The 55,997-nt window shown below is 61.7% G+C and carries 53 protein-coding genes, 1 tRNA gene and 2 pseudogenes (2 of these 56 running past the window's edge); 33 read left to right on the top strand and 23 right to left on the bottom strand.

What is annotated here, in order from left to right; all coding sequences use genetic code 11:
* The 3 genes from J3R84_RS14760 to J3R84_RS14750 form a co-directional block, all read left to right on the top strand.
* On the top strand, positions 1-333 hold the final stretch of the coding sequence (locus tag J3R84_RS14760; protein WP_025424740.1) for a metallophosphoesterase. Its footprint begins 570 nt before the window's first position; only the last 333 of its 903 coding nucleotides appear in the window; its start codon lies beyond the left edge, outside the window; its stop codon occupies positions 331-333.
* 283 nt (positions 334-616) lie between these two features.
* Positions 617-1,516, top strand: coding sequence for a metallophosphoesterase (locus J3R84_RS14755; RefSeq protein WP_025424739.1), 900 nt, complete (start codon positions 617-619; stop codon positions 1,514-1,516).
* Positions 1,516-1,884 carry a hypothetical protein gene (locus J3R84_RS14750; RefSeq protein ID WP_025424738.1) on the top strand — a complete coding sequence of 123 codons (369 nt, stop codon included), beginning with the start codon at positions 1,516-1,518 and terminating at the stop codon, positions 1,882-1,884. Before J3R84_RS14755 ends, J3R84_RS14750 begins: the two co-directional genes overlap by 1 nt.
* 76 nt (positions 1,885-1,960) lie before the next feature.
* Here J3R84_RS14750 and J3R84_RS14745 read toward each other — a convergent pair whose 3' ends face one another.
* The 4 genes from J3R84_RS14745 to J3R84_RS14730 form a co-directional block, all read right to left on the bottom strand.
* Complete coding sequence (locus tag J3R84_RS14745) at positions 1,961-3,175, bottom strand: hypothetical protein (RefSeq protein ID WP_057206614.1); 1,215 nt, start codon at positions 3,173-3,175, stop codon at positions 1,961-1,963.
* 190 nt (positions 3,176-3,365) lie between these two features.
* Positions 3,366-4,256, bottom strand: a complete 891-nt coding sequence (locus tag J3R84_RS14740) for an NAD-dependent epimerase/dehydratase family protein (protein WP_025424736.1) — start codon at positions 4,254-4,256, stop codon at positions 3,366-3,368.
* A complete protein-coding gene (locus J3R84_RS14735) occupies positions 4,253-5,116 on the bottom strand; it encodes a glycosyltransferase (protein ID WP_057206609.1) in 864 nt (287 codons plus the stop codon). Before J3R84_RS14735 ends, J3R84_RS14740 begins: the two co-directional genes overlap by 4 nt.
* Positions 5,113-6,333, bottom strand: coding sequence for an NAD-dependent epimerase/dehydratase family protein (locus J3R84_RS14730; RefSeq protein ID WP_203528346.1), 1,221 nt, complete (start codon positions 6,331-6,333; stop codon positions 5,113-5,115). The genes J3R84_RS14735 and J3R84_RS14730 overlap by 4 nt, the downstream gene beginning before the upstream one ends.
* Positions 6,334-6,460: 127 nt before the next feature.
* Between J3R84_RS14730 and ybgC the strand changes: the two genes are divergently transcribed.
* Complete coding sequence (gene ybgC / locus J3R84_RS14725) at positions 6,461-6,916, top strand: tol-pal system-associated acyl-CoA thioesterase (protein ID WP_025424733.1); 456 nt, start codon at positions 6,461-6,463, stop codon at positions 6,914-6,916.
* 161 nt (positions 6,917-7,077) lie between these two features.
* Here ybgC and ligD read toward each other — a convergent pair.
* Positions 7,078-8,204, bottom strand: a pseudogene (gene ligD / locus J3R84_RS14720) (non-homologous end-joining DNA ligase); the annotation flags it as partial.
* Between the two features lie 78 nt (positions 8,205-8,282).
* Positions 8,283-8,573, bottom strand: coding sequence for a hypothetical protein (locus tag J3R84_RS14715; protein ID WP_025424732.1), 291 nt, complete (start codon positions 8,571-8,573; stop codon positions 8,283-8,285).
* 308 nt (positions 8,574-8,881) lie between these two features.
* On the opposite strand from J3R84_RS14715, the gene tolQ reads away from it, so the two are divergent.
* From tolQ to J3R84_RS14645, 14 genes and pseudogenes are all read left to right on the top strand, one after another.
* On the top strand, positions 8,882-9,604 hold the full coding sequence (tolQ, locus tag J3R84_RS14710; RefSeq protein ID WP_025424731.1) for a protein TolQ: 723 nt from the start codon (positions 8,882-8,884) through the stop codon (positions 9,602-9,604).
* A gap of 27 nt (positions 9,605-9,631) precedes the next feature.
* On the top strand, positions 9,632-10,084 hold the full coding sequence (gene tolR, locus J3R84_RS14705; protein ID WP_025424730.1) for a protein TolR: 453 nt from the start codon (positions 9,632-9,634) through the stop codon (positions 10,082-10,084).
* 9 nt (positions 10,085-10,093) lie between these two features.
* A complete protein-coding gene (gene tolA, locus J3R84_RS14700) occupies positions 10,094-11,173 on the top strand; it encodes a cell envelope integrity protein TolA (protein ID WP_203528361.1) in 1,080 nt (359 codons plus the stop codon).
* Between the two features lie 78 nt (positions 11,174-11,251).
* Positions 11,252-12,562 carry a Tol-Pal system beta propeller repeat protein TolB gene (gene tolB, locus J3R84_RS14695; RefSeq protein WP_025424728.1) on the top strand — a complete coding sequence of 437 codons (1,311 nt, stop codon included), beginning with the start codon at positions 11,252-11,254 and terminating at the stop codon, positions 12,560-12,562.
* Between the two features lie 182 nt (positions 12,563-12,744).
* On the top strand, positions 12,745-13,275 hold the full coding sequence (gene pal, locus J3R84_RS14690; protein WP_025424727.1) for a peptidoglycan-associated lipoprotein Pal: 531 nt from the start codon (positions 12,745-12,747) through the stop codon (positions 13,273-13,275).
* Positions 13,276-13,472: 197 nt separating this feature from the next.
* Positions 13,473-14,504: a tol-pal system protein YbgF gene (gene ybgF / locus J3R84_RS14685; RefSeq protein ID WP_025424726.1), complete on the top strand. Its 1,032-nt coding sequence runs from the start codon at positions 13,473-13,475 to the stop codon at positions 14,502-14,504.
* Positions 14,494-15,834, top strand: a complete 1,341-nt coding sequence (tilS, locus tag J3R84_RS14680) for a tRNA lysidine(34) synthetase TilS (protein ID WP_025424725.1) — start codon at positions 14,494-14,496, stop codon at positions 15,832-15,834. The genes ybgF and tilS overlap by 11 nt, the downstream gene beginning before the upstream one ends.
* A 100-nt stretch (positions 15,835-15,934) precedes the next feature.
* On the top strand, positions 15,935-17,878 hold the full coding sequence (gene ftsH, locus J3R84_RS14675; RefSeq protein WP_025424724.1) for an ATP-dependent zinc metalloprotease FtsH: 1,944 nt from the start codon (positions 15,935-15,937) through the stop codon (positions 17,876-17,878).
* A gap of 418 nt (positions 17,879-18,296) precedes the next feature.
* Positions 18,297-19,649: a phosphoglucosamine mutase gene (gene glmM, locus J3R84_RS14670; protein ID WP_025424723.1), complete on the top strand. Its 1,353-nt coding sequence runs from the start codon at positions 18,297-18,299 to the stop codon at positions 19,647-19,649.
* A gap of 230 nt (positions 19,650-19,879) precedes the next feature.
* The gene (locus J3R84_RS14665) at positions 19,880-20,698 is read left to right on the top strand and encodes an outer membrane protein (RefSeq protein WP_025424722.1); all 819 of its coding nucleotides are present in this window, start codon (positions 19,880-19,882) and stop codon (positions 20,696-20,698) included.
* 190 nt (positions 20,699-20,888) lie between these two features.
* A pseudogene (locus J3R84_RS14660) lies at positions 20,889-21,721 on the top strand (outer membrane protein).
* A 164-nt stretch (positions 21,722-21,885) separates the two neighbouring features.
* Complete coding sequence (locus J3R84_RS14655) at positions 21,886-23,064, top strand: phosphoserine transaminase (RefSeq protein ID WP_025424720.1); 1,179 nt, start codon at positions 21,886-21,888, stop codon at positions 23,062-23,064.
* A gap of 85 nt (positions 23,065-23,149) precedes the next feature.
* Entirely contained in the window at positions 23,150-24,745 is a 1,596-nt protein-coding gene (gene serA, locus J3R84_RS14650) for a phosphoglycerate dehydrogenase (RefSeq protein WP_025424719.1), read from the top strand.
* Positions 24,746-24,937: 192 nt separating this feature from the next.
* Positions 24,938-25,444, top strand: coding sequence for a GNAT family N-acetyltransferase (locus J3R84_RS14645; protein ID WP_203528347.1), 507 nt, complete (start codon positions 24,938-24,940; stop codon positions 25,442-25,444).
* Between the two features lie 51 nt (positions 25,445-25,495).
* Here the strand turns inward: J3R84_RS14645 and J3R84_RS14640 are convergent, their stop codons facing one another.
* Positions 25,496-26,380, bottom strand: a complete 885-nt coding sequence (locus J3R84_RS14640; RefSeq protein ID WP_025424717.1) for a DMT family transporter — start codon at positions 26,378-26,380, stop codon at positions 25,496-25,498.
* A gap of 207 nt (positions 26,381-26,587) precedes the next feature.
* Here J3R84_RS14640 and J3R84_RS14635 point away from each other — a divergent pair, with 207 nt between their 5' ends.
* On the top strand, positions 26,588-27,886 hold the full coding sequence (locus J3R84_RS14635) for an adenylosuccinate synthase (protein WP_025424716.1): 1,299 nt from the start codon (positions 26,588-26,590) through the stop codon (positions 27,884-27,886).
* A 63-nt stretch (positions 27,887-27,949) separates the two neighbouring features.
* Entirely contained in the window at positions 27,950-30,202 is a 2,253-nt protein-coding gene (locus tag J3R84_RS14630) for a hypothetical protein (protein WP_025424715.1), read from the top strand.
* Between the two features lie 87 nt (positions 30,203-30,289).
* On the opposite strand, the gene rpoH is transcribed toward J3R84_RS14630, so the two are convergent.
* Positions 30,290-31,195, bottom strand: a complete 906-nt coding sequence (gene rpoH / locus J3R84_RS14625) for an RNA polymerase sigma factor RpoH (RefSeq protein ID WP_025424714.1) — start codon at positions 31,193-31,195, stop codon at positions 30,290-30,292.
* 209 nt (positions 31,196-31,404) lie between these two features.
* Positions 31,405-32,433, bottom strand: a complete 1,029-nt coding sequence (locus J3R84_RS14620) for an RluA family pseudouridine synthase (RefSeq protein WP_025424713.1) — start codon at positions 32,431-32,433, stop codon at positions 31,405-31,407.
* A 29-nt stretch (positions 32,434-32,462) separates the two neighbouring features.
* Here J3R84_RS14620 and J3R84_RS14615 point away from each other — a divergent pair, with 29 nt between their 5' ends.
* The gene (locus tag J3R84_RS14615) at positions 32,463-32,846 is read left to right on the top strand and encodes a hypothetical protein (protein ID WP_025424712.1); all 384 of its coding nucleotides are present in this window, start codon (positions 32,463-32,465) and stop codon (positions 32,844-32,846) included.
* Between the two features lie 4 nt (positions 32,847-32,850).
* On the top strand, positions 32,851-33,687 hold the full coding sequence (locus J3R84_RS14610; protein ID WP_025424711.1) for a TrmH family RNA methyltransferase: 837 nt from the start codon (positions 32,851-32,853) through the stop codon (positions 33,685-33,687).
* Positions 33,688-33,703: 16 nt separating this feature from the next.
* Here J3R84_RS14610 and J3R84_RS14605 read toward each other — a convergent pair whose 3' ends face one another.
* Together J3R84_RS14605 and J3R84_RS14600 are read right to left on the bottom strand one after the other, a co-directional pair.
* Entirely contained in the window at positions 33,704-34,885 is a 1,182-nt protein-coding gene (locus J3R84_RS14605; RefSeq protein ID WP_025424710.1) for a coiled-coil domain-containing protein, read from the bottom strand.
* Positions 34,886-35,146: 261 nt separating this feature from the next.
* Complete coding sequence (locus J3R84_RS14600; protein WP_025424709.1) at positions 35,147-35,734, bottom strand: DUF1134 domain-containing protein; 588 nt, start codon at positions 35,732-35,734, stop codon at positions 35,147-35,149.
* A 277-nt stretch (positions 35,735-36,011) separates the two neighbouring features.
* Between J3R84_RS14600 and chpT the strand changes: the two genes are divergently transcribed.
* Together chpT and J3R84_RS14590 are read left to right on the top strand one after the other, a co-directional pair.
* Positions 36,012-36,665: a histidine phosphotransferase ChpT gene (chpT, locus tag J3R84_RS14595; protein ID WP_025424708.1), complete on the top strand. Its 654-nt coding sequence runs from the start codon at positions 36,012-36,014 to the stop codon at positions 36,663-36,665.
* Positions 36,666-36,930: 265 nt separating this feature from the next.
* On the top strand, positions 36,931-37,293 hold the full coding sequence (locus J3R84_RS14590; RefSeq protein ID WP_025424707.1) for a response regulator: 363 nt from the start codon (positions 36,931-36,933) through the stop codon (positions 37,291-37,293).
* Positions 37,294-37,572: 279 nt separating this feature from the next.
* On the opposite strand, the gene ctrA is transcribed toward J3R84_RS14590, so the two are convergent.
* Positions 37,573-38,274: a response regulator transcription factor CtrA gene (ctrA, locus tag J3R84_RS14585; RefSeq protein ID WP_025424706.1), complete on the bottom strand. Its 702-nt coding sequence runs from the start codon at positions 38,272-38,274 to the stop codon at positions 37,573-37,575.
* Positions 38,275-38,715: 441 nt separating this feature from the next.
* Here ctrA and J3R84_RS14580 point away from each other — a divergent pair, with 441 nt between their 5' ends.
* Positions 38,716-39,066, top strand: a complete 351-nt coding sequence (locus J3R84_RS14580) for a hypothetical protein (protein WP_025424705.1) — start codon at positions 38,716-38,718, stop codon at positions 39,064-39,066.
* Positions 39,067-39,224: 158 nt separating this feature from the next.
* Here the strand turns inward: J3R84_RS14580 and J3R84_RS14575 are convergent, their stop codons facing one another.
* Complete coding sequence (locus tag J3R84_RS14575) at positions 39,225-39,506, bottom strand: GNAT family N-acetyltransferase (protein WP_025424704.1); 282 nt, start codon at positions 39,504-39,506, stop codon at positions 39,225-39,227.
* A gap of 216 nt (positions 39,507-39,722) precedes the next feature.
* Positions 39,723-39,998, bottom strand: coding sequence for a CtrA inhibitor SciP (gene sciP, locus J3R84_RS14570; RefSeq protein ID WP_003527546.1), 276 nt, complete (start codon positions 39,996-39,998; stop codon positions 39,723-39,725).
* 487 nt (positions 39,999-40,485) lie between these two features.
* Between sciP and J3R84_RS14565 the strand changes: the two genes are divergently transcribed.
* The 3 genes from J3R84_RS14565 to J3R84_RS14555 all read left to right on the top strand — a co-directional run bounded on the left by J3R84_RS14565 (position 40,486) and on the right by J3R84_RS14555 (position 42,920).
* Positions 40,486-41,235, top strand: coding sequence for a helix-turn-helix transcriptional regulator (locus J3R84_RS14565; protein WP_025424703.1), 750 nt, complete (start codon positions 40,486-40,488; stop codon positions 41,233-41,235).
* A 277-nt stretch (positions 41,236-41,512) separates the two neighbouring features.
* Positions 41,513-42,709, top strand: a complete 1,197-nt coding sequence (gene mnmA / locus J3R84_RS14560; protein ID WP_025424702.1) for a tRNA 2-thiouridine(34) synthase MnmA — start codon at positions 41,513-41,515, stop codon at positions 42,707-42,709.
* 134 nt (positions 42,710-42,843) lie between these two features.
* Positions 42,844-42,920, top strand: a tRNA-Met gene (locus J3R84_RS14555).
* 48 nt (positions 42,921-42,968) lie between these two features.
* On the opposite strand, the gene J3R84_RS14550 is transcribed toward J3R84_RS14555, so the two are convergent.
* Positions 42,969-43,265 (bottom strand): hypothetical protein, encoded by a 297-nt coding sequence (locus tag J3R84_RS14550; protein WP_025424701.1) that lies wholly within the window; start codon positions 43,263-43,265, stop codon positions 42,969-42,971.
* 606 nt (positions 43,266-43,871) lie between these two features.
* On the opposite strand from J3R84_RS14550, the gene J3R84_RS14545 reads away from it, so the two are divergent.
* On the top strand, positions 43,872-44,522 hold the full coding sequence (locus J3R84_RS14545) for a cysteine hydrolase family protein (RefSeq protein ID WP_025424700.1): 651 nt from the start codon (positions 43,872-43,874) through the stop codon (positions 44,520-44,522).
* Between the two features lie 203 nt (positions 44,523-44,725).
* On the opposite strand, the gene J3R84_RS14540 is transcribed toward J3R84_RS14545, so the two are convergent.
* Entirely contained in the window at positions 44,726-45,787 is a 1,062-nt protein-coding gene (locus J3R84_RS14540; protein ID WP_203528348.1) for a DMT family transporter, read from the bottom strand.
* Between the two features lie 464 nt (positions 45,788-46,251).
* Between J3R84_RS14540 and J3R84_RS14535 the strand changes: the two genes are divergently transcribed.
* Positions 46,252-47,193, top strand: coding sequence for a hypothetical protein (locus tag J3R84_RS14535; protein ID WP_025424698.1), 942 nt, complete (start codon positions 46,252-46,254; stop codon positions 47,191-47,193).
* A gap of 212 nt (positions 47,194-47,405) precedes the next feature.
* On the opposite strand, the gene J3R84_RS14530 is transcribed toward J3R84_RS14535, so the two are convergent.
* Entirely contained in the window at positions 47,406-47,564 is a 159-nt protein-coding gene (locus J3R84_RS14530; RefSeq protein WP_156408099.1) for a hypothetical protein, read from the bottom strand.
* A 119-nt stretch (positions 47,565-47,683) separates the two neighbouring features.
* On the opposite strand from J3R84_RS14530, the gene J3R84_RS14525 reads away from it, so the two are divergent.
* Positions 47,684-47,944 carry a hypothetical protein gene (locus tag J3R84_RS14525; protein ID WP_144239125.1) on the top strand — a complete coding sequence of 87 codons (261 nt, stop codon included), beginning with the start codon at positions 47,684-47,686 and terminating at the stop codon, positions 47,942-47,944.
* Between the two features lie 89 nt (positions 47,945-48,033).
* On the opposite strand, the gene J3R84_RS14520 is transcribed toward J3R84_RS14525, so the two are convergent.
* The 6 genes from J3R84_RS14520 to hutF all read right to left on the bottom strand — a co-directional run bounded on the left by J3R84_RS14520 (position 48,034) and on the right by hutF (position 54,380).
* Positions 48,034-48,618: a HutD/Ves family protein gene (locus J3R84_RS14520; protein WP_025424696.1), complete on the bottom strand. Its 585-nt coding sequence runs from the start codon at positions 48,616-48,618 to the stop codon at positions 48,034-48,036.
* Positions 48,615-50,102, bottom strand: coding sequence for an HAL/PAL/TAL family ammonia-lyase (locus tag J3R84_RS14515; protein WP_025424695.1), 1,488 nt, complete (start codon positions 50,100-50,102; stop codon positions 48,615-48,617). The genes J3R84_RS14520 and J3R84_RS14515 overlap by 4 nt, the downstream gene beginning before the upstream one ends.
* Positions 50,095-50,922 (bottom strand): quaternary amine ABC transporter ATP-binding protein, encoded by an 828-nt coding sequence (locus J3R84_RS14510; protein ID WP_025424694.1) that lies wholly within the window; start codon positions 50,920-50,922, stop codon positions 50,095-50,097. Before J3R84_RS14510 ends, J3R84_RS14515 begins: the two co-directional genes overlap by 8 nt.
* Complete coding sequence (locus J3R84_RS14505) at positions 50,915-51,772, bottom strand: ABC transporter permease (RefSeq protein ID WP_025424693.1); 858 nt, start codon at positions 51,770-51,772, stop codon at positions 50,915-50,917. Before J3R84_RS14505 ends, J3R84_RS14510 begins: the two co-directional genes overlap by 8 nt.
* Before the next feature lie 161 nt (positions 51,773-51,933).
* Positions 51,934-52,968: an ABC transporter substrate-binding protein gene (locus J3R84_RS14500; RefSeq protein WP_025424692.1), complete on the bottom strand. Its 1,035-nt coding sequence runs from the start codon at positions 52,966-52,968 to the stop codon at positions 51,934-51,936.
* Positions 52,969-53,003: 35 nt separating this feature from the next.
* Positions 53,004-54,380 carry a formimidoylglutamate deiminase gene (gene hutF / locus J3R84_RS14495; RefSeq protein WP_203528349.1) on the bottom strand — a complete coding sequence of 459 codons (1,377 nt, stop codon included), beginning with the start codon at positions 54,378-54,380 and terminating at the stop codon, positions 53,004-53,006.
* Positions 54,381-54,518: 138 nt separating this feature from the next.
* Between hutF and hutC the strand changes: the two genes are divergently transcribed.
* Positions 54,519-55,262: a histidine utilization transcriptional repressor HutC gene (hutC, locus tag J3R84_RS14490; RefSeq protein ID WP_025424690.1), complete on the top strand. Its 744-nt coding sequence runs from the start codon at positions 54,519-54,521 to the stop codon at positions 55,260-55,262.
* A 63-nt stretch (positions 55,263-55,325) separates the two neighbouring features.
* Positions 55,326-55,997, top strand: partial view of an aminotransferase gene (locus tag J3R84_RS14485; protein ID WP_203528351.1) — the start only. 2,256 nt of this gene lie beyond the right edge of the window; the window shows 672 of its 2,928 coding nt (coding positions 1-672); the start codon lies at positions 55,326-55,328; its stop codon lies off the right edge, out of view.

Below are 55,997 nucleotides of genomic sequence, written 5' to 3'. Positions count from 1 at the left end.
ATGCGCAAGCATATGCAGGGCCTCGACGATCTCGATGGCACGCTGGCACAAGTAGAAGACGACGCGCCGGTGATCCTGCTTGCCCATGAGCCGGACATCTTTCCGAAAGTGCCTTCGCGTGTCGCCTTGACGCTCTCCGGCCATACCCATGGCGGGCAGGTCCGGTTTCTCGGCCACGCTCCGGTCGTACCCTCGCGCTTCGGCGATCGTTATGCCTATGGTCATATGGTCGAGGGGGATCGCAGCCTGATCGTTTCCGGCGGGCTCGGCTGCTCGATTGCGCCGGTCCGCTTCGGCGTGCCGCCGGAGATCGTCGTCATCGACCTCGGCTGAGGGGATTCCGGCCGCATGGCTTAGGCGCGCGGCCAAATGGCGTATTTCGGCGTGGCGGCGGGCTCGCTATGATCCGCGACAGCGCCACGCGTCTCATGAGACGCGCAGAGGTCGCTGTAGCACTTTGAATTGCTGCATGTTTCCTTGAACCGGATACGATTTAAGGAAACATGCAGTAGGGAAAGAGCCGGCCGTCGACGTTGGACGAGCGCTTTCCATTACCTGCATCGCCTCGATGAAGGTGGCAGGCGGCTTGGCGTCCATCCATTGAAGGGAAGAGTGAATGCTGGCGCGGCGCGGGTTCTTCAAGCTTCTCGGCGGGCTGGTGATGGCTGGGTTTGGCACCAGCGCCTATGCGGTGGGGGTCGAGCCGTTGCAGCGGCCGCTGGTGACGTCCTACGCTTTGCGGCCTGCCAACTGGCCGCCAGGCCTCAAGCTCAGGGTCGTCGTCCTGGCCGATATCCACGCCTGCGAACCCTGGATGCCTGTGCACCGGATTGCCGGCATCTGCGATCAGGCCAGTGCGCTTGGTGGCGACATCATCCTCCTTCTCGGCGACTATATGAGCAGCCTGCGCCTGACCGGTTTCGTCGAACCCGCCCGTTGGGCCGAGGCATTGGCGCGGCTGAAAGCGCCTCTCGGGGTCCACGCGATCATAGGCAATCACGACTGGCTCAACGATCCGGTCGCCCGTCTGGCCGGGCATGGTCCGACAATAGCCCACAGGGCGCTTGCCGGCGTTGGCATCCCGGTCTACGACAATCGTGCGCTGCGGCTCGAAAAGGACGGACGATCCTTCTGGCTCGCCGGTCTGGCCGATCAACTCGAGCCAACCTACCTGGCTCCCGACGGCTCAGGCATGATCCCCGGGCTCGATGACCTGCCCGGCACGATGGCCGGCATGGATGGTGACGATCCGATCATCCTGATGGCCCACGAGCCGGACATCTTTGTCGACGTGCCCCGGCGTGTATCGTTGACACTCGCCGGCCATACCCATGGCGGGCAGGTCAGGATTCTCGGCTATGCGCCGCTTGTCCCGTCGCGATACGGCAACCGCTATGCCTACGGCCACGTCGTCGAGGACGGTCGTCACATGATCGTCTCCGGTGGATTGGGTCTTTCGAATTTGCCGATCCGGATCGGATCGCCTCCGGAAATCGTTGCCATCGATATCGGCTAATGACAGCGTCGATTCAAGCAACGGGCTCGGTGATCTTGCCGAAGGTGAAGATGCAGATCGGCCGCTCGCTGACGGAAGGCATGTCGACCAAGCAGCGCAGCACCTTCCTCGTCTCCGGTGTAATATCGGCAACCTCCTGGCGCGTGCCGTTGATGCTCGGCGCATTGCCACAGCTCAATTTCGTCGTTCCGATGACGGTGATCCTGATGGCCTATGGCCTGCTGCTTGCCGCCGCGATCGTTGTCTCGCACAGCCTTCTCTTCGTGCTTACGGCGGATAAAACCGGCAAATTCGATGAAAGCGCGGATCGAGCCCATGATGGGCCTGCTGTCGGTGGCTTGAGTTGGGGGATCAGGGGTCTGGTTTGACCCGTGATCAGAAGGAAAGGCCCGGCGTCGAGCGCGACGCCGGGCCTTTCTGTTTATGGGTGTTGAGCAAACCGCGTCAGGCGGCCTTGCCGAAGAGATTTTGTAGAGCGCTACGCAAGCCGGGTACGACTTCATAGGTGTCGGTTACCAAAAGCAAACCATCCGCGCACTCGAACCAATCTCCTGCCATCCCCGCGATCCCTTTGATTGATGTGCTGAGCTTGGCAACCTCGATCGAGTTGGGCGGGGTGCTGATGACCCGCTCTGCAATCCAGGCGTCAAGCCAGCTTTGGTTCGCGGGTGAGACAGCCTCCAGCGCGGTTTGTGGGTGTTTGTCGAAATAGTCCTGAATAGCGATATTGGTCGGTGCGATGACGATCTGGTCGAGATTGCTGTCCCCGAAGGCATCGATGACGCGTGAGCGTTCAAGCGCCATCAGGAAGGTATCGGTCTTGCCGTCCCGGCCGGTTGTCGCCGCGAGAGAGCGTAGCGTCTCCAGTATCGTCGGAAGCTGTTGTTCCTGTTGCGCGTCGTCGGCGCCGGTCTTGATGAGGGACTGATAAACGAGGTCGATGCCGGGGGTGAACGACCGCTTGCGGATGCCGCGTGTCCAATTGTATTCGAAATCCACTTCGAAGCGACCTTTGAGATTGGGCACTGCGCCCTGCGGCACCTCGATGATCACGGCTGGGTTCCAGATATAGCCGGCATAGGATGGGCGGCCGGGATTTGCCGGCATTCCCGACGACACCCAGCCGACATGCGGCAAGCTGGTGTGCCATTCGATTGATCGCGATTCCGGGCGGGCCGCGAACGAGACCTCGGAAGCGGTGAAGCTGACGCCGACGTTGGCGCTGAGCGAAGCGCCCGCCTTCGGGCCTTCCGAACTATACTCGGCGCTCAGTTCGCCGCCGATCGAGAAGCTGATGGTTGCCTGCTCGACCGTGCTGTTCGGCCCGAACGTCAAGAGACGTGCCTGTGCCGAGGTCGTTTCAATGCGCAGATTCATGTGGTTGGCATAAAAGCCGACCGAGACCCAATTGGACGACGGCTTGGACGGCGAGCCCTGAATGCCGTGGTAGACATCGCCGGCAACGAGATAATAGTCGCGCGTCAGATTCTGATCGCCGTGTATCAGCTTGTAGACCGATAGCAAGGCGTTCGCGGTCAGGGTTTGCGATGAGGTTTTGACCGTACCCCATCCAAAATCCTTACCGCCGTTCGTTCTCCATTCACCGTTCAAAGTGCCGACAAGCTTCCAGACTTCAGGATTCAACGTCTCGATAGGCATCGTTTTGTTTCCTTCGAAGCGCCGTCGATCGACGGGAGGTTGAGCTGTGGAGCGAGACCGGAACCGGCCCGCGCAGCCACCTTAACGCAGATATTCGAAGACAACCTGAGGTAATTATTTGTACATTAAAGCTCTTTAAACGAGTCCTAAAATTAGACAAGCAGGACGCTGGTCCTATGCGCTTGCGGCGTCAGGCAAGCAGCGTTCTGACCGTTGCCCGCAATCGCTCCAGCCCGCCCGGCCGCCAGTCAACTGCTCGGATCTTCTCGCTATTCATGGCGTTGAAGGTGGTCAGCGTGGCCGGGCGCGGAAGGGCGTGCTTGGAGCCGGTAATATCCTGAACCATTGCCAGAATGGTACAGTTGTCGACGAGCACATCGGAGACGTTGAACACGCCGCTCGTCAGGCCGTCGAGCGGTGCTTCGAGGGTGAGGCGAACGGCGGCGGCCACATCATCGCCATGAACTTCCGTGCCGGCGCGTGGCGCAATCTCTCGGCCCGCGAGATAGTCATCGAAAAGCGGCTGCCATTTGTGAGCGGCACCTGTGCCGGACGGTCCGTAGACGCCGGTCACACGCAGGCTCACCGCCTTGAATGCGTTCGTGCCTAGTGCGGCCAGTGCATTTTCGGCTTCCAGCTTGAGGCTGCCATAGAGGCTTTCGGGATGGCAGGCCGTATCTTCAAACAGTTCTACGCCCGGCAGTTGGTCGCCATAGACGGCGCGGCTCGACAGGAAGACGCAGCGCTTCACGCCGTGGTCGCGGGCGGTTCGAAACAGGCGGACGGAGCCGTCGAGATTGCTGCGGCGGAACCCGTCCGGGTCATCGCCTTCGCCGCCCCGATAACGCCCGGCGACATGCTGGAAGGCGGCATGGACGAAGTGGTCGACGTCACGGAAGGCGACGCTCTGATCGATATCCGGGTCGAGAGCGAGCGGAACGAAAGCGACAGGCTTCGAGAAGAAGGCGGGAGCGGGCGGAGTGCGGCCGCCGGCAACAACGTCATACCCGGCGGCCATCAGATGCTCGACGATGAAGCGGCCGACGAAACCGGTGCCACCGGAGACGAGCACGCGCGTCATGACTGAGCCGGATTCGCAAGGGTTGCTATGTCTGGAATATTCTCGCCGGTGAGGTAGGCGGACCAGAGGTCGATCAACGGACGAAGCTGCTTGGTGCGGGGATGGTCCTTCTCCCACGGCTTTTCGTACTGGTAGTGCAACACGCCGATCGACGACCAGTCCCAGAGTTCTGGCAAATTGAACCAGACATATTGCAGCATGTTCATGGTCACCGGCAGGCCATGCCATTCGGGAAAAAAGCTCTGCAGGAAGGTCTGGTCGGTGCGGGGCCAGAAGGCTTCAGGCGCGTCGAGCCTTTCGAGCATGGCGCGGAACGTCGCGATGGATGGCTCGGCAACGAAGACGCCGGAATTCAAACGGTGAAAATCGGCAAGACCTTCATAGACATTCGGCGCGGCGGAAAACTCCGGATAGCCAAACAGCCGGTCGATGTTTCTGAGAACGATCGCATCGGCGTCGATGAACACGCAGCGGCGATATTCTGTCAGCTGCCAGAGCCGCAGCTTGCAGAAATTGTCGAGCGGCGAATGAAAAGCCGGCTTGCGCCCCTTGGTGAAGGGCGCTTTGTCGTGGACGTTGCGCTTGCCGTGGCGCTCGTTGAAGGCTTCCGAGAGCGGCAGCAGCTTCGTTTCGATAAGGCGGCAGCCGATTGTTGAGAGTGGCGCAAGGACGTCGGCGGCAACGCCGCCAGTGTGGAGAACGACGATATCGGCCGGGGTGTTCGTCAGGCGGATCGAGCGGACGAGCGCGCGGGCGCCGAGCGCATAGTCGGCATTGGTGACGAGCGTCACGAATGCATGATCGGACGAGGCAGGGGAGGAGGGGCGGAGCCCCTCCGGGTGATCGTCAAGTGATGTCATGAAACGGATTTCAGCCGCTTGCCCTCAGGGTCGTGGTTGATGCGCATCGCGATATCCTTGGTCCAGGCGGAGACGGCCGGAACGCGCGAGCGATCGACGCGATAGGCAAATTTCCTGGCGACATCGACGATTTCGGAAAGCAGACCATCTCTGAGACGGATCGGATCAAGGCCAAGCCCCAGGAACTTTTTGTTGTGCACGACGAGTTCGTTTTCCGCCGCTTCCTTGCGCGGGTTGGGCAGCCAGGCAATCTGCGAACCGGAGATCGTGGCGATCATTTCGGCGAGGTCCCGCACCCGGTGGGTTTCCGTCATCTGGTTGAAGATTTCGACGCGGCTGCCACGGGCCGGCGGGTTCTTCAGCGCCAGTTCGATGCAGCGCACGGAATCCTGGATGTGGATGAAGGCGCGTGTCTGGCCGCCGGTACCATGCACGGTCAGCGGATAGCCGATCGCCGCCTGGATGAGGAAACGGTTCAGCACCGTGCCATAGTCGCCGTCATAGTCGAAACGGTTGATCAGCTGAGCGTGCCTGCGGGTCTGCTCCGTGTGGGTGCCCCAGACGATGCCCTGGTGCAGGTCGGTGATCCTGAGGCCATCGTTCTTGGCGTAGAACTGGAAAAGCAGCTGATCCAGGCACTTGGTCATGTGGTAGATCGAGCCGGGATTCGAGGGATAGAGGATGTCCTGGCTCACGGTTTTGCCCGCCATCGTCTCGATGCGAACAGGCAAATAACCCTCGGGGATCGCCGCGCCGACGGTGGAATAGCCATAGACGCCCATGGTGCCGAGATGCACCAGATGTGCATCGAGTTCGAGTTCGACGAGGGCGTTCAGCAGATTATGCGTGGCATTGACGTTGTTGTTGACGGTGTAATTCTTGTGCCGGTCGCTCTTCATCGAATAGGGCGCTGCGCGCTGTTCGGCGAAATGCACGATCGCGTCGGGGCGGTGTTGCGTAAGCCAGTTCTTCAAAAGCTCGTAGTCGCGGGCAAGATCGATCAGGTTGAAATGAATGCGACGGCCGGTTTCGGCATGCCAGATGCGGGTACGCTCCTGGATCGAATCCATCGGGGTCAGAGACTGCACGCCGAGCTCGGTATCAATCCAGCGGCGTGAGAGATTGTCGAGAATATGGATGTCATGACCGGCGTCGGACAGGTGAAGGGCCGTTGGCCAGCCGATGAAACCATCACCGCCGAGGATCGCAATCTTCATGCACGGTTCTCCTGATCAGGAAGGAAAGCTGTGTCACGTGTAGGATAGGTTTGTGACAAAGCTGCAATGCTTGCAAATGCCTTTTTGTTCCTGCACAGGATTTGGGAAATTCTTGTCGGAGAGAAGCATGTCCCTGATCTCGATTGCAGGCGAACTGACCGAAGGCGGCCATCGACTGGTCCAGCGCGTTTATTACGAAGACACCGATTTTTCCGGCGTCGTTTATCACGCCCGCTACTTGCATTTCATGGAGCGCGCCCGCACGGATTTCCTGCGGCTGCTCGGCGTCGAGCAGGCGACGCTGGCGATCGAGGGGGACAGCGAGGGTCTCGTCTTTGTCGTGCATCGGATGGAGATCGACTTCAAGGCGCCGGCGCGCATGGACGACATCCTGACGATCGGCACGGTGACGGAGAAAGCGGGCGGTGCCAAGATGGTGCTGCTGCAGGAGATCCGCCGTGATGGGCAATTGCTGATCGCCGCCAAGGTGATTATCGCGGTGATCAACGGCCAGGGCCGTCCCCGCCGCCTGCCCGAAGCGCTGGCGACGAAATTCACACAGGCAAGGCAAAGCGTGGGTTAAGCCGGCACGTGCTGTTGCATGCATCGAAGCGTCCTTTCTGAAGGGCGCTTTTTTCGTTGCCAGGAGGTTAGTTGCAACCCGTACCGTTTGTGCAGTTGACGATCATGCGGACGTACGTATGGATCGAGGGCCTGCGGCAGGTGGCGGCCTAGCCGCCCCGCTTATTCGGCCAGCGTATCCAGTATCTTCTTGGTCAGGGACTGCCTTGTATCGCCAAGCTCAGACCAGGGTTCCATTCCATTTTCGATGCGCTGGAGGATATCGGCGATATGGAAACCGTTGGCTGCGTCGAGGTTGGAAAGCTCGCTCCAGCTGACGGGCGTTGCCACCGGTCCACCTGCGCGGGCTCGGGTGGAATAGGGAGCGATCGCTGTCGCGCCGCGTTCGTTCCTCAGCCAGTCGATGAAGATCCTGCCCTGGCGCTTTGCCTTCGACATGGTGGCAATGAAATTATCCGGATCGCGGTCGGCAAAGCCCTGCGCGAACGACTTGGCGAAGCGTTTCGCGTCCTCCCATGGTGCGCGTGGCGCCAGCGGAACGATGACATGCACGCCCTTGCCGCCGGTAACCATCGGAACCGATTGCAGGCCGATGTCGTCGAGCGCGTCTCGAAGGCTGAGTGCGGCGTCCTTGACGGTTGAAAAATCGACGCTTGGGTCGGGGTCGAGGTCGAACACCAATCGGTCCGGCGTCTCGATCTTGTCGACCGGCGATCCCCAGATGTGAAATTCCAGCGTTGCCATCTGGACCGCCGCAACAAGACCCTTGGCATCACGCACATACATGTAGTTCTCGGTGTCGCCGGAGGATTCCTTCACCGGTGTCTCGCGGATCTCGGCCGGAAAACCCTCGCTGGCATGCTTCTGGTAAAAGCATTGGCCGCGTCCGCCCTGCGGGCACCGCATCAGCGACAGCAGGTGACCGCTGGCAAAGGGCAGCATCTTGTCCGCCACGACGGCGTAGTGGCGGGCGAGATCGAGTTTGGTGATGCGCCCTCCCTCGAACAGCTCGCGCTCCGGATGGGTGATGCGAACGCCGAGAACGGTGTCGTCCGTAACCGAATTCGCCGCGCTCGGCGTTTCGCGCGAGGCACGCTTCGCGTTGCCCTGCGCACGCACTGCTTGGTTCGGCGCACGTTTCGCATCGGGTTCGGGCTCCTTCGTCATCTTCGGTCTTTCCTGTGTCACGGCCTTGGCCTCCTTGTCGCGGCGCAGCCCTTCGAAGCGCCGTGGCGAATGTGTCCATCGTCAGAGAACTCGGCTAAGTCGAACTAGGCCACCAGATCCGGCGTGTGCCGGCGGGCCCCATGCCGTCGAGCAATGCTTGCAGCTCGTGCCGTCGCTTGATGAGCGGGTTCTTGCGCAGGTCAGCGTTCTCCGTTCAGCGGTTTGGTGCCTGACGCGCGGACTGCGTCTTGGGCGAGGGCCTGCTCGATGCCCGCGATATCTTCGCTGGTGATGGCAGGGATCGGATCGGAGATGATTGCCTGAAGCACCTCGCTGGATAGGACGCCGTTGGCGAGTGCCTCTTCCAGCGCGGCGCGGGTTTCCCGCTCGGCCTTCAACTGCGCGTAGAGTGCCAGGATCAAGCGATCGCGCTGATCGAAGTGCTGCGGGGTGGACCGCCGGTCGCGATGTCGTGTCGTTTGCGTGGTCATGGCGAGAAAACGCCCGCCGACGAGGGAAGTTCCGTGATGGGCGCTTGGCCTCAAGGTGCGGCCGGAAAGACACAGCACGGTAACACTCCCTTAACCATAATGGTGTCTTAATCAGCCCATCAGGATTTGTGCAGTGCACGTCATCCTTTGACCAAAATTGACGGCAAGAAGGCAACCATAAGCTAATAAAGGTCGCGATGGTGCGACCAGCGGCGGCGCCGGGGCATTCTTGCAACAGGACGTTTGGGCTACCCGGTCACGAGCATGAGCCGCTCTTGCCGGGTGTTTGGATTCGGGGACTGAAAACGATGGAACAGGTTGGATTGGCCGCTGCGACGCACGATGTGACCCTCTGGTCGCTGTTCATGCAAGCGGGCTTTGTCGTGAAGTTGGTCATGCTGGGGCTGATTGCAGCTTCGGTGTGGACATGGGCGATCGTCGTCGACAAGACGCTGAACTACGGCCGTGTCCGTCGCCAGCTCGACGGCTTCGAGCAGGTGTTCTGGTCGGGCCAATCGCTCGAAGAGCTGTACCGCACGCTCTCCGACCGCCAGACGGCGGGCATGGGGGCGATCTTCGTCTCGGCGATGCGCGAATGGAAGAAGAGCTTCGAGCGCGGCGCTCGCTCGCCGATCGGCCTGCAGATGCGTATCGACCGTGCCATGGACGTGACGCTTGCGCGTGAATCGGAATCGCTGGAAGCGCGCCTCGGTTCGCTCGCGACCATCGGTTCGGCGGCACCCTTCATCGGCCTCTTCGGTACCGTCGTCGGTATCATGACCTCGTTCCAGGCGATCGCCGGTTCGAAGTCGACCAACCTTGCAGTTGTGGCCCCCGGTATCGCCGAAGCGCTGCTGGCAACTGCCATCGGCCTGCTTGCGGCTATTCCCGCCGTTATCGCCTACAACAAGTTTTCTGCCGACGCCGGCAAACTGTCGGCGCGTATGGAAGCCTTCGCCGACGAGTTTTCCGCGATCCTGTCGCGGCAGATCGACGAGAAACTGCAGAACCCGCGCCAGGCCGCGCAGTAATCGCCAGAGAGCACGGAGACCACGCTGATGGGTATGTCGGTTGGCGGAGCCAAGGGGTCGGGCGGCGGTCGCCGCCGCCGCGGCGGCAAGAAAGCGATCATGAGCGAAATCAACGTCACGCCCTTTGTGGACGTGATGCTGGTGCTGCTGATCATCTTCATGGTCGCCGCACCGATGATGACGGTCGGCGTGCCGATCGACCTGCCGGAAACGCAGGCCAAGGCGCTCAACTCCGATACGCAGCCGATCACCGTTTCGGTCAACCCGGCCGGCGAGATTTTCCTGCAGGAAACGCCGATCGCAATCGAAGAGGTTGTGCCCAAGCTCGAGGCGATTGCCACCACCGGCTACAACGAACGCATCTATGTCCGCGGCGACACCAACGCCGACTATGGCACGGTGATGAAGGTCATGGCGCGCATCTCGGCTGCCGGGTTCAAGAACCTCGGCCTCGTGACGCTGCAAGAACAGGAAAAGTGATCCTTGGCCATGAAGGGCAGTCTCGCCACATCTGGTCTGCTTCACGCTCTGGTTCTGACCTGGGCGCTGGTTTCGCTCGGCAGCCCGGCTGACTTCCAGGTCGCCGACGTCGAAGCCTTGCCTGTCGATATCGTACCCTATTCGGAAATAACCCAGGTCCAGCAGGGCGACAAGAAGGCACCGAAGAAGGAAACATCGTCGCCGGTTCCGACCAAACGTCCGGAAACGAGCCAGCCGGCCGAGAACATCGGCGACAACGACACGGACCTGAAAACGCCGCCGACGCCGAACGCCAAGCCGTCGAAGAGCGAGGCCACGGCCTCGCCGGAAAAGAACGAGAAGCCCGAACCGACGCCCGATCCGGTCGAGCAGGAAATCAAGAAGGTCGAGGAGACGAAGCCTGCTTCCGAACCGGCGACCGAAGTCGCGGCACTGCCGGAAGCCAAGCAGGAAGTAAAGCCCGAAACCAAGCCGCAATCGGCGCCGGCCGAAGAAAAGCCGGCCGAAAATCCGGAAGCCGAAGCGTTGCCCGAAAAGGTGCCGACGCCGGCTGCCAAGCCCAAGGTCGAAAAACCGGCACAGTCGGCAAAGACACCTGACCGCAAGAACGAGCAGACGCCGAAGGAACAGAAGAAGGCGGCCTCCACTGAGGAAAGCAAGTTCAACGCTGACGAAATTGCCGCCCTTCTCAACCGGCAAGATCCCTCTGCCGGTGGCGCCAAGCGCTCGACGCAGGAGGCGGCTCTCGGTGGCAAGAAGACCATCGGCGTGGGCTTGAGCGCCAACGAGATCGACGGTGTGAAGGGTCAGATCCAGGACAAATGGTCGCTGATGGCCGGTCTCACAGGCGTCGAGGAAGTGCGCGTCTCGATCCGGGTGCAACTGGATCCCTCGGGCAACATCGTCGGTGAGCCGGAGGTGACCGCCACGGGGGGGCCGGAAGGAACGCGCCGCGCCGTCGAGAGCAGCACGCTGCGCGCGCTCCGCCGCTCGGCACCGCTACAGAACCTGCCGCCTGAAAAATATGACGGCGAAAAAGGATGGAATACCCTCGTGCTGAACTTCGACCCCTCGGATTTCGCACTCTAGAGCTGCCGGGATTGGAATCATGCCGGATAGCAAACCAACCCTGCAAACCCTTCGTACTAAGCTGAAAGGCTTGTCTCTATGATCAAGAGCTCTTTTTTCCGCGCCCTGATGGTGGCAGCGGGTCTGCTGGCCGCCTTCGTGGCGGCGACGCCGGCGAATGCGGTCGTTGAAATCAACATCAACAAGGGCAATGTCGAACCGTTGCCGATCGCGATCACCGACTTCCTGCAGGGTGAACTCGGCAAGAAGATTTCGGACGTGGTCGCAGCCGACCTCAAGCGGTCGGGCCTGTTTAAGCCGATCGACCGCGGTGCCTTCATCGAAAAGATCAGCAACCCCGACGCCGCGCCGCGGTTCGAGGACTGGAAGGTCATCAACGCCCAGGCGCTCGTCACCGGTCGCGTGACGCAGGAGGCCGACGGTCGCCTGAAGGCCGAGTTCCGGCTTTGGGACACGTTTGCCGGCACGCAGATGACCGGGCAGCAGTTCTTCACCCAGCCCGAAAACTGGCGTCGTGTTGCCCATATCATCGCCGATGCGATCTATGAGCGCATCACCGGCGAAAAGGGCTACTTCGATACGCGTGTCGTCTACGTTGCCGAAAGCGGCCCGAAGACCGCCCGCAAGCGCCAGCTTGCGATCATGGACCAGGATGGCGCAAATCCACGACCGCTCACCAACTCCAACGACATCGTTCTGACGCCGCGCTTCTCGCCGAACCGTCAGGAAGTCACCTACATGTCGTTCGAAAACCAGCAGCCGCGGGTCTATCTGCTGCAACTGGAGACCGGACAGCGCGAGGTTGTCGGCAACTTTCCGGGCATGACCTTCTCGCCACGCTTCTCGCCCGATGGCCAGCGCGTCATCATGAGCCTGCAGCAGGACGGCAACGCCAACATCTACACGATGGATCTGCGCTCGCGCACGACGACACGGCTCACCAGCACGCCGGCGATCGATACGGCGCCGTCCTATTCGCCGGATGGTGGCCAGATCGCCTTTGAAAGCGACCGCGGCGGACGCCAGCAGATCTACGTCATGGGTGCCGATGGTTCCGGTCAGCGCCGCATCTCCTTCGGCGACGGTTCCTATTCGACGCCGGTCTGGTCTCCGCGTGGCGACCTCATCGCCTTCACCAAGCAGTCGGGCGGCAAGTTCTCGATCGGCGTGATGAAGCCGGACGGTTCGGGTGAGCGCATCCTGACCACAGGCTTCCACAATGAAGGGCCGACCTGGGCGCCGAACGGCCGCGTTTTGATGTTCTTCCGCCAGAACGCCGGTGCCGGCGGACCGCAGCTCTACTCGATCGATCTGACCGGTTACAACGAGCAGGCGGTCCCGACACAGGGCTTTGCCTCGGACCCGGCCTGGTCGCCGCGGCTTGAATAGCAGGCTCGCCTTTGCGGCGGGGATTGTGGCTACGATGCCGCTTTCTCGCCGCAAAGTGCTGGTCTAGCAGGCGCCGAGCTTAAATTATCGATTTGTTAACCATAACTGTTGAATAGCGATTAACCGCTTCCGGTTACAGTCTGGCAACCGTGAATTCAGACACTTCTCAAGGAGACCGGCGCATGAGCCGAATTGACACCCCGGCCGCAGGCCGCATGCAGACCATCGCTCGCAACCCGGTCATGATCGCACTTGTCATGACCCTTGCCATCGCTGGCTGCGCCTCGAAGAAGAACATGCCGAACAATGCCAACGAGCTTGGTCTCGGCGCCGGCGCTGCAACGCCGGGTTCGCAGCAGGACTTCACCGTCAATGTCGGCGACCGTATCTTCTTCGACACGGACTCGACCTCGATCCGCGCCGACGCCCAGCAGACGCTCGACCGTCAGGCTCAGTGGCTGGCCAAGTACCCGAACTACGCCGTCACCGTCGAAGGCCATGCCGACGAACGCGGCACCCGCGAATACAACCTGGCACTCGGCGCTCGCCGCGCTGCTTCCACCAAGGACTATCTGATTTCGCGCGGCGTTCCGGCCAACCGCCTGAAGACGATCTCCTACGGCAAGGAAAAGCCGGTTGCCGTTTGCGACGACATCTCGTGCTGGTCGCAGAACCGCCGCGCCGTGACCGTTCTCGGTGGCGCCGGCATGTGATCTTCCGATCACGCATCGCTAAATTATAAGGGCGGCCTTGTGCCGCCCTTTGCTTTTTTACCACACTTTGGCCGAACTCCGTTGCTTTTTCAGGGTAATTGGAAAACTGTGCGGCAATCATCCAGATGAATCGGCGAGATGTATTGCGGGCCCCGATTCCAGGGTGGGAAAACCGGTATTCGAACAGGACAAATGAAATGAAGAAATTTGTCGTGGCTGGACTGCTTGGTCTCGCGGCCCTTTCGGGCCTGGGCCAGACAGTAAACGCCATGCCGCTTTCCGGGCTCATGGCCCGAACGACACACGCCGACACGGCAGGGGCGCACAGTCTTCCCGTCGTGAAGGTACAGGCGTCCGAAACCACACGGGTCGGCCAACTTGAAGAACAGATCCGCTCGCTCAACGGGCGTATCGAGGAAATGAGCTTCCAACTCCTGCAGATGCAGGAGCAGATCCGGAAGTTCCAGGAGGACAACGAGTTCCGCTTCCAGGATCTGGAAAGCGGCAAGGCCTCCCCGAAGAAGAGCGGCGCATTGCAGACGCCGAAGTCCAGCGATCAGGCGTCCGTCACCCCTCAGGTGACGGATAGCCAGACGATGGCGCCTGTCGATCCTGGCACCGGCATGGCCGCATCGGGTGCCAATCAGGGCACGACCGGTGCGGCACCGCCGACGACGCTCGGCCAGATCGTCTTCGACGAGAGCGGCAATCCGATTTCGACGACGACAGACGCACAGCCTGGCGCCAACGCCACGCCTCCCGGTGTCGATCCCGGCGTAGCACTTCCGGGCACCGATGGCGGGCTCAACGCCAATCCGGATAGCCAGCGGCAGACGGCAGCGCTGGACAACCCCGGCGACCTCTACCAGTCGGCCTATGGGCACGTGCTTTCCGGCGACTACAGCACCGCCGAACAGGAGTTCCGCGACTATCTCGATGTGTTCCCGCAGGGCGAAAAGGCAGCCGATGCCAGCTTCTGGATGGGCGAAGCGCAGTATTCGCAGGGCAAGTACAGCGAAGCCGCCAAGACGTTCCTGAATGCGCATCAGGCGCACGCCAAATCGCCGAAGGCTCCGGAAATGCTGCTGAAACTCGGCATGTCGCTTGGCGCGCTCGACAACAAGGAAACCGCCTGCGCCACGTTGCGCGAGGTGAACAAGCGCTACCCGAAGGCCTCGCCGGCCGTGCGCGCAAAGGTGACGAGCGAGCAAAGCCGCTTTGGCTGCTGAGACGCCGGCGCACCTGGCCGTTCTCGAAACGGCGAAACGATTTCTTTCATTCTTCCATCGGCCCGCCCGACTGCTCGTAGCTGTCTCAGGCGGTAGCGATTCCAAGGGACTGCTTCTTGCCCTGCACCGGGCGATCGAGGCAACCGGCAAAGCCGACCTTTCCCTTGCCGCCTGCACGGTCGACCATGCCCTGAGGCCCGGCTCCGCCGATGAAGCGGAGGCGATCGCCGCCTTCTGCGCCAGCCTCGGCATTGCACATATGGTCAAACGCTGGGACGGCCACAAGCCGACGGCGGGAATTCAGGCCGCGGCACGCAACGAGCGCTATCAACTGCTGGCGAGCGCTGCCGATGAATTCGGGGCCACCTGCATCGTCACCGGGCACACCCTCGATGACCAGCGCGAGACGATCCTGATGCGGTCCGAGCGTGGGCAGGGGCCCGGTGGCGCCGGAATGGCCCGCGCAACGCTCTACGACAGGCGCTTCTGGGTGTTGCGCCCGTTTCTCGGCCTTCGCCGCGCCGACATACGCGCTTTTCTGAGCGCGGAGGGCGTTGGCTGGTTCGACGATCCGAGCAACATGAATATGCGCTTTGAGCGTGTGCGCACCCGCGAGCGCCTCGCCGAAACGGGTGGCGAAGTGGCTGCCGCATGGGATGCTGCGTCGCGGGCGCGCTCCTCGGCAAGGGCCGCCGCCTGGCTGAAGCTTCATGCGCGCGTTCACGAAAACCTCGTGGTGAGCTTTGCGGGCGCTGCTGTCGCCGGATGCGTCGACGCCGACTGCCGCCGCGCGCTTCTGGCGATGGCTGCCGTCGTCGGTGGCAGGACGCATCCACTGGCCGCGGAAACGGTCACGCGACTGATGGCGTTTCTCGAGCGGGACGAACCCGGACGGCTGACGGCGGGACGCGTCGTGTTCGACAGGCGTGCGACCGGCCTTTACCTCTATCGCGAGGCGCGTGATCTGCGGCTTCTGGCGCTGAGGCCCGGCGAAGCCGGCATCTGGGACGGCCGCTTTACGGTTCGAAATGTCGGAAATGGCATGGTGCAGATCGGCGCCACCAACGATGGCGGCCTGCAACAGGAGAGACTTATTGCCGCAGGACTGCCACCGGGCGTTGCCAAGCGGGCGTCGGTTTCCGCGCCTTGTGTTGTATCCACAGACGACAATTGCGTCGCGAAGACCGACGTTGAGCCGCGCATAGGCCCCTACGACACCTTTTTGCCGGGTTTCGACCTGATCATGGCGGAGATGATTGCCGGATTGTTCGGGCGTCAGCCCTATGTTCGGTCGCCGGTTCACGATCTGTTGACAGAAATGGAACGGTAGTTGGCGGTTTGCCTTGGCAAGGCGTCGCCAGAACCCTATGTTAGGGGCAAGAAAGCGGCCCGGCGAAATGTGCGGGTCGTGACAGGTTCCGGGGAGTTCGATGAACCCTAATTTTCGTAATTTTGCCCTATGGGCAATCATAGCGCTTTTGCTGATCGCGCTGTTTAGCATGTTTCAGCAACCGACCGAGCGCACCGGCTCGCGCGAGATTCCGTTCTCGCAGTTCCTCAAGGACGTCGATGCGAGCCGCGTCAAGGAAGTCGTGATCACTGGCTCCAAGGTCATCGGCAGCTATTCTGAAAGCGGCGCGACGTTCCAGACCTATGCACCTTCGGTTGACACCGCGCTCACCGAGCGTCTGGAAGCCAAGGACGTGACGGTGACCGTTCGTCCGGAAACCGACGGCTCCTCCGGGTTCCTGAGCTATATCGGCACGCTGCTGCCAATGCTTTTGATCCTCGGCGTCTGGCTGTTCTTCATGCGTCAGATGCAGGGCGGTTCGCGAGGCGCCATGGGCTTTGGCAAATCCAAGGCCAAGCTTCTGACGGAAGCGCATGGCCGCGTCACCTTTGACGACGTTGCCGGTGTCGATGAAGCCAAGCAGGATCTGGAAGAAATCGTCGAATTCCTGCGCGACCCGCAGAAGTTCCAGCGGCTCGGCGGACGTATTCCGCGCGGCGTGCTGCTCGTCGGCCCTCCCGGTACCGGTAAGACGCTGCTTGCCCGCTCGGTCGCAGGCGAAGCCAACGTTCCCTTCTTCACCATCTCCGGTTCGGACTTCGTCGAAATGTTCGTCGGCGTCGGCGCAAGCCGTGTGCGCGACATGTTCGAACAGGCCAAGAAGAATGCGCCCTGCATCATCTTCATCGACGAAATCGACGCCGTCGGTCGCCATCGCGGCGCCGGTCTCGGCGGCGGCAACGACGAACGCGAGCAGACGCTGAACCAGTTGCTGGTCGAAATGGACGGCTTTGAGGCCAATGAAGGCATCATCCTGATCGCGGCGACCAACCGTCCCGACGTTCTCGATCCGGCCCTTCTGCGTCCGGGCCGTTTCGACCGCCAGGTCGTGGTGCCGAACCCCGATATCAACGGCCGCGAGCGCATCCTCAAGGTGCACGTTCGCAACGTGCCGCTGGCGCCGAATGTCGACCTCAAGGTTCTGGCCCGCGGCACGCCCGGCTTTTCCGGTGCCGACCTGATGAACCTCGTCAACGAAGCGGCCCTGATGGCTGCGCGCCGCAACAAGCGCGTCGTCACCATGCTCGAGTTCGAAGACGCCAAGGACAAGATCATGATGGGTGCGGAGCGCCGCTCCTCTGCCATGACCGAAGCCGAAAAGAAGCTGACCGCCTACCACGAAGCCGGACACGCAATCCTGGCGCTCAACGTTCCCTCGGCCGATCCGCTGCACAAGGCGACGATCATTCCGCGTGGACGGGCGCTTGGCATGGTGATGCAGCTGCCGGAAGGCGACCGTTATTCCATGAGCTACAAGTGGATGGTCTCGCGGCTCGCCATCATGATGGGCGGACGTGTTGCCGAAGAACTGACTTTTGGCAAGGAGAACATCACCTCCGGCGCTTCGTCCGACATCGAGCAGGCGACCAAGCTTGCTCGTGCGATGGTGACGCAATGGGGCTTCTCCGACCAGCTTGGCCAGGTTTCCTACGGCGAGAACCAGCAGGAAGTCTTCCTTGGTCACTCCGTTGCGCAGCAGAAGAACGTTTCGGAAGCGACCGCTCAGAAGATCGACAACGAAATCCGTCGTCTGATCGATGAGGCCTACGAGACCGCCCGCAAGATCCTCACCGACAAGAACCACGAGTTCGTGGCTTTGGCGGAAGGGCTGCTCGAATACGAAACCCTGACCGGCGAAGAGATCAAAGCGCTGATCCGCGGCGAAAAGCCGGCGCGCGACCTCGGCGACGACACCCCGCCGCATCGCGGCTCCGCCGTGCCTTCCGCTGGCGTGAAGAAAGAGGGTTCGTCGGGTAACAAGGGCGAAGAATCCGAAGGTGGGTTCGAGCCGCAGCCGCAATAGCGGTTTTGGTTTCAGACGCTTATCTCAGAAGCCGCCGCGCCGGAGGGTGCGGCGGCTTTTTGTTGCTACTGCAACGTTTTCCTTAAATCGCATTCGATTTAAGGATAAAAACATGCAGCAATTCGAAGTGCTACCGCGACCTTTGCGCGTCTAATAAGACGCGCGGCGCTGTATGTGCAGGATTGCACTTGGTAACGCGATGTAATGATTTCTGATGCTATCGTCGCTGCCGTTTGCATTGGTTTTGTGTCAAAGAAGAAACGAAATACTCTCGGCCTTTGCTTCGGCATCAAGGTCGCGGGGGCCACGGTAACAGCCGGAATGATATGAGGTCTGGTCAATGAAACCCAGTCGCGGAGCACGCAGACAGGTGAAGCAGGCAAAGCCTGCATTGACCCAGCAGAACGATGGAGTTCTTATGAAGCGCAAGTATTTCGGCACGGACGGTATCCGCGGTCAGTCCAATATCTTTCCAATGACGCCGGATCTCGCCATGCGGGTCGGCATTGCAGTCGGTACGATCTTCCGCAATGGCGCCCATCGCCACCGGGTGGTGATCGGCAAGGACACGCGCCTCTCCGGCTATATGCTTGAAAACGCCATGGTTGCCGGTTTTACGGCTGCGGGTCTCGACGTGTTCCTGCTCGGACCGATCCCGACCCCCGGCGTTGCCATGCTGACGCGCTCGCTGCGCGCTGATATCGGCGTGATGATTTCCGCGTCGCACAATCCGTTCCAGGACAACGGCATCAAGCTGTTCGGCCCTGATGGCTATAAGCTCTCCGACGATATCGAAGCCAAGATCGAAGCGCTGCTCGATCAGGATCTGTCCGGCCAGCTCGCCAAGGCGGAAGACATCGGCCGCGCCAAGCGCGTCGACGGCGACATTTATCGTTATCTCGAACACGCCAAGCGCACCCTGCCGCGCGACGTCACCCTTCAGGGCCTGCGGATTGCCATCGATTGCGCCAACGGCGCCGCCTACAAGGTTGCACCCCAGGCGCTTTGGGAACTCGGCGCCGAGGTGGTGTCGATCGGGACCGAGCCGAATGGTGTCAATATCAACCTCGATTGCGGCTCGACCCATCCGGCGGCCCTTTCCAGGAAGGTGCATGAGGTGCGCGCCGATATCGGTATCGCGCTTGATGGCGACGCCGACCGGGTTCTGATCGTCGATGAGAACGGCACCGTGATCGATGGCGACCAACTGATGGCTGTTATCGCCGACAGCTGGGCCGAGGATGGCACGCTGCGTGGCGGCGCGATCGCCGCAACCGTCATGTCCAACTTGGGGCTGGAGCGTTACCTCAAGGGCCGTGGTATCGAGCTGCGCCGCACCAAGGTCGGCGACCGCTACGTTGTCGAGCAGATGCGCCAGGACGGCCTGAATGTCGGTGGCGAGCAGTCCGGCCACATCGTGCTGTCGGACTTCGGCACGACCGGTGACGGTCTCGTGGCCGCCCTGCAGATCCTTGCGGTCGTCAAGCGCCTGGGCAAGCCGGTGAGCGAGGTCTGCCACCGTTTCGAGCCGGTGCCACAGGTCTTGAAGAATGTGCGCGTGTCCGCCGGCAAGCCGCTCGAGGATGCAGCCGTGCGCCAGGCGATTGCCGATGCGGAAGCCGAGCTTGCCAAGTCCGGCCGCCTGCTGATCCGTCCGTCGGGTACAGAGCCTTTGATCCGGGTCATGGCCGAGGGCGATGACCGCGGCCAGGTCGAGCGGATCGTCGACGGGCTGATCAATGTCATAGGCAGCGCGCGTAACGCTGCTTAAAAGCGTACCTTCAGAAGTTTCCTCCAGGGCCGGTGACAATCACCGGCCTTTTCTTTGCTCGCCAAAGAACAAGTTGCCGCAGCGCGGAGTATTAACGTTCCTTAATGCACACGGTAAACGTTTGTAGTTAATCGGAGTTTAACCTTTCCCCCTCATTATCCATAACCAACGTCAGGATTTGGACACCACTTTCATGGTGCACCAAGCAACCGAATGTATTGGAGTGGGCCATGAAGAGAATTTTGAGTGGCGTTGTTGCAGTCTTGCTCAGCGGCACCGCAGCTTTTGCTGCCGACATTTACCAACCGCCTGTCGAAGCGCCTATCGTCGAGCCAGTGATCCAGGCCAGCGGCTGGTATCTGCGCGGCGACGTCGGCTACGCCTGGAACGACCTGCGCGGCGCGAATTACTACCAGGGAGGCCCGGGCGGCTCTATCGCTGAGTTCGCCTCGGCCGATATCGATGACTCCTGGGTCATTGGCGGCGGTGTCGGTTACCAGTTCAACAACTATCTGCGCACCGACGTCACGCTCGACTACTGGGGCGGTGGCGACTTCAACGGCTCGACCTTAGGCGGCTGCGGGATCGTCGCGGGTCCCTGCGTGTCAAGTGACACAAGCTCGGTTTCCGCCTGGAGCTTGATGGCCAACGCCTATGTCGACATCGGCACCTACGGCGCCTTCACCCCCTATGTCGGTGCCGGTATCGGTGCCACGCACGTGAAATGGGACGGACTGCGCAACACCAGCTGCAGTGTCAGCAATCCGGCAGATTGCGACCCGACGACGGATCACGGTGGCGAGAGCGATTGGCGCTTCACCTACGCGCTCATGGCCGGTACTGCGATCGACCTGACCTGCAATCTCAAGGCAGACGTTGGCTACCGCTTCCGCCAGGTCGATGATGGCGACATGTTCGGCTACAACAACGGCGGCGGCCCGGGCTTCGACGAGGGTTTCTACATCCACGAGGCACGCGCTGGTCTGCGCTACTCCTTCGGCAATGTCTGCGAGGTTCCCTACGAGCCGGAGCCGATCGTCTACAAGTAAGACATATGACGCTGAAATCATGAAGGCCGCCCCCGGGGCGGCCTTTGTCGTTTCGCCCAAAGCTTTGCGCAAATCCTAACGGGCATGGTTAACCGCGAGTTAACCTCCGTCTGCAATAGTTAACGCTGAACGAAGCAGCTGGTGGGTGGATCCTATTCGGCGACGGCAATGGTAGCGAAAGGGCATGGGCATGGAATGGCGAAACGGGATCTGCGGAGCCGCGTTCGGTGTCGGCCTGTTGCTTTCCGGTCCGGCACTTGCCGCAGACGAGACTCTGATCGACGCCCCCGAAATCACGATTGCCCAGGAAGCAACCGGCAGCAGCGGCCTCTACCTGCGCGGCGACATCGGTTACGCCGGCTGGCGCGACGAGGGCAATCCCACCTATCGCACCTTCGATGCGGGGACCGGTTACAGCAATATTCCGTTCGACGGCGCACGTTTCGATAAACCGTTTTCGGGAACCATCGGCCTCGGCTACCAGATCACCGACACTTTCCGCGCTGATCTGACGGCCGATTATTTCGAGGGTCGTTTCGACGGTTCGTCGCTGACCGCAAGCCCCTGCGCGGGGCAGGGTGCCGGTACGTCCTGCGCTTTTGCCGCGACGGCGGATTTTTCCGCACTCGGCCTGATGGCGAACGCCTATGTCGACTTCGGAACGCTCGCCGGCTTCACGCCCTATCTCGGCGCTGGCATCGGCGCGACCAATCTGCGTTGGAATACCGCCTTTGCCAGCGAGAGCTGCGTTGCCGCGGCGGCGCCTGTGCCGGTGCTCCGGCCACAACCTCATTTGACGGTCGCAACAGCTGGCGCTTCACCTATGCGCTGATGGCCGGCGTCTCCTACGACCTCAGCGATCGTCTGAAGCTCGATGTCGGCTACCGTTACTCGCATATCGGCGACGGCGAGATGTTCGGCTTCGGCGCCGAGGCACTGGCGGGTGCGAGCGGGGCAAAGGGTTTCGACGATGGACTTTCCCGTCACGAGATCAGAGCCGGCCTGCGCTTCTCGTTCTGGTAACAATCGGTCGGCAGGCGCAGCCTCATCTTTGCGGATATTGCCTGCGACGCCATAAATATTCTCGATTGCGACACAAGTCGCTTGACTTCCTTCCGGACCCGCAATATTTCCGACGGCGGGACACCCTTCCCCAACGAAGGGCTATCTATCTGGAAGGATAGCGCATGACGAAGCCTGCCAAGCCGGACATCCGTCCGAACAACACCCATTTTTCTTCTGGCCCTTGCTCGAAGCGCCCCGGTTGGTCGCTCGATGCTCTCTCCGACGCTCCGCTCGGTCGTTCGCACCGCGCCAAGGTCGGCAAGACGAAGCTCAAGCAGGCCATCGATCTTACCCGTGACATTCTTGACGTGCCGGCCGATTACCGCATCGGCATCGTGCCCGCTTCCGATACCGGCGCCGTCGAAATGGCGCTCTGGTCGATGCTCGGCCAGCGTGGCGTCGACATGGTCGCCTGGGAAAGCTTTGGCGCCGGCTGGGTGACCGATGTGGTCAAGCAGCTGAAGCTCGCCGATGTACGCAAGTTCGAAGCCGGTTACGGCGAACTTCCCGATCTCTCCAAGGTCGATTTCGATCGTGACGTCGTCTTCACCTGGAACGGCACGACCTCGGGTGTGCGCGTTCCGAATGCCGACTTCATTCCGGCCGACCGCAAGGGCCTGACCATTTGCGACGCGACGTCTGCCGCCTTTGCGCAGAACCTCGATTTCGCCAAGCTCGATGTCGTCACCTTCTCCTGGCAGAAGGTTCTGGGCGGCGAGGGCGCACACGGCGTCATCATTCTTTCGCCGCGTGCCGTCGAACGCCTGCTGACCTATGTGCCGGCCTGGCCGCTGCCGAAGATCTTCCGCATGACCTCCGGCGGCAAGCTGATCGAAGGCATCTTCACCGGCGAGACCATCAACACGCCGTCGATGCTCTGCGTCGAAGACTATATCGATGCGCTCGTCTGGGCTGAGAAGGTCGGCGGGCTCAAGGGCCTGATGGCGCGTGCCGACGCCAATGCCAAGGTGATCTTCGACTTCGTTGCAGCCAACGGCTGGATCGCCAATCTGGCGGTCAAGGACGAGACCCGTTCCAATACGTCGGTCTGCCTGAAGATCGTCGACGCTGATGTCGCCGCACTGGATGCGGACGGACAGGCTGCCTTTGCCAAGGGCGTTGTCGCCCTGCTCGAAAAGGAAGGTGTCGCGTTCGACATCGGCCATTATCGCGATGCACCGTCCGGTCTCAGAATTTGGGCCGGTGCCACGATCGAGGCATCCGACATGGCAGCGCTGATGCCGTGGCTGACCTGGGCTTTTGAGGCCCAGAAGGCGACGCTGTCGCAGGCAGCGGCCTAACCCAAGCGTTTGCTTCGCTCTCGATGGGGAGCGAAGCCCTTGTACCGCATTCCCGTTCAGACCTGATCTTTTCAAGGAGGCCATCATGGCACCTCGCGTTCTCGTATCCGACGAACTGTCGGAAACCGCCGTCCAGATCTTCCGCGACCGCGGCGTTGAAGTCGATTTCCAGCCGAAACTCGGCAAGGACAAGGATAAGCTCGCCGAAATCATCGGCAATTATGACGGCCTTGCCATTCGCTCGGCCACCAAGGCGACCGAGAAGCTGATCGCGGCTGCGACCAATCTCAAGGTCATCGGCCGTGCCGGCATCGGCGTCGACAATGTCGATATTCCGGCCGCTTCGCGCCGCGGTATCATTGTCATGAACACGCCCTTCGGCAATTCGATCACCACGGCCGAACACGCCATCGCGCTGCTCTTTGCCGTTGCCCGCCAGCTTCCGGCCGCCGACACCTCGACGCAGGCCGGCAAGTGGGAGAAGTCCCGCTTCATGGGTGTCGAAATCACCGGCAAGACGCTCGGCGTCATCGGCGCCGGCAACATCGGCTCGATCGTCTGCTCGCGCGCCATCGGCCTCAAGATGCATGTGCTTGCCTATGACCCGTTCCTGTCGAAGGAGCGCGCCGAGGAAATGGGCGTCACCAAGGTCGAGCTCGACGAGCTTTTGGCCCAGGCCGACTTCATCACCCTGCACGTGCCGCTGACGGACAAGACCCGCAGCATCCTCAATGCCGAAGCTCTGGCCAAGACCAAGCCGGGCGTGCGCATCATCAACTGCGCCCGCGGCGGCCTCGTCGACGAGAAGGCGCTGGCCGACGCGATCAAGTCCGGCCACGTTGCCGGCGCCGGCTTTGACGTGTTCGAGGTCGAGCCTGCGACGGAAAGCCCGCTCTTCGGCCTGGCGAACGTCGTCTGCACGCCGCATCTCGGTGCGTCGACCACGGAAGCACAGGAAAACGTCGCCCTGCAGGTCGCCGAACAGATGTCGGACTATCTCGTCAAGGGTGCCGTTTCCAACGCCATCAACATGCCCTCGATCACCGCCGAAGAAGCCCCGATCCTCAAGCCCTTCATCCGGCTTGCCGACGTGCTTGGCGCCTTCGTCGGCCAGGTGACGGAAAGCGCGATCAAGGAAATCGAGATCCTCTACGATGGCGCGACCGCAGCGATGAACACCAAGGCGTTGACCAGCGCCGCGCTCGCCGGTCTCATCCGGCCGCAGGTGGCCGACGTCAACATGGTTTCGGCTCCGATCATGATCAAGGAAAAGGGCGTCATTCTTTCCGAGGTCAAGCGTGACAAGACCGGCGTCTTCGACGGCTACATCAAGCTGACGGTCAAGACCGCCAACCAGACCCGCTCGGTCGCCGGTACGGTGTTCTCCGACGGCAAGCCGCGCTTCATCCAGATCAAGGGCATCAACCTTGATGCGGATGTCGGCAGCCACATGGTCTACATCACCAACACCGACGTACCCGGCATGATCGGCTTCATCGGCATGACCCTCGGCGATGCCGGCGTCAACATCGCCAACTTCCAGCTTGGTCGCGAGAAGGAAGCCGGCGACGCCATCGCGTTGCTCTATGTCGACGGCCCGGTTTCCGATGACGTGCTCGACAAGCTGCGCGCCAACGGAGCGATCCGCCAGGCAAAGCCGCTGGTGTTCAACATCGATTGATCATCGATGCAGCAGCCTTGCGCACCGCCTGATGCGCAAGGCTGAAGGGCGCAAATCGGCCATGATTTTGTGACCTATGCGCCAGCGAATGGCCCGCTCGCCAAGGCGGGCAGATGATTGAATTCGAGAACGACCAGGAACGCATCGGGGCAAACCGGTGCGTTCTTTCGGTTTGAAACATTGATGACGGCAATGACACGACAGGCATTCCGCTGGCGCGAGGCCAGCCTTCCCGATCTCGTTTCGGTCTCCGAAATCCAGCTGGTGGTTCACGAGGCATTCCCCGAGGACGATCACGTCCTTGCCGATCGACTGGAACTGAGCCCGGAGGGCTGCTTCATGCTGGAGGTCGGCGGCGTCGCCCAAGGCTATGTCTTGAGCCATCCCTGGCTCCGCCGTGCGCCGCCTTCGCTGAACGCGGTGCTGGGCGAGATCCCAGAAACCGCCGACACCTGGTACATTCACGATCTGGCGCTTTTGCCTGAGACCCGCGGATCCGGGGCAGGGGGCAACGTCGTGCCGCTGCTCGCCGATATCGCCCGGTCGGAAGGCTACCACTCGATGTCGCTGGTGTCGGTCAACGGTTCGCGCGGCTTCTGGGAGCGGCAGGGGTTTTCCGTCCGCATGGACGAGCGGCTGGCAAGCAAGCTTGCAAGCTACGGCGAGGATGCGTTCTACAGGGAACGGTTGCTCGCCTGAAAGAGGGGCGCCGGCTCGGCCGGAAGAGGTCAATATCCGTGCGGGTTGGTATTAGTGTTTCGGGCGGCCCTTCTCGGCAATGGCGATGCCGCCGAGAACAAGCAGCAGGGCGATGAAATGGAAGGTGTGGAAGGTCTCGCCGACCAGCATGACCGACAGCAGCGTGCCGAAGACCGGGATGGCATTGATGAAGAGCCCGGCACGGTTGGCGCCGATCATCTCGACGCCGCGGACATAGAGCACCTGCGACATCAATGACGGGAAGATGGCGGCGTAGAGCAGGATGATCCAGCCGGTCGTGTCAGGAAAGATCGCGGTGCCGTTGCCGATCTCCCAGAAGAGCAGTGGAATGGCGCTGAGCAGGGCGCCGAAGGCGGGTGCGGCGATGAAACTCTGCCAATGCATCGTGGGCTTCCAGCGAAGTGCCACGGTATAGGCGGCGTAAACGATGCAGGCGGCGATCATCAGGGCGTCGCCGAAATTGAACTCCAGTTGCAGCAGGCTGGCGATGTCGCCGTGCGCGGCGGTGATCAGCACGCCGATCAGCGTCACGGTGAAGCCGATCACCTGTGCGATCGAGGCGCGGGTTCGAAACAGCATGAAATTGAACAGGAAGATCAGCATGGGGATGCCGGCCTGCAGGATGACCGCGTTGATCGCGCTGGTGTATTTCAGCGCAGAATAGAGCAGGGCGTTGAAGGTGGTGAAACCGATGACGCCATAGGCCAGCAGCTGCAGCCAATGCTGCTTGATCTTCTGCCAATCGCGGCGGATCTGCGGCGTCATCAGCACCAGGATGATGAGAAGCGCAAACACCCAGCGAAGGGTGGTGAGCATCATCGGACTGACATGCCCGACGGCCATTTTTCCGGCGACCGAATTGCCGCCCCAGAAGAGTGCGGTGACGCAGAGATAGAAATAAGCCCTGGAATTCACGATGCTGCAACCTGCTAGGATGACGGGGATTGATTGCCGCAAGGGCGGGAGAGACGCAAGATATAGGCGCTAAATCCAGCGCTTGTCATGCAAAAAGGGCGGAACGCCCGTCATAACGGGGTCGCTTTCCCGGTGACAACACAGTATAGATGCGCGGGTTTTGAGAACAGCGCAACCCTACTTGCGCGCGTCAACAGGAAGAGAATTATGACGAATGTCGTGGTGGTCGGATCCCAGTGGGGTGATGAAGGCAAAGGCAAGATTGTAGATTGGCTCTCGGAACGCGCGGATATCGTCGTGCGCTTTCAGGGCGGTCACAACGCCGGCCATACCCTGGTGATCGACGGCGTCAGCTACAAGCTGTCGCTGCTTCCGTCCGGCGTCGTGCGTCCCGGCAAGCTCGCCGTCATCGGCAACGGCGTGGTCATCGACCCGCATGCGCTGATCGCTGAAATCGACAAGCTCGGCAAGCAGGGCGTGACGATCACCCCGGAGAACCTGCGTGTTGCCGACAACGCCACGCTCATTCTTTCGCTGCACCGCGAACTCGACGGCTTCCGCGAAGACGCTGCCTCCAACAGCGGCACCAAGATCGGCACCACCCGCCGCGGCATCGGCCCGGCCTATGAAGACAAGGTCGGCCGTCGTGCGATCCGCGTGATGGACCTTGCCGACCTCGAAACCCTGCCGGCCAAGGTCGATCGCCTGCTGACGCACCACAACGCGCTGCGGCGTGGCCTCGGCGAACCGGAAATCAGCCATGACGCGATCATGCTCGAGCTGTCTTCGGTTGCCGACAAGGTACTGCCGTTCATGGAAACCGTCTGGGTGCTGCTCGACAAGGCGCGGCGCAAGGGCGCCCGCATCCTGTTCGAAGGCGCGCAGGGCACGCTTCTCGACATCGATCATGGCACCTATCCGTTCGTAACCTCGTCCAACACCGTTGCAGGTCAGGCCGCCGCCGGTTCGGGCATGGGCCCGGGCTCGCTCGGCTACGTTCTCGGTATCACCAAGGCCTATACGACCCGCGTCGGCGAGGGCCCGTTCCCGACCGAACTGCACGACGAGATCGGCCAGTTCCTGGGCGAACGCGGCCACGAGTTCGGTACGGTTACCGGGCGCAAGCGCCGCTGCGGCTGGTTCGATGCTGCGCTCGTGCGCCAGTCGGTCGCCGCCAACGGCATCACCGGCATCGCGCTGACCAAGCTCGACGTGCTCGATGGCCTTGATGAACTGAAGATTTGCGTCGGATATACTCTCGACGGACAGCAGATCGATCATCTTCCGGCAAGCCAGGCGCAGCAAGCTTCGGCAAAGCCAGTCTATATTACACTTGAAGGCTGGAAGGAATCGACTGTCGGCGCACGCAGCTGGGCAGATCTTCCGGCACAGGCGATCAAGTATGTTCGCCAGGTCGAGGAACTCATCGGTGCACCGGTGGCTCTTCTTTCGACCAGCCCGGAGCGGGACGACACAATACTTGTGACGGACCCCTTTGAGGACTAGTGTCGGCGGACTGACATTGCGTCGTGATCGCAAACACATGCCTGAGCGTATGAGAAAGTTCTGATGGCGGATTTTGTTGCAGTTATTCGCAGGACCGTTGACGGCCTGTCGGAAAACACACCGGAAATGCGGGATAAGGTCTACGAGAAGGCGCGCGCCGCCGTGCGTCGCCAACTCGAAAATATGAATCCGCGTCCGTCGGACGATATGATCAATCGTCAGCTGGCAAAGCTCGAAAACGCGATCGGCGAGGTCGACAGCGAATATGCCGAGGCCCTGCCGGCGATCGACGCGTTCGAGCCCGAGGCTGAAGTTGCGGAAGCGGTCGTGCCCGCTGAGGCGGAACCGGAACCGGGCGATGTCGTCGAGACGCCTGTCGAGCAGGTCGAGTCCGAGGCGGAAAGCGAGCCGGTGACGGCCGCTGCCGAAGAGCCGGCGACAGAAGCCGTTGGCGATGTCGAGCCTGCTGACGCCGACGCGTCCGTCGAGCATGATGAGCAGCTGGAAAGCTATGCCGAGCCCGTGCCCGCCGAAGCAACGGCCGAACACGCCGAAGCCGTCGAAGAGCAGGCCGAGCCGACTTGGCAGCCGCCGGTCGAGGACGAGCAGCCGGCCGACGCACACGCGCATGATGAGAAAATCGTCGCATCCGCCGAGCCTGCCGCTGAAGAGGTCTTTGACCACGCGCCGGTTGCCCCGGCCATCGAGCCTGAGCCCGAATCGGTGCAGGAAGCGATCTGGGATGCGCCCGCTGTCGAGCCTGCTTCGGAAACGTCAGCGCGTTCGGAATGGGAACTGCCGGACTGGGACGACACGAAGCCTGCACCTGCCTCGCTGGACGCGAAGCCGGACGACGGGGTCGACGATGCCGGTGCACCTGAGTTGCTCGGCATGCATCCCGTCGAGGAAAAGCCTGGCGAAATAGAGCCGGTGGCGCCGAAAGCAGATGCCAGCCGTTCCTGGTCGTTCGACGACGACGATCCGTTTGCCTCGATCACCGAGCGCCCCGCTCAAAAGGCCAGCGACGCCGAAATTTCCGATTGGTCGTGGCCGGTCGAAAAGACATCGCTAACGCCGGCCGCAAACTCGGCGGAATCCGCAAGCCAGCAGGAGCGCGCGGGTACGGCCTGGGATCACATTGACGATCTTCTGGGTCTTGAAGGCGGTGCGACGGCGGCAGGTGCGGGAGCGGCAACGGCCAAGGATATCGATCGCGGCATCGAGATGCCGGCGCGGCCGACTTCGTATAGCACGACGCCAAAGCCTTCGCGCTTCAGCGTCAAGCGCCTGGTGATCGCCGCCGGCTTTTTGCTCGTGCTCGGTGGCGGCGGATTTGCCTATTGGCAGAACCGGGAGGCGGGCAATGCCTGGATTTCCGGCATGGTCGCTTCGATAACGTCGGCCGTTTCCGGCAAGGGTGAGACGCCGGCGGAACAGCAGAGCACGCCCCCGGCGCCGACCGGCGAGACCGTGACGCAACAGCCCGGCGCGCATGACGACACGGCTGTTCCGGACAACACGTCGACGAAATTTACCCAGCGCCTGCTTGCCGATGGCTCGGAAACCGATGCCGGCCCGGCTGTCTTGAACGGTGAAAGTGCCGCGCAGGAAGGCAAGTCGGTCGCACCGCAGACCGAAGCCGGAAAACCGCAGGAAGAAGCGGCCGGTACGCCTGGTACCGACGCCGGAACGCCTGGTACAGGTCTGCAACCCGGCGCTCAGCCGGCACAGCCGGATGTTGCGGTTGCCAACGGCGAAAAGATGTTCCTCTACGAAGAGCGGCTTGGCCAATCCTCTCCGACCGCCATTCCGGGAACTGTCGCCTGGTCGGTCAAGGAGGAGTCTCCGGGTGGCGACGCCAAGCCGGAACCGGCAATCCAGGCTCAGATCACCGTGCCGGACCGCGGGTTGACGGCGCTGATGACGATCAAGCGCAATGCGGATCCGTCCCTGCCGGCAAGCCACGTGATCGAGTTCGTGTTCTCGCTGCCGCAGAACTTCGAAGGCGGCGCCATCGACGGTGTGCAGCGCGTTTCGATGAAGCGGACGGAGCAGGATCGTGGCGATGCGCTGATCGCGGTACCCGCCAAGATCACCGACGACTTCCACATGATCGCGCTCAACGACTTCGCCGAAGCGGTTGGCAGCAATACCGAACTGCTGCGCAGCCGCGGCTGGATCGATATCCCGCTGACATACCGCAACGGTCGCCGCGCCTTGCTGACGCTTGAAAAGGGCCAGAGTGGCAACGAAGCCTTCAGCCAGGCGATGCGCGCTTGGGGATCGTCAGGCAATACGGCAGCGACAGGCCAATAGGGCCGGACGAGTTGAAGCAGGAACAACAAAAAACCCGGCGAGAACTTCGCCGGGTTTTTTCGTTTCCTGTTATGCCAAGCCTCGGACCTATGCGCCTTCGACGACGCGCAAGGCTTGGGCATTCTCCAACGCCGCCTTGCGGACGGCGTCCTGGACCTTTTCAAAGGCCCTGACTTCGATCTGGCGCACGCGCTCGCGGCTGATATCGAACTCGGTCGATAGGTCTTCGAGCGTCAACGGATCTTCGGTAAGGCGGCGCGCCTCGAAGATGCGGCGTTCACGATCGTTGAGCACCTTCATCGCGTTTGCGAGCAAGGCCTTGCGGCTGTCCAGCTCATCCTGTTCAATCAGGATCTGTTCCTGATTGTCGTGGTCGTCGACGAGCCAATCCTGCCATTGTCCGGATTCGCCTTCGCTCGCCTTGATCGGCGCGTTCAGCGAAGCATCGCCGGACAGGCGACGGTTCATCGAGATGACCTCGTCCTCGCTGACCTTCAGGGTCGTGGCGATTTCCTTGACGTGCTCGGGCTTCAGGTCGCCTTCATCGAGCGCCTGGATCTTGCCCTTGAGTCGACGCAGGTTGAAGAACAGCCGCTTCTGGTTGGCGGTCGTACCCATCTTGACCAGCGACCAGGAGCGCAGGATGTATTCCTGGATGGCGGCCTTGATCCACCACATGGCATAGGTCGCCAGGCGGAAGCCGCGATCGGGCTCGAACTTCTTGACGGCCTGCATCAGGCCGACGTTGCCTTCAGACACGACTTCGCCGATCGGCAGGCCGTAGCCGCGATAACCCATCGCGATCTTGGCGACGAGGCGCAGGTGGCTGGTGACGAGCTTGTGAGCGGCGTTGCGGTCGTCATGCTCCTGATACCGCTTGGCGAGCATGTACTCTTCCTGCGGCTCGAGCATGGGAAATTTGCGGATTTCGTCGAGATAACGATTGAGGCCGCCTTCACCAGCGGCAATGGACGGCAAATTGTTTCGGGCCATGAAGCACCCCCTTTATAGTCTCCGGCCTCCGGGCGGCAGGCCGGGCATGTGGGTCTTCGTTAAGACCCCACGAGGCTACAAAATAAGTACGGCGAAAGCATGATTCAAGGAGTCCGGTTTCACTAACATGTGACGCCGGAGGCAAGACAGATCACGAATAGAGGCGAAGTTAAGATTGGAATCCTGCGGCCGAAATTCAAGAGGTGGCGCTACGTTGCGCCGCGCAGGGCCTCGACCAGGGCCGCCATGTCTTCAGGCATCGGGGCCTCGAAGTGCATAGTTTCGCCGGTCGACGGATGTTCGAACTGCAGCATGAAGGCATGCAGGGCCTGGCGGTGGAATTGGCTGACCACGGACTTTGCCGCCTCCGGTAGGAGGTTGGCCTTGGTGCGAAAGGCCGCGCCATATTCCGGGTCGCCGATCAGCGGATGCCCGATATGAGCCATGTGCACGCGGATCTGGTGGGTGCGACCGGTTTCGAGGTGGCATTCCACCGTCGATGCCAGGCTGGTGCCGTCGGGCTTTTCCAGATAGCGCTCGACGACCTCGTAATGGGTGATCGCTTCGCGGGCGTCGTCGCTGTCTTCTCGCTTTACGGCGCGCTTGGTGCGGTCGCCCGCTCGGCCGAGAGGGGCGTCGATGGTGCCCTTCAACTGGCGCGGCCGGCCCCAGACGACAGCCCGGTAGGCGCGCTCGAGCGGGCCGGTGCGGCCGTGATCGGCAAACTGGTCCGACAGGTGGCGGTGGGCGGCGTCGTTCTTGGCGACGACCATGACCCCGCTCGTTTCCTTGTCGAGGCGGTGGACGATACCGGGCCGCTTGACGCCGCCGATGCCCGAGAGGCTGTTGCCGCAATGGTGGATGAGCGCATTGACCAGCGTGCCCGTCCAATTGCCGGCGCCGGGATGAACGACAAGGCCTGCCGGCTTGCACAGGACGATCAGGTGATCGTCCTCATAGAGCACGTCGAGCGGGATATCCTCGCCCTTCGGCTCCGGATCTTCCGGCTCGGGCAGGTCGATCTCGAAATGGTCGCCCGGTTGGACCTTCTTCTTCGGTTCGGTCACCAGCTTGCCGTTGATCGAAACAGCACCCTGCTCGATCAGGCTCTTGATCCGGTTGCGGGAAAACTCGCCCGAAAGTGCCTCGGTCAGGAAGGAATCGAGCCGCCCTGCGGCGTCCTCGCCCGCCGTCAGGACTTTCCTATTGGCTGCTGCTTGTTTAAAGGGGTCGTTCATTCCGTTTTAATTCCGATAAAAGGCCTATCATGACCGCGACCGCGCCCGATGACCAGGAAGACAAGCCGCTAGACCCGGCGATGGAGAATGTTCGCCGCAAGATGGTGCGGCTGCAGCTCGTCTCGGCAGGCGTGATGTTGGTCATGCTTATGGCTGTCCTCGGAACGATTGTCTACAAGCTGACCCGCACGGACGAAAAGGCGCAGGCGCAATCCGCAGCCATCGCCGTTCCGAGCGAGGCGCCGGTCAATGCGGTTGCCGCCCTCCCGGCCGGCTTCACGGTGACCAACGTCGCGCTGTCGGGCTCGCAGGTGCTTTTCTACGGCAATCTGCCCGGCGCCGAGCCGCGCGCCATCGTCTTCGATATCGCCGCCGGCCGCATCGTTGCCGACATCACCGTCAGGACCAACTGACGGTATGAGCTCAAGCGCCTCGCCTCCGATCCGCATCGATGATCCGGCAGATCCGCGCATCGCCGGCTTCGTGTCGATCAAGGAGCGCGACCTGACGGGCCGACAGGGGCGTTTCATCGCTGAAGGCACGGTGGTGCTGCGCATGCTGGCGGCTGCGCATCGCTCCAACAGCGGGCTTGGCGCCGAGGCGATCCTGCTTCTCGAAAGCCGTGTGCCCGGCGTAGAGGCCATTCTGGCGGAATTTCCCGCTGACGTGCCCGTCTATGTGGCGGCGGCACCGGTGTTCGACGCGATTGCCGGCTTCAACATTCACCGTGGCGTGCTGGCACTCGGGCGCCGTGACGGCGTTGCCGGCCGGGACGCGCTGCTCGCCTCACTGCCGGCTACCAGCCTTGTGCTCGCCGCTTGCGGCATCTCCAATCACGACAATATGGGCTCGCTGTTTCGCAATGCGGCGGCCTTCGGCGTCGATGCGGTGCTGATGGATGAGACGAGCTGCGATCCGATGTACCGCAAGGCGATCCGTGTTTCCGTCGGTTCGGTGCTGACGGTGCCGTTTGCGCGCGAAGGGTCGGCGGCGTCGCTGATCGAACGGCTGCAGGATGAGGGTTTTGCGATCTGGGGGCTGTCGCCGGCCGGCGAAACCGACATCGGCGGAATACCGCCGGCCAGGCGCACTGCCTTGCTCGTCGGAACGGAAGGTGAGGGGCTGCCGCCGGCCATCCTGAAATCCATACGCACCGCGCGCATTCGCCAGCGGCCCGGGCTCGACAGCCTCAATGTCTCGATGGCAGCCGGCATCGCGCTGCATCAGGTCGCCTTGATCAACGACCGGATCTGACGCGCACAGAACGCGCCTATTCCTTCGGCAGGATTTCCTTTGCCCGCTTTGCCAGGCTCTTGCGGCCGGCAGCATCGTTGTTTTCGTCACCCGCGAGCAGGCTGAGGATCGGCGAGGCGGCGCCCTCGCGCGTTGCCGTCAGAGCCACCATGCCGGCGGCAATTTCCGCCACTTCCTCGCGCAAGGCATCGTCATGGGCGGTCGTCTTGGAATTGGTCAACCGTTCCGACACGGCGGCCGCACGGTTCTTGAGTTCATGCGAAAGCGCCGCAGTTTCCAGCGGCGGCACGCCCGGTTGCTCGATGGGCTGCGCAGGGTGCGCGGCAACGCCCTCCGACGGCTCGCTGCCGCTTGCGCGACGGTCCTTGCGCGCTGGGAAGGCGATACCTGCCGCGCGCAACACCTTGGCGGCATCCCGCATGTCCTGGTTCACGTCTTTCACCTTGGTCTTCAGTCGTTCGATTTCATCGGCGCGTCGCTCGAGCGCGCTTTCGCGATCGGCGCCTGCAGCCAGTTCCCGCGAAAGCTTGTCTTCCAGTCGCTGCAGGCGGCTCTCGTCACGGGCAAGACGCAGCTCCATTTCCTTGGCATGCGCGCTTTCCGTCTTCAGATCTGCACGCAGCGCATCGCGCTCGTCGCGGAGCGTCGCGACGCGGCTCTTGAGGTTTTCGGCCTCTGTCTCGCCGGCGGCAAGGTCGAGGCGCAGATTGTCGATGGCGGCGGCCTGTTGCGCCAACTGATTGGTCAGAGTCTTGATCGTTTCCGCCTTGCCGGCGTTGTCGCGCTCGACGGTTTCGAGCGAAACCTTCATGCGCTCCAGTCGCTGCTCGAACTGTCGGATCGCCGAGCGCATGTCGGCGGCTTCGACGTTCATGTCGGCAAGCTGGGAATGCAGATCGGCATTCTCGCCGTTCAGGCGGCGCGCCTCCTGCAGTGTCTTCTCGTTGTTGAGCATCAGCGACACGCCCTTGTCGCGCTCGCGCTTCAGGGCTTGCTGCGTGCGGGCGTTCTCGGCGGCAAAGGTGGCGCGGGCGGCATCTTTCTGGGCGCGCACTTCCTGGGGGCTGAGCGGCATGGTCGCTTTCAGGCGATCCTCGGCAAAGCGCACGATGCGGCGGTGAATGGCCGGCGCGACGAGAAGGCCGATGATGATCGCCGTCAGGAAGCCCAGGGCAAAGAGGAGCGAGAATTCAATCACGAGCTGGCCGTTTCAAAGCTGGACCGGAAGCAAACGCCCCGCCCGACCATCATAGTCAGAGCAAGGCGCTTGATGTTACTTTCCTGCACTAAACATGACGTTTCGTGCGCTGCAAGTATTTGACGCGGGATTTCGCCAAAGCGCACCCGCCATCTACAGCGCCGCGCGTCTTGTTAGACGCGCAAAGGTCGCTGTAGCACTTTAAATTGCTGCATGTTTTTTCCTTAAATCGAATAGGATTCAAGAAAACATGCAGTTAGGTCAGAAGGGGTTCCAGGTCGGGTTCTGCGTCATCTTGAGATAGCCGACATTGACCCCGAGCCGGGCGCCGATGCCGGTGCGGATCGGGACGACGACGATGTGTTCGTCGGTGAGCACCGTCATGCCGACGCCGGCCACGACATAGGCCGAACCGGAGACGCCGCCAAACCGCTTGTAGAGGGATGGCACGCTCGGAAGGTTGTAGACCAGCATCATCGTGCGGCTGCCCTGTCCGCCCCAGTCGATGCCGAGTGACGGGCCCTGCCAGAAGACGTTGTGCTGGCCGGCATTCTTGGTGTTGAGTTCGCCTTCCCCGTAGGTCAGGCCAGCGATGAAGGCGCCGGAACCTTCCTGTCCGAGGATATAACCGTTCGGCAGGCCGTAACGTTCGAAGGCGCGCTCCACCACCTTGGCGAGGCCGCCCGAGGTTTCGCCGAAGAAGCCGTGACCGGCATCGACGATCTCCTGCATCGAATATTGACTATTCGCCTGCTGGGCATGGGCGGCGGATATGGCGCCGGCCATCAGGAACATCGTCGCCAGGATAGCGCGGCTGGCCATCGTGGCTGCCTTCATGATCTGCTGCATCGTTTCCTCCGTCAGGCGCGAAAATCACTCGCTTGCGGGTTTGCTATGGCCGGCATCGCCTGTGACGGCGCGGCCAGCGGGGGTCTGGACCATTTCCCTGCAATTTGAACCGATGGTCTTAACAATCGGTTTACCAAATGTGGTGTCATTATGATCCACTGATGAACGGCTGCGCCGGGCAGCCCATGGCTTGCGTCTTAGCGCCTGAGGCTTTACCGGCTCTGCCCGAGCGCGTGCCTCATGTCCGCATGCCGATGGAACCGAACAAGGAAAGACGATGGCAACGAATCCGAACCTGACATTGACGGGACCCGATCTGGCCGCGCTTCTGTGCAGCCGGGTTTGCCACGACATCATCTCGCCGGTCGGCGCCATCAACAATGGCCTGGAACTTCTGGACGAGGGCGGCGCCGATGCCGACGCCATGGACCTCATCCGCACCAGCGCTCTCAATGCGTCCGTCCGCCTGAAGTTCGCCCGTCTCGCCTTCGGCGCCTCCGGCTCGGTCGGCGCGTCGATCGACACAGGCGAAGCGGAAAAGGCGGCCAAGGACTTTGCCGCCGCCGAGAAGAAGACCGAGGTCAACTGGCACGGGCCGCGCGCCATCATCGCCAAGAACCGGGTCAAGCTGCTCCTCAACCTCTTCCTCATTGCCTATGGGGCGATCCCGCGCGGTGGCGTCATCGACATCACGCTCGAAAATCCCGAACTCGACGCGGTGTTCACGCTGGCCTGCAAGGGCCGGATGATGCGCGTGCCGCCGCGTCTGGTCGAACTTCTGTCCGGCACGCCGGAAGAGGCGGTCGATGCGCATTCGATCCAGCCCTACTACACGGTGCTGCTCGGCGAGGAAGCGGGCATGACGATCGATGTGGTTTCGACCGGCGAAGAGATCATCTTCACGGCGCGTATGAAGCCGGCCGACGCCTAAGTCCGGCGCTGCCTTTGCTGTTTTGATACATGTCCGGCGCGGTGTGGTGATGGCCCCCGCGCCGGATATTTGCGTGGCCACCGATTGAGCGCCTGCTTTTGCCGGCTTTTGACCGGTCCGCTCAAAACATTAATGTTTTCAGCGCTTTAAAACGCTTCGGAAAGCCTGTGTTAAGCAAGCTCCGTAACGAAATCTTTGCCAAATTTGTGTAGGGTTGTTCCAAGCGTGCGAGCACGCGTATAGGTAAGTCATGAAGGAGTTGGACATGCGGCGCTTGATGATTGCCGACGGCTCGGATGTCGTCAGGAAAGTTGGGAAACGTATCCTGTCCGGCATGGGCTTCCTTGTCTACGAAGCGCCGAGCGGCCTTGAGGCGCTGGTGCGCTGCGAAGCCGAGCTGCCGAATATTCTCGTGGTCGACGCCGGCCTGGAGGGCGCTCTGGATCTCATCGCCAATATCAGGCGACTGCCGAATGGTGCGTCTGTGCGCATCTATTACTGCGTCGTCGAGGCGGATCTGAAGAAGATGATGGCCGGCAAGCGCGCCGGTGCCGATGATTTCCTGCTGAAGCCGTTCGATCGCAAGATCCTGACGAGCGTCTTTGCCAGCCAGTCGATGGCGGCCTGAACCGCAATAAACGTGTTTCCGGACTGAACAAGCCGCGGCAGTTGCTGCGGCTTTTTGCTGTCTCGTCTTGGCACTTTTTGCATGACACCCGAGATCAAGGCCGAGGCAGGCGCATGTCACCACCTTCGGACCTTTGACACCAGGAAGCACCTGATCACCGAGGGAAGGGGCGACCATAACGAAAAAACCCGCCTCGAAGGGCGGGTTTGTTCAAAAGGCGTCCGTTGGCGTCATGCCTGGATATGCGGGTCCATGCCGCGCCCGGAAGAAAGCTCGAAATCAGGCGGTTTCGGCGTATTCGGCACCATCCGGCTCGCGCAGAACGTAGCCACGGCCCCAGACGGTTTCGATGTAGTTGGCGCCGCCGGCAGCATTGGCAAGCTTCTTGCGCAGCTTGCAGATGAAGACGTCGATGATCTTCAGTTCCGGCTCGTCCATACCGCCGTAGAGGTGGTTGAGGAACATTTCCTTGGTGAGCGTCGTGCCCTTGCGCAGCGAGAGCAGCTCGAGCATCTGGTATTCCTTGCCGGTGAGGTGGACGCGCTGTCCGCCGACTTCCACCGTCTTGGCATCGAGATTGACGATCAGTTCGCCGGTCGAGATGACCGACTGGGCATGACCCTTGGAACGGCGGACGATCGCATGGATGCGCGCCACCAGCTCGTCCTTGTGGAACGGCTTGGTCATGTAGTCGTCGGCGCCGAAGCCGAGACCGCGAACCTTGTCTTCAATTCCGGCCATGCCGGAGAGAATGAGGATCGGCGTCTTCACCTTGGAAAGACGCAGTGTTCTCAAGACCTCGTAACCGGACATGTCCGGAAGGTTGAGGTCGAGAAGGATGATGTCGTAGTCATAGAGTTTGCCGAGATCGACGCCTTCCTCACCGAGATCGGTGGTGTAAACGTTGAAACTCTCGGACTTGAGCATCAGCTCAATGCTCTGAGCCGTTGCGCTGTCGTCTTCAATTAGTAGAACCCGCATATTCTTCCCCTTTTCCGCCGCCCAAGGTCATCGTGGCCCCCTTACGCGATACGGATCCAGTCGTTGCCTGATTTGGAGGCTGCCATCAAATGGTTAACAAATTCTGATTCACTCTGGCAAGCTGTATCGAGATTGTTAAATATTTTTAGCAGTTCCCTGATTTCAAACGTGAATCCAAAATGGCACTTTTCATGCGAAACATGAGGAAATGCCGCTATCTGACTCTTCTGACTCGTTAATGCCGGGGCCGTCATATTTCGTGCCTCAGTATTTACGGAGCCTTAAATCATCACCCCTATGATTAACGATGCCCGTAAACGAAAGGTTACCAGCGGTAGGCTTTTGTTAATATCGCTGTCGATTTTCGTTTTCTGTCTGTTGGGGCAGGCTCGACGGGCCAAATCAGTAACCGGGGTCTCGTTATCCACGGGAGTATTGCGTATGAAAGCACGTGAGAGCCTTGTCCGCCTGAAGGAATTTCAGGTCAGGGAGAAGCAGCGTCAGCTGAGCCAGCTTCAGATGATGATGGCTGAGTTCGAACGGATGACCAAGGATCTGGAAAATCAGATTGTTTTCGAGGAAAAGAAGTCGGGCATTTCCGATCCCTCGCATTTTGCCTATCCCACTTTCGCCAAGGCTGCTCGTCAAAGAGCCGACAATCTTCAGGTCTCCATTCGTGAACTGAAGGCGCAGCAGGATGCGGCCGAACTTGCACTTGAAGAAGTGCAGGCCGAATTTGCGAAGGCGGCGGCGCTCGAGGAACGGGATACGACGACGCGTCTCAGGGCGTAAGCTCCTTAGCCGTTTCGAGGCAGATGATTTTCATTCTTTGTCGGGCGATGCCGATGGCATGGCCCGATCCGGCACGATTGTCACAAGAACGAAAAACCCGCGCGACAGGCATCTGTCGGGCGGGTTTTCCCATTTCGGAACTTTGGTGGTTTGCCGCCTCAGGCCTGGATCACGTCCTGCCAATCGGGATGGCGCAGCGCCTGCGCGCGCATGAACGGGCAGAGCGGAATGATCTTCCAGCCGCCCTTGCGCGCTTCGTCGATTGCATGTTTTGCCAGCGCCTGGCCGACGCCCTTGCCGCGCAACTCGTCGGGAACGAGCGTGTGATCGACGATGATCAGTTTCGGCGATGAGCGGGAATAGGTCATCTCGCCGGTATAGCCTTCGACGGTTGTCGAGTAGCGGCCGTGCGAACCGATTTCTTCGTGGGCGATATCCATCTCAGCATCCCTTCACATTCAACGTTTGCGTGTTGCTGAAGATGCTATCGCATGACTGCAGCATTCGAAACCGGTTTGGCGAACGCGAAGGGGAAACGCACTGTCGCCGAAATGTTGCCTATTGAAAGACGGGGCGGAGCGGGCGACGGAAAACGAAGACGGCGGCCACCGGAAATTCCGGAGCCGCCGTTCGACCTATGGCCCTGTTGGGGGCTTTTAGTGGCGATATTGCTGGATGCGTGTGGTGCGCAGGCCGGCCAGACCGTGATCGTTGATGGAGGACTGCCAGGAAAGGAATTCCTCGACAGTGAGGGTATAGCGTTCGCACGCTTCCTCAAGGCTCAAAAGGCCACCGCGGACAGCGGCAACCACCTCAGCCTTCCTGCGAATAACCCAGCGCCGGGTATTCGCCGGCGGCAGATCCGCAATCGTCAGAGGACTGCCATCGGGGCCGATGACATATTTTACACGTGGTCGCATCATTTCGGTCATGGGACTCTCTACACAAACTCAAGACCATATGTTGCTGACCTTAGCCCGCCACATTTAACATTTGCCTAAGCGGTCGGTAACAATTTGCTCATAATTTTAAATACTTCCGCACACTCCCTCGATCACTTCCGCAACGTCCCGCCGGCGATCGCGACGCCTGTCGCGCTCGACAAGAGCCGCCTTAATGCCCGGAAAGCTTTGGATTATCGCGGATTTTACATGGGAGCCATGCAATTACCACATTTCACTTTAACTAAAATTCTTGGTAACGAGGCGCCGAAATAAAGGATGAGCGACGTTTGTGCGCTCCCGAATCATTCTTGGTGCATCGTCATATTTTCACAACCGGTCGCGTTGCTTTCGCGGGCATGCCGGAGAGGGTGGCTGTATTCTGGCTGCCGGGTGAAGTTCATGCACCGGATGATTTTCGGGGCTGTTTGTATTCTCTCGACCAGGTGCGTTGGCACCGGTGATGTGGTGATCAGAGATGAAGGAATCGAATGAACCAGCCTTGCTGCGCGAGGCTGAGACGGCGGACATGATTTCCGAAATCGATACGGCTGCCGTCCGCACGGAATACGAACTTCTGCACCTGATGCGGCGGTTGATCGCGCGCTATGGCTTCGGCCATTTCATGATCGCGCGCCTGCCGCTGGCCGAGCAGCAGCGCTTTTCCGAGCGCCTGGTGCTGAGTAACTGGCCGTCGGAGCTGGTGCGCCAGTACGACGCCTGCGAGACCTTTCAGTCGAGCGTGCTCGTCGAGCGCCTGCGCGGTACCAAGCTGCCGGTAACCGGCGGCGCCGAGCTGCTCGATGCGGCCGGCAAACCGACCGACGAGGCGATGGTGCACCGGCTGCTGGCGCATCCGGAGATGGGGCGCCATTTCGCCGTCCAGTTGCATACCAGCAGCGGCGATCCCTTCGTCGCCATGCTGTCCGGACGACGCGACCCGCCTGTCGGCGTCGAGCAGGCGACGCTCTATCTTTCCCTCGTGCAGCTGTTCGAATGCCTCGAACGCACCTTCGACACCGGCAGCTCGGCGCGCGAAAAGCTGTCGAGCCGCGAGATCGAGTGTCTGCGCTGGGCCGCAGCCGGCAAGAGCAGCGACGAGATCGCCATCATCCTTGGCATCTCCACCTATACGGTCAGCAGCTACTTCAAGAGCGCGACCCGCAAGCTCGACGCCGTCAACCGCATGCAGGCGATCGCCCGCGCCATGCGGCTGAAACTGATCTGAGACGGACCGCCCTGACCGGCCTTGCGCCATAGCACCGCCCTTGCCGCCGGGCGGACAAGTTTCTATATGTCGGCGACTGGAGCCTCCCGCTTTCAAGAAAGCGGAGAAGATACTCTGGACATTGTCGTGCTACAGCGACCTTGGCGCGTCTGAATAAGACGCGCGGCGCTGTAGAAGCCGAACGCGTGCCGCGTGCTATCGCGCAGGCATTGCATCGCATGAAGCGTGAAACAGGGGCGAGCGTTGTCGCTGCCACCCGAAGGCCGGATTGGATCCCGTGAATACTCTCAATTTTGACCGCAAGCCCGAAGATACGCGTGTCGTTGTCGCCATGTCCGGCGGCGTCGATAGTTCCGTCGTCGCGGGCCTGCTCAAACGCGAGGGTTACGACGTTCTCGGCATCACGCTGCAGCTCTACGACCACGGTACCGCCGTCCACCGTGCCGGCTCCTGCTGTGCCGGCCAGGACATCGACGACGCGCGACGCGTCTGCGAAACGCTCGGCATCCCGCATTACGTGCTCGATTACGAAGCGCGCTTCCGCGAAACGGTGATCAACCCGTTTGCCGAAAGCTATGTCGCCGGCGAAACGCCGATCCCCTGCGTTGCCTGTAACCAGACGGTCAAGTTTGCCGATCTCCTGGCGACGGCCAAGGAGCTCGGTGCCGATGCGCTGGCGACCGGCCACTACATCCGCTCGCGGCCGAGCCCGAACCCGCGCTATGCCGGCCAGCGGGCGCTCTATCGCCCGACTGACGCCGATCGCGACCAGAGCTACTTCCTCTTTGCCACCACGCAGGAGCAGATCGACTATCTGCGCTTCCCGCTCGGTCACCTCTCCAAGGCCGAAACGCGGGTGCTGGCCGAAGAGATGGGCCTTGTCGTTGCCCAGAAGGCCGACAGCCAGGACATCTGTTTCGTGCCGCAGGGCAAGTACAGCGATATCGTTTCCAAGCTGAAGCCGAATGCAGCGCTTGCCGGCGAGATCGTGCATCTCGATGGCCGCATACTCGGCACCCATGACGGCATTTTGCACTACACCATCGGCCAGCGCCGCGGCATCGGCATCGCCACCGGCGAGCCGCTCTATGTCGTCTATCTCGACGCCCGCTCGCGCCGCGTCATCGTCGGCCCCAAGGAAGCGCTGGAAACGCGCCGCGTCTACCTGCGCGACGTCAACTGGCTGGGCGATGAAGATCTTGAAGACGTGGCAGCCGATGGCTTCGACTGTTTCGCCAAGGTCCGCTCCACCCGCCAGCCGGCGCCCGCTATCCTGAAGCGTGACGCCGAGGGTCTTTATGTCGAGCTTGCCGAAGGCGAAGCCGGCATCGCGCCCGGCCAGGCCTGCGCGCTCTATTCCGGCGTCGGCGAAGACGCCCGCGTCTATGGCGGCGGCTTCATCCGCAAATCCGAGCGTGAGGCCGGTGCGGAAGCCGCATTGAAGGTGCTTCTGGCAGCGCCTGCGGCTGCCTGAGGCAGTCATTTCCGATCGCGCGGGAAAACTTCACATTTTCCCCGCGACTTGGCTTGACACTAGGCAGAACCGGGCCTTATAAGCCGCCCGTCCAGTCAAGACGGCTTCACCTTCGAAGCCCTGACGCGGTACCCGGCGGAGTAGCTCAGTAGGTTAGAGCAGAGGAATCATAATCCTTGTGTCGGGGGTTCGAATCCCTCCTCCGCTACCATTAGACACCCCGCTCGTACCTTAGGTTGGGTCTCTGCAAAGGAACTCCTTAGCTTTCCAATGAGTTGGATATCGGGCTTGCGCTTCTCCAAGTTCTGACCCGTACTTCCTTGATCAACTGGCGCATCAGCCTCGAATAGGCGTCTGCGCTCTTCGGGTTCCGCTCGATCACCTTCCGCAGGTCTTTCAGCGAGCGGCGGTACGACTCGATCGCTGCCGGGTGCAGAGTGACTGGGCTGACGGGCTCCGGCTCTTGGGCCAACTCTGCCTGCCACGAACGAATGTTATCCCCCAGGTCGCGGTGTTCGGTGCCTATGCTGGCAACGTTGATGACGCCGTTGAGCAATGGTGGCGTCCTTGATGCGGCTCTCCAGATCATTGCGTCGGCGCGACATGTCCGCAGCGAGGCGCATGCGAGCCTGGGTTCTGCTGTCGAGTGGGGGGGGCGACCAAATCGGACCTCCGCTGCAGGGCGCGGCTACTGCACGCGACATGGAAACGACACGCGGGACGGCGTCCCCAACACATACGCCTAGCTTCTTTAAACCTCGGTATAATTTCGCAAGCTGCGGTCGGCTGATAGGTTCCTTTCATCGCCTCAACACTTTTGTCCTCCCGGTGCGGCGATCTATCGACTTCGGTGTGTTTCCCCTGCCGTTGTCACCGCGGTCGGCGGATAAAGGCGACATCAGAGGCATGTCCGAAATCACCTGAACTGTGTCCTTTCGGACGTTTGAGACCCAGACGGTGATTCAGTCAACCCATCCAACACAAAAGGGCTTTCGATATGCATGATGATAATTGTTGCAACCCACCCCGCAGATCCTTCTTAAGTGCCGTCGCCGGGATCACGGCGGCGACCGCGCTCACTGCTGTCGGCGGCGGAGGAGCGCAAGCGGCCACCAATGATCCCTATGCCGATCCACCAAATCCGGCCCTTGAAAAGGGCAACATGAAGTTGGACCGATCGCGTGCGGCCCTGGTCGTGATCGACCCGCAAATCGATTTCATGAGCCCGAAGGGCCTTGCCTGGCCGGTCGTGGGAGAGAGTGTGACCGAGCACAACGTAGTCGCAAACCTTGGCCGCCTTTTCGAGGCCGCCAAAGCAGCCGACATCGTCGTGGCAATTTCGCCGCACTACTATTACCACTGGGACCATTCGTGGAAAATCCAAGGCCCACTCGAAGTCTTCCAGCATAAGGTCGGCATCTTCGATCGAAAAGGCCCATACACGCAGGACGGATTTCGTGGCTCCGGCGCAGATTTCCTTCCGGAATTTAAAGCGTACATCGAGGACGGGAAGACGATCATTTGCTCGCCGCACAAGCTATACGGCCCGCAAGCCAACGACCTGCCATTGCAGGCGCGAAAGCAGCGCGTTGACCAGATCATCCTGGCAGGAATGCTCGCCAATATGTGCGTGGAGTCGCATTGCCGCGAATTCCTCGAACTTGGCTTCGAAGTCGGCATCGTTCGCGATGCGGTCGCTGCGCCGAAGTTGCCGGAGGGTGACGGCTATCTCTCTGCGCTGATCAATTTCCGCTACATGGCCAACGGCCTTTGGACGACCGATGAGGTTGTCAAGATGCTGGTCCAGGCATAACGGGGATCAATCCCCAGGCGGATCAGGCACAGAATGCCCGGTCCGTCCCGCACCAGCGCGAACCATCGCCGCTATAGCTCGCGCTTTTCCGGAATTTTGCCACGCAAGTCCGGAAAATTTGCATTTCCGATATGCTCCAAAATCCGCAACTTCGACGCACTTTCAAGCCGTCTCAGAGGTAATTTCAGGGCACCTAAACGCCCTCACCCATGACTATGCCGGTGATGCAGGTCCGGGTAATGCGGATGCTTATGCCGCATCGGTTCGTGCCGGTGCCAGTGGGAGTGCGGCTCGGTGACCGGGCCGTCGTGGCTGTGGTTGTGATGTTCGTCGTGAATATGGGCGTGTTCGTGCTCGAGCGCCTCGTGGGTGTGTTCGTGGTCGTGGCGCTCGGCCAGGTGCATCCAGAGGCCAAAGGCCATCAGCAGGCCGGCTGAGAGGAATTGCAGGGTGATCGTGTCGCGGAAGAGGGCGATCGAGAGAAGGGCGCCGATGAAGGGGGCGAGCGAGAAGTAAGCGCCAGTGCGCGCCGTGCCGAGATGGCGCAGGCCGAGCATGAAGAAGACGAGGCTGATGCCGACACCGAGGAAGCCGACGAGGGCGGCTGCTGCCGTGAGGCCGACAGACGGCAGCGAGGCGCCGAGCGACAGGGCAAGGGCGAGGTTGGTGGCGCCGGCAGCCAAACCCTTGATCATGGCGATCTGGACGGGATCGGCGGAGGAGAGTTTTCGCGTCAGATTGTTGTCGATGCCCCAGGCAAGGCAGGCGCCTGATATCAGCAGGCTGCCGCGATCGAGGCTCAGGCCTGCACCGTTCCACGACAGGAGAACCGCGCCGCATAAAATTGCGGCTGCGCCCAGGAGCAGGCGGCGATCGACATTCTCGCGAAACACCAGCCAGGCAATCGCCATTGTCGCCAGTCCCTCGAGGTTGAGGAGCAGCGATCCGGAGGCGGCCGTGGTCTGGGATAGGCCGAACATCAGCAACAGCGGGCCGAGCACGCCGCCGAACAGGATCACGGTAATCAGCCAGGGAATATCGGCGGGCGCCAGCGGCGCTTCGACGCCATCGAGTCCGACCAGGGCGCGGGCGCGGTGAACGATCGCCAAGCCAATCCCGGCGCCGAGATAAAGCATGCCGGCGAGCAGCCAGGGGTCAATGGTGCCGAGCAGAAGTTTTGAAAGCGGCGTCGAGGCGCCGAAGAGAACGGCGGACCCCAGGGCGAGGGGAACGCCGGGCCAGAGGTGGGAATGATCGCTCGACATCGGAAACTTCCTGGCAACGGATGGGCATCGGCCATGAGGCGGCCGGTGCGGTCCATCCAAGCAGCAAAGTCATGCCAGGGGAAGTCTTTGTTCGTGCCGACAATGGGAAGGGAGGTTTCTCCACCAGGACATCGGCCGTTCACGTTTCAAGGAGACCGGCCGGCTCTGCCTGACGCGGAGAATAGCGCCGGCCGACTGCGCAACGGTCAGGCCGCGATCATGGCGATCGCCGTACTTAGGTTCGCCCGTCGCCTTGCCGCCAAGAGTGCGGCTATCAGGGAGATCTGGAGAAAAGCGGGTCTCGAAGCTCTGGGGGTGCCTGAACCGGTCGTAGCCAATGGCTGCCCGCCCAGGTTGCTGCTGCCAATTCAGCCTCCTGCTGTCAGCGCGGAACGCTGGCGGGCCGACCATTGCCGTTGTAGGCTAAACGCAACTTTGAATATATGAGCGATTCGGCGAATACTATGACGATTGCAGTTTCGAAACTCCGTGCTGGCCCGTTTTCCGCTATCTTGGCCGCGTGTATGCTGATCAGTCTGCCGGCCCAGTCTCAGGCCCTCACGGATGATCTGACCACGGGAACGCTGACCGGCACCTGTGAGAGCCTCATCGTTGCAGGTGAAGACTGGACGAGCCAATGTGACGGCATGCTGGTACAATCGGTTTATCCAGACGGCCGATCCGGTTTCACGGTTTTCCTCAAGTCCGGCGTTGCAGTGACTTTCCGAGGACGCGAGGCCGAGAAGCCCGACCCGGACAGTCAGTTGCAGAGCGTCAACAGGATCGTTGTGGACCCCGGTAAGGAAGCGGCTGAATTCGAGATGAAGGAAGTGGCTGGCGGATGCGGTTACACCAACCCCTTCAAGGGCGAGGCCATGACGGTTTGCGAGGCCACCGATATCGGCAAAAGCCAGTACGCTCTGCAGTTCAGGTCCGACGGAAAGCCGCCGCAGATGGAGCGCGATGGAAGTGACCAGGACGAGGCGAAGCGCGAAAGCTCTGAGCAAAAATTTCAGGTGGGCAGTTGGACTGGAGACCCATTGGATGGGGGACGAAAAGGCTGTCTGATGTCGAAAAACGTCGACCGAAAGGTCGCGCTCATCCTGTATGCCGACCGCAATCAGGCGTTTCACCTCAGCCTCTTCAACAACAGCTGGAATCTCACCGAGAAGAGCGCATCCGCGGGTGACTTGAGGATCGGCGGCAAGGCGTTTGCAGTACGCGGAGTCGATATCCGCACGCCTCATCTCCTGACTGTTCACGTCGGCGCTGACAGGGACGCGTTGCAATCGGCGTTAGCGCAAAGCGCTGAACTGACGTTTCGATCGGCCGGCGCTGCGCAAACCAGGGTCGATCTCGCGGGAGCCGATGAGGCCATCAAGGCGCTCAATGCCTGCGTAAAGTGAAACGCCGTGTTTGCCGGCCACGGACATCAGGTTTTCTTGGGCGATAGCGGTGAGGAGTTCGAGGCGAAGACCGTCGCCTCGTGTGGCTGCCAACGCGTGGAGGGTGAGCAGGGACATCATGGCTGGCTCCATCGTTTGATCGAGCATTCTTGCCCCTCAGCGTCGGGCAAGCCACCCGGTTTCCTGCCCGGTGGAAATCGAGACGGCGCGCTTTAGCGATGGATGGACGAGGTGATCGTGCTGTAGTCGGGCAGGGTGATGTCGGCAATTTCTGCCGCCCGATATTGGGACAGGGCCACATTCATGAAGGCGATCACTGCCAGAGAGAAGGCCAGAACGGTGATGGAAACGCCGAAACCGGTCTTGATCATGTCCGTATCCTCCAAGCCTTGTGTTTGCTGTTGAGAGACTGTCAAACCGTGGCATGGAGACTATCGTGTGGCGTCGAATGCGCTGTTCCCCGGGTAACACGCCGTATGGTTACCGAATTATGAACGGAAAAATCGGTGCCAATCCTGGCGAGGAGCGTCGAGAATGCTCAGGCTTGCCGGATTTCGACGCTATCTCCCGGCGCCAGCGCCCGGTGTTGGACGATGGCTCGCCGATCCTCGGAGAAGCGGAAGGCAGCCCGCTCTACATCCTGGTGAAGGAGGGGGAGCGCTGGATAATCGCCGTCGGCGAGAACACCAAGATCCAGACGGAGGCGATCGTGACGCAGCAGAAGGAGATCAGCGCCAGCGACGCAAAGTAGCCGTTGGTGTTGGCGCCGTCCGTTCGGTTGTAAGCTGAGGTTGCGCGATCGGAGAGCGGCGCGGAGCTGGCCGCCGGCACCAGGCGCAGTCAGACGCTCGGCGCCGGGTCGATCTCGATGAGAAACACCTCGCACGGCGCCGGCGCCTTCACCGTGGCCGCAACCGGCCCCTCGAGGATCACCGCATCGCCGACGGAAAGCGCAAGCGTCTGGCCGTTACCATCCAGCTCCACCGCGCCGCGATGGCAAAAGACCATGGTGGTGGTAGCCTCGCTCGCCAGCGAATGCTCGCCGTCGATCGCCAGCCGGCGCACCCGATGGATGAGCTTGCCCCGGCGGGTCATGACATTGAGGTCGACGATCGTGCCGTTAATCAGGCTGGCCGATGTGGCGACGTCGGCGGGGAAGGCAAGGGGCGCATCCGCTTCCGTCAATCGGGCCGGGTCGCGGCCTTCGATCAAGAGCGTCATGCCGTTGCCTTTAAGGATCGACAGCGTGCGGTCGATGCCGGGAAAAGCAGAGAAGGGGCCATCGCTTGCGACGGTCGCCATGCTCACCCGCCAGTCAAACTCCGAAAGCGATGCGCCTTCCGGAAAGACTGATATCTCGATGGTTTCGCCGCCGCCGTTTTTCCAGGGCATGCGCTTGTGGCCGGAGGCGGGCAGGAGCTTCATGGCGTCTCTTCCTGAATGACGAGCCGCATGCGGTCGAAATCCTCGTTCATCGGCCGGTCGTCTGCATAGACGGGAACGACGGCGCGGATGCGCTGGTAGAGCGCCTCGGTGCGTTTCGCCTTGGCCGTTGCGCGGGGCTGCAGGTCATAGGCCTGTGCGGCCGCGAGCAGCTCGATTGAAAGAATGCGCTCGAGGTTGTCGACGATTTCAAGCGCCTTCCAGGCGGCGGGCGTGGCGTGCGTCAGGATATCCTCCTGCAGCGCCGAGGTGATGCCACCATCAAGGCTGGCGGGGGCTGCTAGGCGACGGTTCTCCGCGGCAAGGGCAGCCGCCGTATACTGGGCGATCATGTAGCCGGAGGAAACACCACTGTCGCCGGCGAGAAAGGCGGGCAGGCCACTGACGAGCGGGTTGACCAGCCGGTCGATGCGACGCTCAGATATCGCCGCAACTTCGGCAACGGCGACCGCGAGACTGTCCATGGCGAGACCGAGTGCTGCTCCAACCGCATGAGCCTGCGAATGCACCTCCGGCGCCTCCGGCGTGCCTGAAACGGCCGGGTTGTCGGTGAGGCTTGCCAGCTCCCGGTTCACCACCTCGGCCACATGGTCGAAGGCGTCGCGGGCGGCGCCATGCACATGCGGCACGGCGCGCAGGCTCAAGGGATCCTGTGTGCGCGTGCCGGCGCTTGCCGCCAGCATTGGGCTATCCTCCAGAAGGTCGCGCAGCGTCTTGCCGACCGCCTGCAGTCCGGACGAGTGCCGCAGCGCCAGCGGGCCGGCGGCAAAGGCATTGGCCTGGCTGCCGAGGTTTTCATAGGTCAGCGCCGATGCGGCATCCGCCCAGGCGAAGAGTTTTTGTGCGCGCGACAGCGCCAGCGCGGCAAGGCCGGTGGCGCAGGGCGTGCCGTTGACGAGGCTCAAGCCCTCCTTGGCCTGCAACTGCAGGGGCTGGAGCTCGAGCCGACGCAAGGCTTCGGCACCGCCGACTGTTGCCTTGCCGTCGTTTGCCGAGCCATGGCCGATCAGCACGAGGCCGATGGACGCGGCATGAGAGAGGTAGCCGACCGAGCCGCGCGAGGGGATATTGGGAATGAGGCCGGCATTGAGCAACGCCAGCAGCGTCTCGACCGTCTCAATGCGCACCCCGGAATAGCCATGGGCGAAATTGGCGATCTGGGCGGCCATTACCGCCCGTGCCTCGGCCCGCCCGAGCGGCTCGCCGACGCCGCAGGCATGGCTGAGGATGATGTTGCGCGACAGCGCCTGCTGGTTTTCCCTGTCGATGATGACATCGCAAAGCGCACCGACACCTGTGTTGATGCCGTAGCCGCGAATGCCGCGATCGACCAGCGCCTCGACCACGGCGCGGGCCTGGACGATGCGCTCGCGAGTGGCCGCGGAAAGCGTCAGCCGAGCGCCATCTGCGACCGCGGCGATCTCCACCCAGGTTGCCGGTCCATCAAGCGTGACGGTTTCAGTCATGAGTTTCTGGCCTTCCCTGGCGGCGCTGGACGAACCGGGCGACATAGTCGTTGGCGGGCTTGTCGAGAATATCGTCAGGCGTTCCCACCTGCACCACCTGGCCGTCCTTCAGGATGGCGATTTCCGAGCCGATGCGCAAAGCCTCGTCGAGGTCATGGGTGATGAAGACGATGGTCTTCGACAGGTTCTGCTGCAGCTGCAGCAACTGGTCCTGCATGTCGGCGCGGATCAGCGGATCGAGCGCCGAGAACGCTTCGTCCATCAGGATGACATCGGTGTCGGCGGCCAGCGCCCGGGCAAGGCCGACGCGCTGCTTCATACCGCCCGACAGCTGATGCGGGAACTTGGCGTCGTAGCCTGAGAGCCCGACCGTCTCGATCCATTTCATGCCGATGTCGCGGCTGTCGGCCTTGGAAAGGCCGCGCACCCGCTGGCCGTAGACGACGTTCTGCAGCACGGTGCGGTGCGGCATCAGGGCAAAGCTCTGGAACACCATGCTGACGCGGTGCATGCGGAAGGTGCGAAGCGCCTTGGCGTCGAGCTCGAGGATGTTGCTGCCGTCGAAGACCACCTGGCCGCTGGTCGGTTCGATCAGCCGGTTGATGTGGCGCACCAGCGTCGACTTACCCGATCCGGACAGGCCCATGATGACGAAGATCTTGCCGGCACCGATCGTCAGGCTGACGTCGTTGAGGCCGACGCTGCAGCCGGAGCGGGCGAGAATCTCAGATTTGTCGAGGCCGTCCTTGGCCATGGCGAGTGCCGCCTTGGCGTCCTGGCCGAAGATCTTGTAGACGTTGCGGATCTCGATATCAGCCATTGCGGGGATCCTCCGTCCGGTTCTTGCCGAAACCTTGCGTGATGCGGTCGAGTACGATTGCCAGAATGACGATGCCGATGCCGGCTTCCAGGCCCTTGCCGACGTCAAGCGTCTGGATGCCGTTCAGCACCTGCTCGCCGAGGCCGCGCGCGCCGATCATCGAAGCGACGACCACCATCGACAGCGCCATCATGATTGTCTGGTTGAGGCCGGCCATGATCGTCGGGGTTGCCAGCGGCAGTTCGACGCCGAAGAGGATCTGGTTGGGGCTGCCGCCGAAGGCCGTTGCCGCTTCGACCACCTCGTGGTCGACCTGGCGAATGCCGAGGTCGGTGAGGCGGATCAGTGGCGGCACGGCATAGATGATGGTGGCGAGGATCGCCGGCACCTTGCCGAGGCCGAAGAGCATCAGCGCCGGGATCAGATAGACGAAGCTCGGCATGGTCTGCATCACGTCGAGCACCGGCAGCGTGATGTTGCGCACCAGCCGGCTCTTGGCGACGAGAATGCCCATGGGAACTCCGATGGCCACAGACACCAGCGTCGCCATCAGCATCAGCGCCAGCGTCTGCATGGTAAGATCCCAGAGGCCGAGCACGCCGACGAAGAACAGGAGCGCGCCGACGGCGACCGTCAGCGTCCAGCGCTTGGAGCTTTGCCAGGCAAGCGCCATGAAGGCGAGGATGACGACCCACCAGGGCAGGCCGCGCAGGATCCATTCGATGAACAGCACGGCTTTCAGGATCACCGCGCTGATCGCCTTGAAGACCCAGCCATAGCTGCTGACCAGCGTCTGGATGAACTCGTTCACCGGCGCGCGGATGGAGAGATTGAGGGAATCCGGAAACATCGGATGTCGTTCCTTGCTCGGGCCATGACGGACGCAATGCCGCCGCCGATGGCGCTTGCCTCGGGGTGTCGAAGGGTGGGGCCGGCGCGGGTCCGATGGGACCGCCCTGTCTCAGACAGAGGCGAGGCGCATCAGACCCGCGTCGGCCGACCGAACGGACTTTACTTCAGGCTGGCTTCGATCTTGCCGCGGGCCTCGTCGGAGACCCACTTGCCCCAGATGTCGCCCTTGGTCTTCAGGAACTCGGCCGCTGCCGCCACCGCATCGACCTTCTTGTCGGTCATGTAGGCAAGGCTGCCGTTGACGTCTTCCAGCGGGAAGGTCGCCTTTTCGAGGATGGCGATGATCTCGGGGGCTTCCTGGGCGAAGGTGCTGTTGACGCCGTAGGAAACATCGACGGACGGGAAGGCGCAGCCCTGGTCGCGCTTGCCGGTGGCGCTCGAAAGCTCCTTCCAGCAGGCTTCGTTGTAGGCCGGCTCTTCAAGCTGGACGAGCTTGAACTTGCCCATGATCGCGGTCGGAGACCAGTAGTAGAACAGGATCGGCTCGCCCTGCAGATAGGCCGAAGTGATTGCGGAATCGAGCGCCGTGCCGGTGCCGGGACGGAAGTTCACATAGGTTTCGCCGAGCTTGTAGGCATCAAGCTTGGCGGTGCTGACGCCCTCGCAGGTCCAGCCGGACGGGCAATTGAGGAAGCGGCCCTTGGACGGCTCCTCCGGATCGGCGAAGAGTTCGACGATCTTGGCATCGGAAAGCTGCGAGACGCTCTTCAGGTCCGGCGCCTTGGCCTCGATGTTGCGGCTGGCATCGCCCTTGATGACGTATTCCGGCACGAACCAGCCTTCGCTGGCGCCGACGAAGGTCTTGCCGATGGCCACGACCTTCTTTTCCTCGACAGCCTTGTTCCAGATGTCGGAGCGGCCGAGCCATTCCTCGGCGAAGATCTGGACGTCGTTGTTGGCGGTCGCCTGTTCGAGCGTCACCGAATTGCCGGGGATCGAATCCACCTGGCAGTCGTAGCCCTTCGACAGGATGGTTTTCATCACCTCGGTGATGAACGCGCCGCTTTCCCAGTCGATGCCGGCGAAGGTAACGGTCTTGCCGTCGCCGCAATAGGAGGCGCTGGCGTTGCCGGCAGAAGCGGCAAGCACGAGGCCGGTGGCGGCGAGGGTGAGTTTCAGTTTGCTGATCGACATGCGCATTCCCCTTTTTTTGATAGTCGCTTCGATTGCTACTTCAGTTTCATAAGCACCCGCGCGAAAGCACGGTCGATGTCTTCCTCCCGATCATGGCGTCCGTTGCGGATCTTCCACTGTCCCGCGACCATGACGTCGCGGACGGTCTCGCAGCCGAGCGCAAACAGCCAGCGGTCGAGGATCTGATTGCCGCTTGCGGCGGCGATGTACGGATTGGAGCCGCCGAGCACGACGAAATCGGCGCGGGCACCGACTGCAATGCCGGCAGCCTTATGGCCGACAGCCTGGGCGCCACCCTTGAGGGCCGCATCGAAAATGGTGTGGCCGACCGATGCGCCCGGGCCGGCGGCGAGCCGGTTGCGACGCCGGTCGCGCAGGCGCTGGCCGTATTCCAGCAACCGCAGTTCTTCGGCGACGCTGGTTGCCACATGGCTGTCGGTGCCGATGCCGAGGCGTCCGCCTTCGGCGATGTAGTCGACGGCTGGAAAGATGCCGTCGCCAAGATTGGCTTCCGTTGCCGGGCAAAGGCCGGCGACCGCGCCCGACCGTGCCAGCCGCTGTCTTTCCTCGTCGGTCAGATGGGTCGCGTGGATCAAGCACCAGCGCTCGTCGACGGGCATTTCGTCGAGCAACCACTGAACAGGGCGGCGACCGCTCCAGGCAAGGCTGTCTTCGACTTCCTTGGTCTGTTCGGCGACGTGAATATGGATCGGTTCGTTGACGGGTGCACGTTCGAGGATCGTGCGCATCTCTTCCGGGGTCGCGGCGCGCAGTGAATGGATGGCGTAGCCGAGCGTCTGGCCATTGTCGCGGCAGATCGGCGCCAGGCGTTCCAGGAGTGCGAGGAAACGATCGGGGTCATGCAGGAAGGGGCGCTGGCCGACGTTCGGGGCGACGCCGCCGAAATTGGCATGAGCGTAGAAGACCGGCAGATGGGTGAGGCCGATGCCGGTCGATTGCGCGGCAGCGAGAATGCGCAGCGACATCTCGGCCGGGTCGGAATAGGGCGTGCCGTCGGCGGTGTGGTGCAGGTAATGGAATTCGGCAACATGGCCGAAGCCGCCCTTCAGTATCTCCATGTAGAGCTTGGCGGCGATCGCCTCGACGTCGTCGGGGTTCACCAGTCCGACGGTGCGGTACATTTCTTCCCGCCAGGTCCAGAAACTGTCGTTGCCGCTGCCGGCGACCTCGGCGAGGCCCGCCATGGCGCGCTGGAAGGCGTGGGAATGCAGATTGGCGACGGCTGGAATGAGCGGTCCGGCAACGCGTTCGTCGCCGTCGGCGATCGTCTGATCGGTCTCAATGGAGGCGATGCCGCCTGACGCATCGAGCGCAATGGCGACATTCTGCGCCCAGCCTGTCGGCAGAAGCACATGGTCGGCGAAGAGCCGGTTGACGGGAAAAGTTGCCATGTTGCGATTTTCCTGTACGTAGTTGTATATGGAACTATAGATATTTTGCTGTGGCGCGCAAGCGCGAAATGAACGAAAAGAATCATTGCCGGATACGCATGATTTGTTTGCTTTCCGGAAAGGGCGGGAAAAATGCCAATAACGGCACTCAGGCGAAGGATCGAAATGGCCGCATTCGAGGACGGACCGGTGCCACGCTACGAGGCGGTGAAGCAGTTCATCCGCACCCGCATCGACAGCGGGGAATGGCCGGCACATCATCGTATTCCTTCCGAAAACGAGATCGTCGCCGATCTCGGCGTCAGCCGCATGACCGCGAACCGGGCGCTGCGGGAGCTGGCGACCGAGGGGGCGATCACCCGCGTTCAGGGGGTAGGGTCGTTCGTCGCAGCACACAAGGGCAGCACGGCGCTCTTGGAAGTGCGCAACATCGCCGACGAGATCCGCGAGCGCGGCCACGCCCATACTTCGCGCATGACGCTGATGCAGGAGGAGGTAGCACCTTCGGAAATCGGCTATGCGCTCGGGCTTGTTACCGGCGCACGAGTTTTCCATTCGATCATGGTGCATTCGGAAAACGGCCTGCCGATTCAGATCGAGGACCGGTTCGTCAACCCGGCCATCTGCCCGAAATACATGGAGCAGGATTTCCGCGACATGACGCCGAACGCCTATCTGACGGCGGTCGCACCGATCACCCGCACCGAACAGATCGTCGAGGCGGTGTCGCCGCAGCCATGGGAATGCAAGCTGCTCGGCATCGACCGCAACGAGCCTTGTCTTATGATCCGGCGTCGCACCTGGTCCGACACCGCCAATGTGACGACGGCGCGCCTGCTCTATCCCGGGACGCGCTATCGCCTTGAAGGTGTGTCGCAATAGTCAGGAGACCCGTTCGGTCGATTCGGAAGTCGGCATGATGCCGGATGTGATGGAGGCGACATTATGATTGAAGACGCGCTGAAGCTTCGCACGCAATTGCCAAGGCCCGATGTGACGCCCGAGGACGCTGCGCGCATTCTTTCGGAGCATTTCGGCCTTTCCGGCACCCTGACCGAACTGGGCAGCCAGCAGGATCGCAACTACCGGATCGACACCGGCGAGGCACTTTTCGTCCTGAAGATCTGCCGAGCGGCCTACGATCCGCTGGAACTGCAAGCCCAGAACGCCGCCTTGTTGCATCTCGCCCGTCAGACCGGCTCGGTGCGGGTGCCGCAGGTCATGCGCGCGCTCGATGGCAACGACATCGTCGATGTGACGGTGCGCGGCGAGGACTATCGCGTTCGCCTGTTGACCTATCTCGATGGCGTGCCGTTGACGCGGCGCAAACATCTGACAGCGGAAACCGTGGCCGCGCTCGGCGACATTGCCGGGCGGCTGGCGGTGGCACTCAGCGATTTCGATCATCCGGGCCTCGACCGCGAGCTGCAATGGGATCTACGCCACGCCGCACCGGTCGCCTTGCACCTGCTTTCCGCCATGACCGACGAGGGCCTGAAGAAGCGCATCGCCGAGGCGATGGTCGGGGCCATGCGCCGGCTGCAGCCGCTGACGGCCGATCTGCGCCTCCAGGCGATCCACCATGATGTGACTGACGACAATGTCGTCGGCCAACCG

Origin of the sequence: Ensifer canadensis (assembly GCF_017488845.2) — a bacterium.
GTDB lineage: Bacteria > Pseudomonadota > Alphaproteobacteria > Rhizobiales > Rhizobiaceae > Ensifer > Ensifer canadensis.
The sequence above is the reverse complement of the archived record's forward strand: the minus strand, read 5'-3'. Positions and strand labels throughout refer to the sequence as shown.

What these genes read in the sequence shown, in the direction of transcription:
- tolB (WP_025424728.1), top strand. Translation starts at nt 11,252, where the DNA reads ATGATCAAGAGCTCTTTTTTCCGCGCCCTGATGGTGGCAGCGGGTCTG.
- J3R84_RS14635 (WP_025424716.1), top strand. Translation starts at nt 26,588, where the DNA reads ATGACGAATGTCGTGGTGGTCGGATCCCAGTGGGGTGATGAAGGCAAA.
- J3R84_RS14565 (WP_025424703.1), top strand. Translation starts at nt 40,486, where the DNA reads ATGAAGGAATCGAATGAACCAGCCTTGCTGCGCGAGGCTGAGACGGCG.
- J3R84_RS14500 (WP_025424692.1), bottom strand. Translation starts at nt 52,968, where the DNA reads ATGTCGATCAGCAAACTGAAACTCACCCTCGCCGCCACCGGCCTCGTG.
- J3R84_RS14545 (WP_025424700.1), top strand. Translation starts at nt 43,872, where the DNA reads ATGAAGTTGGACCGATCGCGTGCGGCCCTGGTCGTGATCGACCCGCAA.
- J3R84_RS14645 (WP_203528347.1), top strand. Translation starts at nt 24,938, where the DNA reads ATGACACGACAGGCATTCCGCTGGCGCGAGGCCAGCCTTCCCGATCTC.
- J3R84_RS14580 (WP_025424705.1), top strand. Translation starts at nt 38,716, where the DNA reads ATGAAAGCACGTGAGAGCCTTGTCCGCCTGAAGGAATTTCAGGTCAGG.
- J3R84_RS14755 (WP_025424739.1), top strand. Translation starts at nt 617, where the DNA reads ATGCTGGCGCGGCGCGGGTTCTTCAAGCTTCTCGGCGGGCTGGTGATG.
- J3R84_RS14620 (WP_025424713.1), bottom strand. Translation starts at nt 32,433, where the DNA reads ATGAACGACCCCTTTAAACAAGCAGCAGCCAATAGGAAAGTCCTGACG.
- J3R84_RS14540 (WP_203528348.1), bottom strand. Translation starts at nt 45,787, where the DNA reads ATGTCGAGCGATCATTCCCACCTCTGGCCCGGCGTTCCCCTCGCCCTG.
- ybgC (WP_025424733.1), top strand. Translation starts at nt 6,461, where the DNA reads ATGTCCCTGATCTCGATTGCAGGCGAACTGACCGAAGGCGGCCATCGA.
- J3R84_RS14740 (WP_025424736.1), bottom strand. Translation starts at nt 4,256, where the DNA reads ATGACGCGCGTGCTCGTCTCCGGTGGCACCGGTTTCGTCGGCCGCTTC.
- ctrA (WP_025424706.1), bottom strand. Translation starts at nt 38,274, where the DNA reads ATGCGGGTTCTACTAATTGAAGACGACAGCGCAACGGCTCAGAGCATT.
- J3R84_RS14590 (WP_025424707.1), top strand. Translation starts at nt 36,931, where the DNA reads ATGCGGCGCTTGATGATTGCCGACGGCTCGGATGTCGTCAGGAAAGTT.
- ftsH (WP_025424724.1), top strand. Translation starts at nt 15,935, where the DNA reads ATGAACCCTAATTTTCGTAATTTTGCCCTATGGGCAATCATAGCGCTT.
- J3R84_RS14515 (WP_025424695.1), bottom strand. Translation starts at nt 50,102, where the DNA reads ATGACTGAAACCGTCACGCTTGATGGACCGGCAACCTGGGTGGAGATC.
- J3R84_RS14535 (WP_025424698.1), top strand. Translation starts at nt 46,252, where the DNA reads ATGACGATTGCAGTTTCGAAACTCCGTGCTGGCCCGTTTTCCGCTATC.
- tolR (WP_025424730.1), top strand. Translation starts at nt 9,632, where the DNA reads ATGGGTATGTCGGTTGGCGGAGCCAAGGGGTCGGGCGGCGGTCGCCGC.
- J3R84_RS14730 (WP_203528346.1), bottom strand. Translation starts at nt 6,333, where the DNA reads ATGAAGATTGCGATCCTCGGCGGTGATGGTTTCATCGGCTGGCCAACG.
- J3R84_RS14630 (WP_025424715.1), top strand. Translation starts at nt 27,950, where the DNA reads ATGGCGGATTTTGTTGCAGTTATTCGCAGGACCGTTGACGGCCTGTCG.
- J3R84_RS14530 (WP_156408099.1), bottom strand. Translation starts at nt 47,564, where the DNA reads ATGATCAAGACCGGTTTCGGCGTTTCCATCACCGTTCTGGCCTTCTCT.
- J3R84_RS14615 (WP_025424712.1), top strand. Translation starts at nt 32,463, where the DNA reads ATGACCGCGACCGCGCCCGATGACCAGGAAGACAAGCCGCTAGACCCG.
- J3R84_RS14665 (WP_025424722.1), top strand. Translation starts at nt 19,880, where the DNA reads ATGAAGAGAATTTTGAGTGGCGTTGTTGCAGTCTTGCTCAGCGGCACC.
- J3R84_RS14525 (WP_144239125.1), top strand. Translation starts at nt 47,684, where the DNA reads ATGAACGGAAAAATCGGTGCCAATCCTGGCGAGGAGCGTCGAGAATGC.
- J3R84_RS14750 (WP_025424738.1), top strand. Translation starts at nt 1,516, where the DNA reads ATGACAGCGTCGATTCAAGCAACGGGCTCGGTGATCTTGCCGAAGGTG.
- tolQ (WP_025424731.1), top strand. Translation starts at nt 8,882, where the DNA reads ATGGAACAGGTTGGATTGGCCGCTGCGACGCACGATGTGACCCTCTGG.
- J3R84_RS14715 (WP_025424732.1), bottom strand. Translation starts at nt 8,573, where the DNA reads ATGACCACGCAAACGACACGACATCGCGACCGGCGGTCCACCCCGCAG.
- chpT (WP_025424708.1), top strand. Translation starts at nt 36,012, where the DNA reads ATGGCAACGAATCCGAACCTGACATTGACGGGACCCGATCTGGCCGCG.
- ybgF (WP_025424726.1), top strand. Translation starts at nt 13,473, where the DNA reads ATGAAGAAATTTGTCGTGGCTGGACTGCTTGGTCTCGCGGCCCTTTCG.
- sciP (WP_003527546.1), bottom strand. Translation starts at nt 39,998, where the DNA reads ATGACCGAAATGATGCGACCACGTGTAAAATATGTCATCGGCCCCGAT.
- J3R84_RS14510 (WP_025424694.1), bottom strand. Translation starts at nt 50,922, where the DNA reads ATGGCTGATATCGAGATCCGCAACGTCTACAAGATCTTCGGCCAGGAC.
- rpoH (WP_025424714.1), bottom strand. Translation starts at nt 31,195, where the DNA reads ATGGCCCGAAACAATTTGCCGTCCATTGCCGCTGGTGAAGGCGGCCTC.
- J3R84_RS14505 (WP_025424693.1), bottom strand. Translation starts at nt 51,772, where the DNA reads ATGTTTCCGGATTCCCTCAATCTCTCCATCCGCGCGCCGGTGAACGAG.
- glmM (WP_025424723.1), top strand. Translation starts at nt 18,297, where the DNA reads ATGAAGCGCAAGTATTTCGGCACGGACGGTATCCGCGGTCAGTCCAAT.
- J3R84_RS14610 (WP_025424711.1), top strand. Translation starts at nt 32,851, where the DNA reads ATGAGCTCAAGCGCCTCGCCTCCGATCCGCATCGATGATCCGGCAGAT.
- J3R84_RS14575 (WP_025424704.1), bottom strand. Translation starts at nt 39,506, where the DNA reads ATGGATATCGCCCACGAAGAAATCGGTTCGCACGGCCGCTACTCGACA.
- J3R84_RS14655 (WP_025424720.1), top strand. Translation starts at nt 21,886, where the DNA reads ATGACGAAGCCTGCCAAGCCGGACATCCGTCCGAACAACACCCATTTT.
- pal (WP_025424727.1), top strand. Translation starts at nt 12,745, where the DNA reads ATGAGCCGAATTGACACCCCGGCCGCAGGCCGCATGCAGACCATCGCT.
- J3R84_RS14600 (WP_025424709.1), bottom strand. Translation starts at nt 35,734, where the DNA reads ATGCAGCAGATCATGAAGGCAGCCACGATGGCCAGCCGCGCTATCCTG.
- J3R84_RS14520 (WP_025424696.1), bottom strand. Translation starts at nt 48,618, where the DNA reads ATGAAGCTCCTGCCCGCCTCCGGCCACAAGCGCATGCCCTGGAAAAAC.
- J3R84_RS14735 (WP_057206609.1), bottom strand. Translation starts at nt 5,116, where the DNA reads ATGACATCACTTGACGATCACCCGGAGGGGCTCCGCCCCTCCTCCCCT.
- J3R84_RS14745 (WP_057206614.1), bottom strand. Translation starts at nt 3,175, where the DNA reads ATGCCTATCGAGACGTTGAATCCTGAAGTCTGGAAGCTTGTCGGCACT.
- tolA (WP_203528361.1), top strand. Translation starts at nt 10,094, where the DNA reads ATGAAGGGCAGTCTCGCCACATCTGGTCTGCTTCACGCTCTGGTTCTG.
- serA (WP_025424719.1), top strand. Translation starts at nt 23,150, where the DNA reads ATGGCACCTCGCGTTCTCGTATCCGACGAACTGTCGGAAACCGCCGTC.
- hutF (WP_203528349.1), bottom strand. Translation starts at nt 54,380, where the DNA reads ATGGCAACTTTTCCCGTCAACCGGCTCTTCGCCGACCATGTGCTTCTG.